A 57671-nucleotide genomic window follows, 5' to 3' on the forward strand; every position below is an offset into this window, starting at 1 on the left:
GATTACTCATTAAAAAATCACTTCCTATAATATTTTATATGAAATGTAATTAATAACAATCTTTAACTATAAAAAAAATTCAAAGTATAAACACTTTTATGCTAAAAATTGTTCTAATGAAAAACTTAATATTAATTATTAAATTAAATATCATTAAAAATTTTAATAATCTAAAAAAATTTTTTGGACCAATTTAATTTTGAAGTTAAAGTTTCAAAATAGTTATAACTTTTAGGATGTATAAGATTTAAATAATAATCACTGCGACGAATAAGTACATATTCGTTTTTATTAACCGGCAGTACTATTTGACTATCACAACTAATTTTTAAATCAGTTTCTATATCAGAAAATCTTAAACAAATTACGCTGTCACTATGAATTGCTAAAGGACGAGAAGATAAAGTTTGAGGAAACATAGGTACTAATAAAATAGCTTCTAAAGAAGTCTCTATAATAGGTCCTCCAGCTGAAAGTGAATAACCTGTTGAACCTGTTGGAGTCGAAATAATCAATCCATCTGAACGTTGAGAAAAAGCAAAATTTTCATTAATGTAAACATTAAATTCTATCATATGAGCTACATGTTTTGGATGCAAAACAATTTCATTAATTGCAATACTGGATTTAGAAATTTTTTCTTTTTTATAAATAGTCACATCTAATAAAAAACGATTCTCTATCGAATATTTTCCAGACAAAACTTCTGAAAGTTTTTTAAATCTATTATCTGGATTTAGATCTGTAAGAAAACCTAAATTGCCACGATTAATACCAATGATTTTAATATTAAAATATGATAAAATACGAGCTGTAAACAATAAATTTCCATCTCCACCTATTACAACAGCTAAATCACATAATTGACCAATTTCTGTTAATGTTGCAGTTTTAGGGTTTTTTAAATTTAGTTTTTTAGAAACATTATATTCAATAAAAACCTGATATCCTTTTTTAGTTAGCCATTTATAAAGTATTTCATGTGTTGTTAATGCACTTAAATGACGCGGACGTCCAACAATACCAATACAGTTAAAATATTGTTTCATTGCATTAAATTTCCCAATAAAAAAATATGTTTTTTAATAAAAACATTACTTTGAAAGACATATCAAAAACTCTATATTTAATTAATAACATTTAAAATGGTGATATTATGAATAATCAAGAGAAAAAAACAAACTATAACAATACTGAAAAAAAAAATGATTCAGAAAAAAATAAAGAAAAAAAAGACGATGAATTAATACTTCAAAATAAAAAAATTAATGAATTAAAAGAAAAAATATTAGAAAATCAAAAAGAAATACATAATATTAAATTAAGACATTTAGCAAATATAGAAAATATTAAAAAAAATATAGACAAAAAAATAACGAATATCAAAAATACAGAAATAGAAAATTTTTTTAAACAAATAATTCCTATTATAAATAATCTTGAAGATATATTAATAATGTCTAAAAAATTCAATTTAAACGATGAACCATCAATACAAGGAATAGAATTAACATTAAAATCTTTGCTAAGTATATTAGTTAAATTTGGAGTAAAAATAGAAGGTAAAAAAAATGAGATTTTTAATCCAAAAATTCATGATGCTATTTCAATAGAATCATCAAATAAAACAGAACCAAATCATATTATTTCTGTAAAGAAAAAGGGTTTTAGTTTTAAAAACACACTTCTTCGTAAAGCGACGGTTATAATATCTGAAAATTAAAAATATTCTTCATATTAATACAAAAAATATATTTTTTAAAATTTTTAGTTTTTAAATGTTTTAAATTATATAAAAATAGAAAAAATTTCAAAATTTTTTCTATTTTTAAATTCCAAACCAATCAATTGGATTTCTTTTATGTTTAAGCAAAATTTTATTGGTTTTCGAAAAATGTTTACACCCTAAAAAACCACGGTGTGCAGATAAAGGAGAAGGATGAGATGTCTTTAAAATATAGTGTTTTTTTGTATCAATTAAATTACATTTTTTTTTTGCATCATTACCCCAAATTAAAAAAACAATGAATTCTTTGTAATAACTAATAAGAGAGATTACTCTATCTGTAAAAACATTCCATCCTATATTATAGTGAGATTTTGGTTTTCCTGATTCAACAGTCAAAATAGTATTTAGTAAAAAAACACCTTGAGTAGCCCAATTTTCAAGACAACCATGATAAAATACAAAACTTTTTCTAAAATCACTGTTTAATTCTTTATATATATTTTTTAAAGAAGGTGGTATAGTATGATTTTTAGGAACTGAAAAAGCTAATCCATGAGCTTGATTATTAGAATAATATGGGTCTTGTCCGATAATAACAACTTTTATTGCACTAAAAGAAGTTAATAAAAAAGCATTAAACATATCTTTCGAAGATGGATATATTGTCTTTTTTAAACGTTCTTTTTTAAGAAAATTAATAATTGTAAAAAAATATTTTTTTTTTTCTTGAGATAAAATATCTTTCCACGTTAAACTATTGTTCATAACACCTCCAGTTTTAAAAAAAATTAATTTCAAATATAATTGTTTATTAAAAAAAAATTATTCTTGTATAAAGAATATATATTCTTATTATATTTTTTGTTAAATTAAAGGAAAAAAAATGACTTTAGTAACACAAAAAGCACCAAATTTCATAGCACCTGCAATTTTAAAAAATAGTGAAATTATAGATAATTTTGACTTGAAAAAATACTCTAAAGGTCAAGCAATCGTACTATTTTTTTGGCCTATGGATTTCACTTTTGTTTGTCCTTCTGAAATTATGGAATTCAATAAAACTTACGAAGATTTTAGAAAAAGAGATGTAAAAATTGTTGGTGTATCAATTGATAGCGTTTTTGTTCATCAAGCATGGCAAAATACCCTTCCTAAAAATGGAGGAATCGGAAAAATAAAATTTCCTATGGTTTCTGATATAAAACATGATATTCAAAAATCTTACGGTATTGAACATCCAGAATTAAATATAGCATTAAGAGCGTCATTTCTAATTGATAAAAACTGGATTGTACGTCATCAAGTTGTTAATGATCTTCCATTCGGACGTAATATTAATGAAATGATACGAATGATAGACGCTTTAGATTTTTACAATAAATATGGAGAAGTGTGTCCTGCAAATTGGAAGCATGGAAAAGAAGGAATGAAAGCTTCTCAAGAAGGAGTTTCTTCATATTTAAAAAAACATTTTTCATAAAAGTTAAAAAATGATCTTAAAGTCAGCAAGAAAATATGCTGGCTTTATTTTTAATTTAAAAATAAACTATTAATAACTTTAATTTAATTTTTAAATAAAATTATCATCATTAATTCCACTATCGTCAACATTTTCTGTTTCATTAAAATTAGAAAAATTATTATCATCAGAATTAGAAAAATTATTATTATCAGAATAATCCTCAGCTAATTCATTTTCATTTTCATAATTCACTAAATTGGCATTATTATTTTCGATAGTATCATATTCATCTATATTAGATATAGAAGATTGATTAATATTGCCAAAAATTTCTTCTTCTGGTGCAGTATGATTAAAAATATTCATCAACATATTACCTAAAATCATACCTCCTGCTACACCTGTCGCTGTTTGTAACGCGTTTTTAAGAAAACCACTATTGTTGCTGCTTGCTGTAGTAGTCGCCGTTGAAGACATTGGAACATTTGTATTACATGATTCTAAGGTGTTCTGATTTTTTTTCCATATATTGTTATTGTATGATTCAGATTGAGAAGATGGATCTTTTCTTAAAAAACTTGACAAAAAACTTGGTTTTTTCTTTACTTGATCTGAATTTAAAACTGATATTTTATTCTTTAATTCTTCAATTTTTAAACTCATTTTTTTTATAGCAGTTTCTTGAACTAATATTGTTTGTACCATATAGTAAGAAGAATACGGCTGTTTTTTCACTAAATTTTGAATTAAATCATCTGCTATATCATCGCGTTCAGAAGAATTTATCTCAGTTTTTTTCAAACGATGAAATAAATTTTCTATTAAACTTTTTTCTTCATCTTTCATAAAGTATCTCGTTTTTAATTAAATATTAGAAAAACTATCACTTCTAAGATTAATGTTTATTTATATTAACTACTCTAATAAATCATTATTTTAATACTTTCATTAAAAATAAACAATATAAAAAATATTTTTTAGTTATTGACAACATGTAATTGTAAACAATATTTACATAATTTAGAATCACTTCTTTCCATGCATCTAATACTTTAACTATGTTATAATTTTAAACTTAATTTAATTCTATTAATCAAAAAAAAAGAGAAAATAGTTGATATGAAAGATCTCGCTCGAGAAATTATGCAAGTCGATATTGAAAAAGAATTAAAAAGCTCTTACTTAGACTATGCCATGTCTGTAATAGTAGGGCGAGCTTTGCCAGATGTTCGAGACGGTTTAAAACCTGTCCACAGAAGAATACTTTTTGCAATGCATATATTAAATAACTACTGGAATAAATCATATAAAAAATCTGCTAGAGTAGTAGGAGATGTCATAGGTAAATATCATCCACACGGTGATTCTGCCGTATATGATTCAATCGTGCGCATGGCACAAAATTTTTCATTGCGCTACATGTTAATAGATGGTCAAGGGAATTTCGGTTCGATTGATGGAGATGCAGCAGCAGCTATGCGGTATACAGAAGTCCGCATGTCTAAAATATCTCATGAATTGTTAACTGATTTAGAAAAAAACACTGTCGAATTTATTCCAAATTATGATGGAACAGAATATATTCCAGAAATACTCCCATCTAAAATACCAAATCTTTTAATTAATGGATCATCAGGAATAGCTGTAGGTATGGCAACAAACATTCCACCGCACAACTTAAATGAAATAATTGATGGATGCTTAGCTTATATAAAAGACAATAATATTACATTACAAGAATTAATTAAGTATATTCCAGGACCAGACTTTCCAACTGCAGGAATTATTAATGGAAAGAAAGGAATTGAAGAAGCATATCGAACAGGAAAAGGAAAAATTTATATTCGTGCTAGAAATAAAATTGAAAAAAATAAAAAAAATAAAAAAGAATCAATTATTTTTTATGAACTTCCTTATCAAGTAAATAAATCACGTTTAATTGAAAAAATAGCAGAACTAGTAAAAGATAAAAGAATTGATGGAATAACTGCTTTACGTGATGAATCTGATAAAGATGGAATGAGAATTGTCGTAGAAATTAAAAAAGAATCTATATCAGAAATAATTCTAAATCAACTTTATTCTCTAACTCAACTACAAGTGTCTTTTGGAATAAACATGGTTGCATTGTGTCAGGGACAACCAAAAACCTTATCTCTAAAAGAGATATTAAAATATTTTTTATCACATAGAAAAGAAATAGTTACGCGTCGTAGTATTTTTGAATTAGATAAAACCTGTAAAAGAACTCACATACTTGAAGGGTTAAATGTAGCTTTAATTAACATTAATTATATTATTGATTTAATAAAAAAAGCTAAAAGTTCACTTGAAGCGAAAGAATTAATAATAAAGCAAAGATGGATTTATAAAAATCTTACATATACAGAACAAAGTTTAGAAAAAAAAATAGAAAACACAAAAAAAATTACTAATAATAATTATTATTTTACTGAAGAACAAGTGCAAGCTATTTTAGACTTACGATTACATAAATTAACAAGTTTAGAAAAAAATAAAATTATTTCAGAATACAATTATTTGACCGAAAAGAGTAAAGAGTTAAAAGAAATTTTAAAAAATCCTGATCGTATGCAAGAAGTTATTAAAGACGAGTTAATATCGATAAAAAATAATTTTGGAGATCAAAGAAGAACAGAAATTACAGAAAACAACGCTGATATCAACATTGAAGATTTAATTAATCAAGAAGACGTAGTAGTTACTTTATCTCATTCTGGATATGTTAAATATCAACCTCTTTCTGATTATAACGCTCAAAAAAGAGGTGGAAAAGGTAAATCAGCAGCTAAAATTAAAGAAGAAGATTTTATAGAAAGTTTAGTCGTAGCTAATACACACGATACCATACTATGTTTTTCTAGTCGAGGGATACTATATTGGATGAAAGTTTATCAATTACCTGAATCCAGCAGGCACGCAAGAGGCAGACCTATAGTAAATTTATTACCATTAAACAAAAAAGAAAGAATTACAGCAATACTCCCTGTTCACGAATTTAGAGATGATCTAAATATTTTCATGGCTACTGCGCAAGGTATAGTCAAAAAAAGTTCTTTAAAAGAATTTAAAAAACCTAGAATTGCAGGAATTATAGCAATTAATTTAAGAACAAATGATGAACTCATTGGCGTTGCATTAACAAACGGCAATAATAATATTATGCTATTTACACAAAATGGAAAAGTAGTTCAGTTTTTAGAAAATAGTGTTAGAACAATGGGAAGAACAGCTTCTGGAGTAAGAGGCATTAAAATTTCAAAAACTGATAAAGTCGTATCTCTAATCGTTCCACAAAAAAAAGAAAGTATTTTAATAGCAACTAATAATGGTTATGGAAAGCGTACAAAAATAGCTGATTTTCCAATTAAATCACGTGCAACACAAGGTGTAATTTCAATAAAAATTACTAAAAAAAACGGAAAAATTATTGGTGCTATACAAGTTGTAGAAAAAGATCAAATTATGATGATTACTAACGCAGGAACACTAGTCAGAATTAGAGCTTCAGAAATCGGTGTTTTAAAAAGAAACACACAAGGTGTAATATTAATAAGAACATCAAAAAATGAAAAAGTTGTTGCTTTACAAAGAATTGTAGAACCTATATAAAAAATATTTTAATAAAAAACCATTTATATAAAAAAATAATCATACTAATTTTCAAAAACAATATTTATAATATATTTTTTTAAAATAGGTTAATTTAATATGGAAAATAGTTTGTTTGTCACTAAACGTAATGGAAAAAAAGAAAAAATAAATTTAGATAAAATTCATAAAGTTTTGAATTGGGCATCAAAAGGATTAGACAATATATCTGTTTCTCAAGTTGAGTTACGTTCACGTATTCAGTTCTATAATAATATTAGTACTGTGAACATACACGAAACAATTATTAAAGCTGCAGCAGATTTAATTTCTGAAGATACACCTGATTATCAATATATGGCTGCAAGACTAGCTGTTTTTCATCTTAGAAAAAAAGCTTACGGTCAATTTGAACCACCAATTCTTTATCATCATGTGAAAAAAATGGTTAATTTAGGAAAATATGACGAAACATTATTGAAAAATTATTCTTTTGAAGAATATATGAAAATGAATTCCTTTATTGATCATTGGCGTGATATGAACTTTTCTTACGCAGCGGTAAAACAATTAGAAGCAAAATATTTACTACAAAATCGTGTTACTGGAAAAATATATGAAAGTGCACAGTTTTTATATATTTTAATATCTGCCTGCTTATTTTCTAAGTACAAAAAAAATGTTCGTATGAATTATATTCAACGCTTTTATAATGCAATTTCTACTTTTAAGATTTCTTTACCTACACCAATAATGTCAGGAGTAAGAACACCAACTCGTCAATTTAGTTCTTGTGTATTAATTGAATGCGCAGACAATTTAAATTCTATTAATGCTACAACTAGCGCAATTGTAAAATACGTTTCTCAAAGAGCGGGAATCGGTATTAATGCCGGTCAAATTCGGGCTTTAGGGAGCCCTATTAGAAATGGAGAAGCATTTCATACTGGATGCATTCCTTTTTATAAACATTTTCAAAGCGCTGTAAAATCTTGTTCTCAAGGTGGAGTTAGAGGAGGCGCTGCAACTGTTTTTTACCCCATATGGCATCTAGAAATTGAAAACCTATTAGTTTTAAAAAATAACCGAGGAATTGAAGAAAATAGAGTTCGTCATCTTGATTATGCTGTACAAATTAATAAATTCATGTATCAAAGAATGCTACTAGGAAAAAAAATTACGTTATTTAGTCCTTCTGACGTTCCTAATTTATATGAATTTTTTTTCTCTGATCAAAAGAAATTTAAAGAAAATTATATTAAATATGAAAAAAATAATAATATAAGAAAAAAAAGTATTAATGCAATTGATTTATTTTGTTTAATTATGCGAGAAAGAGCGTCAACTGGACGTATCTACATACAACATGTAGATCACTGTAACTCACACAGTTCATTTAATTCTAAGTTAGCAACAATAAGACAATCTAATTTATGTTTAGAAATTACACTACCTACAAAACCATTAAATAATATTGATGATAGAAATGGAGAAATTGCACTTTGTACTCTATCTGCTCTTAATCTGGGTTTAATTAGTGATTTACGTGATCTTAAAGAATTATCTATATTATCTGTACGAGCGTTAGACGAAATATTAGAATATCAAAACTATCCAGTAGTATGTGCAAAAAAATCAGCTATTTCAAGACGTTCTTTAGGCATTGGTGTAATTAATTTCGCATATTATTTAGCTAAAAACAAAGTACGCTATTCAGATGGTAGTGCTAAGAATTTAACACATAAAACTTTTGAAGCAATACAGTACTATTTGCTAAAAGCTTCTTGTGAATTAGCTAAAGAAAAGGGATCTTGTTCATTATTTAATCAAACTAATTATTATTTAGGTAAGCTTCCAATTGATACATATAAAAAAGATGTAGATTTAATATGCAATGAACCACTACATTTAAACTGGAATAAATTGCGTAAAAAAATTAAAAAATATGGATTAAGAAATTCTACTTTATCAGCTTTAATGCCTTCAGAAACTTCATCTCAAATATCTAATGCTACTAATGGTATCGAACCCCCAAGAGGTTTTATCAGCATTAAGGCTTCAAAAGATGGAATGCTAAAACAAGTAGTTCCAGAATATAAAAAATTAAAATCTGAATATGAGCTGCTTTGGGATATACCGAATAATATAGGATATTTAGAACTTGTAGCAATCATGCAGAAATTTATTGATCAATCTATTTCAGCTAACACTAATTATGATCCAAAACGGTTTTCAAACGAAAAAATACCTGTAAAACAGCTTATATATGATTTGCTTACAGCATATAAACTTGGAATAAAAACTCTTTATTATCAAAATACTCGTGATGGCGCTGAAGATAATCAAAATTTTAATAAATCCTCTGAAAACATAAAAGAAGACAATTGTACAAGTGGTTCTTGTACGATATAATAAAATAAATTTAATAAAAAAATATCAATTTTTCAGGTGTAACATAAGTGTCTTATACAACTTTTTCAAAAAAGAAAAATAATCAACTTAAAGAACCTATGTTTTTTGGACAATCTGTAAATATAGCGAGATATGACCAACAAAAATATAGTATTTTTGAAAAATTAATTGAAAAACAACTTTCATTTTTTTGGAGACCAGAGGAAATCGATTTATCTAAAGATAGAATAGATTTTCAAAAATTACCATCTAATGAAAAACATATTTTTATAAGTAATTTAAAATATCAAACTTTACTCGATTCTATTCAAGGAAGAAGTCCTAATATCGCTTTTTTACCTATAGTATCTATTCCTGAATTAGAAACATGGATTGAAACATGGTCTTTTTCAGAAACAATTCATTCACGTTCATACACACATATTATTAGAAATATTATAAATAATCCATCTATTGTATTTGATGATATTATTTCTAATCAAAATATTAATGATCGAGCTCAAGATATTTCTATTTATTATGACGAATTAATCAAAATAACAGCTTATTGGCATTTACTTGGAGAAGGAAATCATAAAATTAATGGAAAAAGAATTGAAATTAACTTAAACTTATTAAAAAAAAGACTGTATCTTTGTTTGATTAGTGTAAATGTGTTAGAAGCTATTAGATTTTATGTTAGTTTTGCTTGTTCATTCGCATTTGCTGAAAGAGAGATAATGGAAGGAAATGCCAAAATTATCAGATTAATAGCTCGAGATGAAGCATTACACTTAACTGGAACTCAGCATATTTTAAACATTTTAAATAACGAAAAAAATAATGAAAATATGAAAAAAACAGTTTTAGAATGCAAAGAAGAAGCAATCAAAATATTTATATCTGCTGCAGAACAAGAAAAAAAATGGGCTAAATATTTATTTCAAGATGGTTCAATGCTAGGACTAAATAAAGACATATTATGTCAATATATAGAATATATTACTAATTTCCGGATGCATGGAATAGGTTTTAAAATGCCTTTTGAAAAAACATCGAATCCAATTCCATGGATAAACTCTTGGCTAAATTCTGATTATATACAATCAGCTCCTCAAGAAACAGAAATTAGTTCATATCTAGTAGGCCAAATAGAATCAGAAATATCTAATCAAGAATTTAAAAAATTTAAACTATAAAATGAACAATTTTACTATCAAAATAATAAACAAAAAAACAATAATTTATAAAAAAAAAAACTTCTTTATTATCAATTTTAGAAAAAAATAATATAAAAGTTGAATATCAATGCAAATCTGGTTATTGTGGTGCCTGTCGTATTCAAATATTAAAAGGTAACGTATCCTATTCAATAAAACAGCCGATGGCTGCTTTATTCAAGAAGAGAGAAATCTTTCCGTGTTGTTGTGAACCTGACGGAAACATTACAATAAAATTATAAAAATAATTTCATAAAGATTGAATAGACGTCAATGCAATTGTATAAATTATATCCTCTACCGACGCACCTCTTGATAAATCATTTACTGGTTTTTTTAGACCTTGTAGCATTGGTCCAATACAAATAAGATCTGTTGAACGCTGAACGGCTTTATAAGTTATATTACCAGAATTTAAATCTGGAAAAATAAAAATGTTTGCTAATCCTAAAATAGACGAATACGGCATTTTTAATTTAGCAATTTCTTTTGAAATTGCCGCATCATATTGAATTGGACCATCTATGATTAAATCAGGTCTTTTTCTTTTTACAATAGAAGTAGCGTTTCTAACTTTTTCTACTTGCCATCCAGTGCCAGAATAACCAGTAGAATAAGATAACATTGCTATACGTGGTTCTATACCAAATATTTTTGCTGAATCAGCAGATTGAATTGCAATTTCAGCTAATTCTTCTGCATTTGGCTCTATATTAATTGCACAATCTCCATAAATTAAAACTTCATTTGGTAACAACATAAAAAATATAGATGAAACTAAAGAATAAATAGAATTAGTTTTAATAATCTGTAATGCCGGACGTATAGTGTTGGCAGTTGTATTAACTGCCCCAGAAACCAATCCGTCAACTTCACCAGATTCTAGTATTAATGTTGCCAACACAACATTATCTTTCAATTGTTTTTTTGCAAAAACTTCATCTATTTTTTTATTCCTACGAATGTCTAATAAACGAGAAAGATATTTATCTCTTATTAAGAGCGGATTTATTATTTCAATATTTTTATTTAAAAAAATTCCACTTTCATTTGCAATGTTATAAATTTTTTTTGGATCGCCTAATAATATACATTCTGCTATACCCAGATGACAACACATTGAAGCTGCTTTTAATATACGCACTTCGTATGATTCAGGAAGTATAATACGTTTAGATTTCCTTTTAGACAAAGTCTTTAATCGATAACAAAACTCTTTAGGAGAATATGTTTTTTTATAAAAATAACTCTTTTTTTTCTGTAAGCTGATTAAATCATTTTTGTTAAAAAAACCAGAAATATATTCTAATGACTTTCTAATAGAAACTTTGTTCTGAATATTAATATTAAAATTAAACTTTTGTAATTGAGATAACGTTTCTATTGTATTTTTTTTAAAAGTAAGTATAGGAGTACCTTGATCTATTAAAAATTTTAGTAATTTAATAAGATTCGGAGTTAACTTTAATATTCCAGTTAATAAAATTGCACCTATTTTCTTTGGTTTTAATAGTAAATATAATGTGTTAAAAAATATTTCCATTCGACTTAAAGAAACTAATACTAATGTGTTAGTATAATTTTTTTTTGAAATAACTGAAACATCTTCATCAAATATTGCTATGTTTTTTATAAAAGAATTTTTTATTTTTGTCGTATTTACAAGATTCGCATTTAAAAATTTAAAAATATTCATTACAGACAATTGAACTAAATCTTTATTCCAAGGAATAAAGGCTATAACAGGAAAAGAAGTTTTAAAAACAAGATCTTTTTTAATTTCATTAATACATATATTTTTTTTTATATTTTTTAAAATTGTTAATTTATCAATAAAATTATATTTCATTTCAATAAAAGGAGAATTAATTTTATTAAAAATTACGCCTAAAAAATTTTTATATTTTTTTTGCTGTAAAAAAAAATTAATTTTTTCTTCTTTTTTTTTAAAATATTTCAAAGAGTATTCTTTTAAATTTTCTACTAATATTACCTCTGCACCTATATTTTGTGCAATATCAAAATTGATTTGATCAGAATCGTAATGCTCTTTTTTATTAATACCCTTGATTAAAATCAATTCATTTTTCTTTTTTCTATTAGAACATTCTTTAATCATTAAGTCTATGAGAGAAGAATATTTATAAGAATTAAAATTTTTTTTAGAAAAGTTTACTTTATCTAGTATATTTATTTTTTTTGAAAAAATTTTTCTGATACAATTTGTGTTTTCTGATTTTATAAGAGAAAAATAAGAATAATATTCAAAATAATTATTTGATTTTTTTTTATTAAAAAAATAAAGTAAGCTTAAACTAATGGTTGTTAAAGAAACACTATTATTTAAAGGAACTAACATTATAATACGTGACATAATTTATTTTTTATTTTAATGTAATATATAATGTACTATAAAGTAACTATTTATTGTTTTAACGAATTATCTTTATAGTCTCTTGAGCTATCGCTAATTCTTCATTTGTTGGAATAACAAACGCTGGACGAGACTCATCCTGAGTAATTAATCCATATTTTCCATTCTTAATAATTAAATTACGTTGAATATCAACTTTAAACCCTATTAATAATAACTTTGATAAAGTAATTTCTCTAATTAAAGGGACATTTTCGCCAATCCCTCCAGTAAAGACTATAGCATCTAAACGATTTTCCATTAAACATATATAAGAAGCAATATATTTAGATAAACGATGACAGAATATATCTACAGATAATTTTGCATTTTTTTTTGAATAATAATTTTTTTCAAAATAACGAAAATCACTACTTATTTCACTTAAACCCAATAAACCAGACTCTTTTGTAAGTATTGTATAAATTTTATCGATACTTATACCAAGTATTCGGTGCATAAAAAAAATAATTGAAGGATCTATATCACCACTACGAGTACCCATTACTAATCCTTCCAAAGGCGTTAATCCCATAGAAGTATCTACGCATATTCCATTTCGAATGGCAGAAACAGAAGCTCCATTACCTAAATGACATGTAATAACATTAAGAGAATTAAAACTTTTATTTAAAATAACAGCAACTTCAGAAGCAACATAATAATGACTTGTACCGTGAGCTCCATATCTTCGGATATGGTGTTTTTTATAAAAAGAATAAGGTATAGCATATAAAAATGAAGTTTCTGGCATATTTTGATAAAAAGATGTATCAAAAACAGCTACATTTTTTTTTGAAAAAATAGGCAATTTCTCCATAGCTATTTTGATGCCGATTAAATTTGCTGGATTATGTAATGGAGCAAATGGAATTGCATTTTTAATTAATTGAATAGTATTATCATCTATCAAAATAGATGATTTTATTTTATTACCCCCATGAACTACTCTATGTCCTATACCTATTATATTAGTATATATATCTTTTTTTTCTAAAAAAAATTCATCGAAAATAAAATTTAACGCATCTTTATGAGATAAATGAGAACCTATATATTTTTTATGTTCTATTCCTAAATATTTCCATTTAATATATGTTTCTGACAAAAATAAACACTCTACTAAACCAGATAAATATTTTTTTTTATTATTAGGATTTAATACTGCAAATTTTACAGAAGAACTACCACAATTCAATACAAAAATTAAATTATTCAATATTTTTTACCATTTTTTATTGATTAAAATAGTGATATTTTAATACAAACTTTCGAACTTATTATTTTTAATATATAATATTAATCAATTTTATGAAAAAATTTAATATTTAAAATAAAAATATAATAACAGGACAAAAATGACATTACAAAAAAAAATTATTAAATTATTAAAAGTTAAACCACTAATTATACCGAAGAAAGAAATAAAAAATCGTATTCAAATGTTAAAAAGATATTTAATTAAAAACACTCATTTAAAATCGTTAATAGTAGGTATTAGCGGAGGACAAGATTCAACGTTAACCGGAAAGTTATGTCAATTATCAATTCAAGAATTACGAAGAGAAAAAAAAGAAAAATCTTATCAATTCATTGCATTACGATTACCATATGGTACGCAATTAGACGAAAAAGATTGCAGAGATGCAATTAATTTCATCAATCCAGATCAAATTTTTACAATTAATATTAAAAATTCAGTTTTAAATAGTGAAAGATCATTAAAAAATCAAGGAATAAAAATATCAGACTATATTAAAGGAAACGAAAAAGCAAGAGAAAGAATGAAAGTACAATATAGTATTGCAGCTATAAAAAATGGACTAGTTGTTGGAACGGGCAATGCAGCAGAAATTCTTACTGGGTTCTTCACAAAACATGGAGATAACGGAACAGATATTAACTTAATTTCTAAATTAAACAAAAGACAAGGTAAATTATTATTAAAAGAGTTAAATTGTCCTAAACATTTGTATTTAAAAAAACCAACTGCCGATCTTGAAGATGAGCAACCACAAAAAGAAGATGAAAAAGCTTTAGGGATTACATATAACATAATTGATGATTATTTAGAGGGAAAAAAAATAAATTCTTTGAATAAAAAAATAATTGAAAAATTATATTTATTAACAGAACACAAACGTAAAATAATTAACTTAGGATAAAATGTTTAAATAATTTTTTAATGTAATATCATTTTTTTTTGCTCAATAGCATGAATTTGCACTTTAATTATTTCACTAATAGGATCTTCGGGACAATTTTCAACAAAATAAATCAAATCTGTCAAAGCAACATGATTGCATTCTAAATTTGCATATATCAATCCTCTATCACGAATTTCATAGGGATCATTTGGATTGATTTGTAATAATAAATTACTTACTTTTAATGCTAATTCCATTTTTTTTTCTTCCATTAATGCTGATTTTAATGTATCTAACATTTTACGAACGACAGTAATAGATTCGGCTTTATATAAATCATTTTCATATAATTCCGCAGTTGGACTAATATTACCTTTTAACCATACTTCTAAAGTATGTTGATCTAAAATTTCTCCATTAAAAGGATTAATCAACCATTTTTTTTTATTTATCCAATCTGCTCTTAAAATCAATTGTGTAGGGAATACTACAGGATTTAATGGTAATTTTAATTCTTGTGCAATATATAAAAAAAGAACACCTAAAGAAACAGCAGTACCTTGACGAGTTTTTAAAACATTATCAATCCATAGAACATCTGAAAGTTTATATATACCGCTTGCAGCACCAAATCGCCAGTTTTGATAAAAAAGTTTTAGCAATTTTTTTAATTTTAAATTGGGTTCAATCTCAGATGAAATGTAATATTTCGCTTCTTTGACCTTATCATATAAATCAGAAATTACAGATTTTGTAGGAAAATCTTCTCTAATAACTTGAGAAGTTGCAATAATAGAATCGAGAAGCGACAATTTAGAAAAATTAATATTGGGAAAAGATTTCATATTATTATTTATAGCAATATTTTTATATAATAAAAAGTTTAAAATTATACGTAGATATATATTAATATATATTTTATGATAATGTAAAATTATATTTTTTATTTTTTTACATATTAAAACACTAAATCATTTTACTAAAAAATACTATTTTAGTAATTTTACTATTTTTTTTGACCAAGAGTAATTCGATCATTACCTCCATAATCTTTAAAAGATTCTATATAAAAAAAATTGTATTTTTTAAATAAAAATTGCACTTTCAACTTTTGTTTCCATCCGTGTTCAATTAACAACCAACCTTTATAAAATAAATGCTGCCTTGCTTGCTGTATAATTAACTCAATATCTAATAATCCGTCTTTTTTCGAAATTAATGCATTGAATGGTTCATAAAAAAGATCTTTTTTAAGTAAATTTATTTCTTTTATACTGACATATGGAGGATTACTAACAATAATGTGAAATTTTTTATTTATGTGAGAAAACCAATCGCTATAAAAAAATCGTACATTTTCTAAATTTAATTTTAACGCATTTATATTAGCTATTTTAAGCGCTTCATTTGAATTATCAACACCAGTAATGTCCCAATTAGAACAAATACTGGCTAAAGCTAAAGCAATCGCACCTGAACCTGTTCCTAAATCAAGGATAGATTCAAAATTTTTATTCATTCTAGACAATACTCTTTCTACTAGAATTTCCGTATCTGGTCTAGGAATAAGCGTTTTATACGAAACACATAGAGACAAAGACCAAAATTCTTTTTTTCCTATTATATAAGCTATAGGTTCACCTATAGATCTTCTGTAAATAAAATTATTTAATTTTTTACATTGTTTTTTACTTAGAATAATTTCGTCATTGATTATAATCGAAACACGCGTACATTTTAAAACATGGCTTAATAAAATCTCAGCTTCATATCGAGGATTATCACAATGAGACAACATTTTAGTTGCTTTTTTCAAAAAGTATCTTATATTCATAATTTACATTTAGATAAAGAAGAAAGCATATCTGCTTGATACTCTCTCATTATTGGATTAATAAGTAAATCTAATTTTCCCTGTAAAACTTCATCTAATTTATATATAGTAAGATTAATTCTATGATCTGTAATTCTATTCTGAGCAAAATTATATGTTCGATTTCTATCTGATCTTTCACCAGTTCCTAATAAAATTCGTCTCATAGATGAATTTTCTCTTTGACTTTTTTCTAGTTTATCAGCATATACACGAGCGGATAAAATAGACAAAGCTTTAGCTTTATTTTTATGCTGTGATCTTTCATCTTGGCATTCTACTACATTTCCAGTAGGAATATGAGTAATTCGAATTGCAGAATCAGTAGTATTTACATGTTGACCACCAGCGCCAGAAGAACGAAAAGTATCAATTTTTAAATCAGAAATTTTAATTTCTTCTTTTTCAGTTTTAGGTCTAACTGGCATAATAGCTACAGTACAAGTTGATGTATGAATTCTTCCTTGGGATTCTGTTTCAGGGACTCTTTGAACACGATGACCACCAGATTCAAATTTTAAACGACCACATGCACCTTTTCCTGTAATTTTAGCTATGATTTCTTTAAATCCTCCTCTTTCATTTTCACTTGAGCTCATTATTTCTGTTTTCCACATACGATTTTCGGCATAACGTGTATACATTCTAAATAATTCTCCAGCAAAAATTGACGACTCATCTCCTCCTGTTGCTGCTCTAATTTCAATAAAACAACTATGCTCATCATTAGGATCTATAGGTAATAACAATATTTTAATATTATCTTCTATTTTTTTTTTTTCTTTTTTAACTATAAAAAGTTCTTCTTCAGCTATCTCATGCATTTCTACATCATTAAATAATGAATTAATATTTTTAATATCACTTTCTAATTTTTCCCACTTAATAAAATTTTTAACAATTTCAGAAAGTTTTAAGTATTCTTTAGATAAATTCTTAAATTTCTCTTGATTTGATATAGTATCTTTTTGAGAAAGCATAATTTCAATTTCTTCATAACGATTTCTTAAAGATTTTAATTTATTAAAAATAGATGAATTCATAAAATATTATCCCGTTTATAATCTATCTTATAAATAATTTTGTTAATTTAAAATAATAGAAATTGTGCCATATTTACTACAAAAATCCTAAATATAGCAATTATGCACATTTAATACACTTTTTAATAAAAATTAAATTTAAAAAAAATAAAATATACAGAAATAAATTTTAATTAAATATCTTAGTAAAAAAGAGATGTTTTTAATGCAATTTTACAAAAATATCAAAATAAAAAATTTTTTCCATTAAAATGATTATATCATTTTTAACATTTTTCAGTATAATTTTAACCAATGTTAATATAAATACAATTATTTTAAGATATAAATATTAAAATGATACATACATGGCTATCTCCTGCAAAAATTAATTTATTTCTTTATGTAACTGGTATTCGTTCAGATGGATATCATTATATACAAAGTTTATTTCAATTTCTTAATTATGGTGACACATTAACAATTATTCCAAATAAAAAAGGTACTATTGAATTATTTACTGAAAATAATTCTCTTTTAAACGTGAAAAATAGCATCATTGTAGCGGCTGAATTATTAAAAGAAAAAGCATTTTATTCTTCGGGAAAAGAATCTTCTCATTTTGGAGCAGAAATTTTTTTAAATAAAAAAATACCTATCGGAAGTGGACTAGGAGGTGGTTCATCTAATGCTGCAACTACATTAGTAGTATTAAATAATTTATGGAAAACAAAATTCACTTTAAAAGAATTAGCTACATTAAGTTTAAAAATAGGCTCAGATATACCCGCTTTTATCATGGGAAATACGACAATTGTTGAAGGAATAGGAGAAATTTTACATCCTATTAATAGAGAAGAAAAATGGTATTTAATTGTTTATCCTAATATTCCAATGCTAACAAAAAATATATTTTCTAATTATTCTATTAAAAAAAACGCAAAAAAAAAACCGATTGATTTTTTATTAAAATCACAATTTCATAATGATTTTGAAAACATAGTTAAAAAAAAATTTAAGAAAATAAAAAAAATAATTTCTATGCTATCTCTTTATGCGCCTTCACGTATTACTGGAACAGGATCATGTATTTTTTCTGAATTTGATGACAAAAAATCTGCACAGAAAATATATTCTCTACTTCCTCATAACGTTCAAGGATTCATTGCAAAAAGTGTTAATATTTCACCATTGCATCGTGCTTTTTATAAAAGAAATATGCAGTTTTTTTAACTAAAAAATAGATTATCTTAATGTTGAAATAATTCAAAAAAAACACTTTTAAATAAAAAAAACAAGGTTTTTTATGCCAGATATGAAATTATTTGCTGGAAACTCCATTCCAAAATTAGCAAAATTTATTGCACATCGACTTTATATAAATTTAGGAAACGCAGCTGTAGGTAGATTTAGCGATGGTGAAATTAGTGTTCAAATAAATGAAAACGTTAGAGGTAGCGATGTTTTTATAATTCAATCTACTTGTTCACCTACTAATGATAATATTATGGAATTAGTTGTAATGGTAGATGCTTTAAGAAGAGCATCAGCAGGTAGAATTACAGCTGTTATTCCTTATTTTGGATATTCTCGGCAAGATCGCCGTGTAAGATCAGCGCGGGTTCCAATTACAGCTAAAGTGGTAGCTGATTTTCTATCCAGCATTGGAGTTGACCGTGTATTAACAGTAGATCTTCATGCAGAACAGATACAAGGTTTTTTTGATGTTCCTGTAGATAATGTTTTTGGTAGTTTAATTCTTTTAGAAGATATGTTGCAAAGAGAATTAAAAAATCCAATTGTTGTTTCACCAGATATTGGTGGAGTAGTAAGAGCTAGAGCTATTGCTAAACTTCTTTACGATACTGATATGGCAATTATAGACAAAAGAAGACCTCGTCCCAACATTTCTCAAATTATGCATATCATTGGCGATGTAGCAAATCGAGATTGTATTTTAGTTGATGATATGATTGATACAGGAGGAACGCTTTGTAAAGCAGCTGAAGCTCTTAAAGAGAGAGGAGCTAAAAGAGTTTTTGCATATGCTACCCATCCTATTTTTTCTGGAGAAGCATCAGAAAATTTAAAAAAATCTGTTATTGATGAAGTAGTTGTATGCGACACTATTCCATTACAAGAAAAAATTAGATTATTACCAAATGTAAGAACTTTGACGTTAGCAGGTATGCTAGCAGAAGCTATAAGACGAATTAGTAATGAAGAATCTATTTCTGCTATGTTTGAACATTAAAAAAATTTTTAAAATTAACTCTAATAATTCTAAGCACACTATATTTTTTATTAATGTGCTTAGCATTTAAAAAAAATCAAAAAAAAATTAATAATAGATAATCTTTAACATGAAATAAAAAATCAATTAATAAAGAATGCTTTAAATAATTCAAATAAACTAAATGATTAAAACAAAATATAAAAAAAAGAAGAAAAAAAACTAGTACAATTCCACGAACAAAACCAAATATACCTCCTAAAAAAACATTTAAATGTGACAATCCAATTGTTATAAAAATTTTTTTTATAAAAAAATTTAAAACAATATTTAAAATATAAAATATAAAAAAAATTATCATTACAAAAAAAAATTGTTTCTAATAAAAAATTTTGATTTTTTTAAATAAAAAGAACTAAAATAGTAATAATTACTGAAAAAATAAATGCTAAAAAATAAAAGAACAAAAGAAATTACTTCTTGAATAAAGCCACGGAATAATCCAAAAGAAACAGAAATAAAAATAATAAAAAGAATAACATAATCTATAAAAGTCATAATTTGTTTCCAAAATTATATTTTTTAATATAATGTTAATCTTCTATCTCTTTAATAGAGATAAATTCAGAAACAGTAATAAAAGAACCAAAGACTAAAATAATATCTTTTTTAGATATCACTTTTTTGATAGCTTTCCAACTATCATCAACACTATTAAAAAAAATGTATTCTGAACAGGTAATTTTTTTTTTAAACAGTTAATACTAGCACTACGATTTGTTTTTAAACATGAAGCATACCAATAGTGAATTTTTTTTTCTAATGTTCGAACAATTCCTGAAACGTCTTTATCTTTTAAAACACCAAAAATTGCATATATTTTGCCTTGTATATCTATTTCATCAATTTTTTCTGAAAGATATAAAGCAGCATTAACGTTATGAGCAACATCGAGAATAATGCGGGGGGAATTAAAAACTGTTTGAAATCTACCAGATAATTGAACTTTAGAAATAGTACTTCTTATTTTTTTTAAATTAACTTTTAATCCAGAATAAAATAAAGATGACAAAGCAATAGCTGTATTAGGTAATGGTATTTGAGAAATAGGAAGATTATACAATTGAACATTTGAATGAATAAAATCCCATGAATCAATTTTTTTTTTTGTCCAAAACCAATCTACATCAACTTTTTTTAAAATTGTTTTTTTTTCTCTAGCTATTTGATCAACAGAACATGGAATGTTTTTTTCTCCAATAACTGCAATTTTTCCTTTTCTAAAAATACCAGATTTTTCACGACCAATACTAAAACGATCTTTTCCTAAAAAGGAAGTATGATCAATTCCTATATTAGTGATAACAGATAAATCTGAATCTATAATATTAGTAGCATCTAAACGCCCTCCTAAACCAACTTCCAATATTATAATATCTAGAGAATATTGACTAAATAAAAATAATGCTGAAAGTGTAATGAATTCGAAATAAGTCAAAGAAACATTACCTTTTTCAGAATCTATAATAAAAAAAGAAAAAATATGGTCTTTTTCACTAAGCTGCAGTCCATTAACTCTAATTCTTTCACAATAATTTATGAGATGTGGAGAAGTATATAATCCTACTTTATAACCTGAATCTAAAAGTAATTTTTCTAACATTGCACAGGTTGTTCCTTTTCCATTAGTCCCCCCAATAGTAAAAAAAAAAGACTTTAAATTTAATAGACCTAATTTTTTTGCAATAAATTTTAATTCAAAAAGATTTTTTCTATCTTTTTTATCAAATTTTTCTAAATATTCAATCCACATAGAAAAAGTATATTTTTTTTTATACATATCTTTTACTTATTAAAAAATAAAAAAATTTTTATATATTTACTAAAAAATAGTAAGTAACATAAAAAAACTATATTTTTAACTACTATAAAAATAAATAAAATTTTATATTTTTTTAAAATTATTAATATTTTTTAAAGTTAAAAATCAGATTTATGAAAAACGCAGTAATAGCGACTACTAATATGGCAGAAAGGGTTAAAAAAACTGAAACAGAAAAACTTTGTTATTGATTTTTTCAATCGTATAAACATTAAAAAAAGTAATAACACTTATTAAATTATAGAAAAACTTTTTAAAAATTTTTTCTATAAATACATAGGTCTTAACCCTAAAGTAACAAAAAATTTTAAAGAAAAAAATAATAAAAACATCGTTACTAGCACAAAAAAGAAAAAATATTGTTTAGTAAAAATAAAATGTTATTCAATTTCATAAGAACAAGAAAAATATAGAGGATGAATATTTTTTTATATTATTAAAAATATACGTACTAATCATTAATACAACTAAAACTAAGGAAAAATAAGAATGAGATAAAAAATCATTAAAAATATTCTTATTATATTTTTTAATAGAACTGATTAGTTTAATATAAAAAAATTAAGTTTTTAAATTATTGCATGAATTTTATTAAATGTATCAATGGAGTAGGATATATTCCTAATATCAATAACATTATTCCAGAAATAAATACTAAAAATCCAGAGGGGCTCCATAACCAAAAATAAGATTTTTTTGTATTCTCAAGAAATAAGTATTTTGATGGATTTAAATACATATTGATAATTAATCTTAAATAACCGTACATACCTAGTATTGTACCAATTAAAAATGAAAAACCAATAGCCCATAAATGATGCTTTATAATAATAGAAAAAATAAAAAATTTTCCGAAAAATCCTAAAGTTATAGGGATCCCTCCTAAAGAAAGCAATACAATTGTAACTATGCTAGCTAAAAGAGGTTGTGACCAAAATAAACCTTTGTATAAATCAATTGAATCTATATCGTACTTATAAGAACTAGAAAATAAGTTAATAACACCAAAATACACTATATTTGTTAATAAATAGTTAAATAAAAAAATACCACTTATCTGTAAAGAAAAAAAGTACTCGTTTTTTGAAACAAGAAATATTATTAGCAAATAACCTAATTGTGATATGGATGAATAACCAAAAAACCTTTTAATATTTGTTTGAAATATAGCCATTAAATTACCAAATAATATTGAAAAAAAACTAATCAATGACAATATTAAAAATATTATTTTATGATCAAAAACTGAAAAATATGAAAAAAAATAAAGTAAAACACTAAAAATTGCAATTTTTCCAGAAACAGAAAAAAAAGATAAAACAGATGAAGGAGTTCCTTGATATATATCAGCTGTCCATAAATGAAAAGGAACCATGGATAATTTAAAGAAAAAAGACATTAATACCATAATTATACCAAATAAAATCATTATTTTTTCGCTATTTGATAAATCAGAAAATATTTGATATATAGATAAAAGACTAAGATTTCCAGAAATAGCATATACCCATGAAATACCAAGCAATAAAAAAGAAGAAGAAACACCAGATAAAATAAGATATTTAAAAGATGCTTCTAAAGAATACTTTTGAGAGCTAGAATAAGCAATTAAACCAAATATTGGTAAAGACATTAATTCAATACTAATAAATAAAGATGACATATGATTAGAAACAGTTAAAAAAACAGCACCTAAAGTTGAAAGAAGCGTTAACAAATAAAATTCTTCTTTATTAAAAGCATATTTTAATAACCAAGGATAGGAAAAAACACAAGTTGCAATACTAGAAATTATAATCATACCTGCATATAAGATAGAACGTTTAGTAATATGAAATAAACTAGTTATATCAATAGGTACTATAGAAATCAAAAAATATAATGAAGCAAGAGTAACTATTAAACTAATTATAGTAAAACAAGCAACAAAAAAATGATTTCGATTATAAGAAATAGATAAAATAACTATTACTACCGATAGTAGTAAAATTAAAAAAGGAAAAAGTGCTATTAATTCTTGTAGATTAATTATCATTATTAATCATAACCTTATCTTTAAAATAGAATTAGTACATTCTTTTTGAGAAGTTATATATAAAATGTATAGATTCAAACGAAGTATTTAATATTTTTTGAGGGGTTAAACCTAAAAAAATTAATACAAAAATCAATACTATTGATATCCAAAATTCTTTTATATTCAAAAAAATTTTTGGAATATCTTTTTGAGAAACACCATAGTAAATTTTTCGAATCATATTTAAAGAATAAATAGATGAAAAAACAATACTTATTGCTGCAACTATAGATATCAATGGACATTCTTTAAATATACCGAATAATATTAAAAATTCACCAATAAAATTCCCTGTTCCTGGAATACCTAAATTACATAATGCAAAAAATAAAGAAAAACCTGGAATCCAATAAACATTTGTCCATAAACCCCCCATTTTACTTATATCTTGTGTTTTTAGATATTTATAAATTTGACCTGATAAAATAAATAAGGCAGCAGTAGATATGCTATTAGATAAAATTTGAATAACTAAACCTTGCAAAGATATTTCGTTGCCACCATAAATAGCAATTAACATTAATCCCATATGAGAAATAGATGAATAGGCGATCAAACGCTTAATATTAACTTGAGAAAAAGCAACCCAAGCTCCATAAAAAACACTAAAAAAACCTAAAAAAATTGCTATAGGTGCAAAATGCTCTGTTGCATGAGGAAAAAGCATTTTATTATAGCGTAAAAGACCGTATGGAGCAGTTTTTAATAAAGCACCAATTATATCTACAGCACCACAATATGGAGATTTTTCATGAAAATCAGCCAACCATCCATGAAAAGGAACAATTGGCATTTTTATAATAAAAGCCAAAAAAAACCCTAACATAATAATGTATTCTATACTTTTATCAACTGGTTTCATAATCAATAAATCATAATTAAAAGTTAAAATATTATTATTTTTATAATAAGTTAAAACTAATAATAAAATTGATGCTAACATTATTAAACCTGATATTTGAGTATATATAAAAAACTTATTAGCAACATTTATACAATTTTGCTTATCTTCTTTTTTTTGACCCCATAATGAAATTAAAAAATACATTGGAATAAGTATAATTTCCCAAAAAAAGAAAAATAAAAATAAATCAAAAGCAATAAAAATACCAATCGTACCAGTTAAAACAAGCATAATATTTAAATAAAAAAAACCTTCATTTTTTTTTATTTCATTCCAAGAACATAAAATAGCTATTATTCCTAAAAATGAAGTTAAAAAAAGCATGATAATTGAAAAACCATCAACAGCAATATGAAATTTAATTCCAATGTTTGATATCCAAGGTAATATTAGTTCATAGCTTGCATGAGCATAACTTTTTACTTGGTAAGTATGATAATCTTCAAAAAACCATATTTTCATAACAATTAATAACGTTAATGCTATTCCTGTTATAGCAATCCAACGAGGAATATTTCTCTGAAATCTAAAAGAAAAAAATGAAAAAACACCACTAAGAAATGGAATTATAACTAATAAAGAAAGAAACATCAGATGTATATTCCTATTATTTAGTATATCTATATAATCAAAAAAAAAGATTTTTGAAATTTATAAAAAATTCGTTAAAAAAATATTTTTATAATAAAAAAGAACATAAAATTAAAATAAAAAATAAATTAATACCAATTAACATGGTTAATATGTAGTATTTTACATTACCATTAGCACTTTTTAATAAAACTAAATTAGTTTTTCTAATAAATTTAACAAAAAAATTAGAAAAAAAGTCAAATGGTTCGTAAGATAAGATTCTAGATATTAATAAATAAGAATTAATAAATAAAATTTTATAAAAAAAGTCAAAAAACCATCCATTTAGTAAAAAATAGTGAATTAATCGAATTATTTTCCATTCTAGAAATTGAAAAAACCAATTTGGTTTTTTAAGAAAAATATAATAAGAAATAAATATACCTAAAAAAGATATAAAACTAGATATTATTTCGTATAAAAGTTTACCATTTTCTAAATGTTGAGAAATTGGAAAAACATAAATAAGTGGTAATCTCATTATGAGATAACCAAATACAGTAGAAAGAAATAACAAAATTAATAATGGTACGTTATGTGCTAATCTCTTAGTAGAAAAAGAAAAAGAAATACTACTTCTATGAAAAATTACAAAAATCATTCTAAATGTATAAATAGATGTCAAAAAAGAACAGAACAAACCAATTAAAAATAGATTCACATAACCATTTTGTAAAACACTGAATAAAATGTTTCCCTTGCTGTAAAAACCAGCTGTAATTAAAGGAAAAGAAATCAAAGAGGCACCTCCGACTAAAAAAGAAGCATACAAAAGAGGACACTTTGAACTCACATTACTCATCTTAAATATATTTTTTTCATTATTACAGAATAAAATTAAAGAACCTGAAGATAAAAATAATAATGCTTTAAAAATAGCATGAACAATTAAATGAATAATTGCTGCAGTCCATGCTTTTACACCTAAAGCTAAAAACATATATCCTATTTGACTCATAGTAGAATATGCAAGAATACGTTTTATATCTTTTTGAACTAAAGCTGAAAAACTAGAAATAAATATTGTTATTATACCAATAAAACTTATAAGATATAATATTTTAGGAGTTAACAAAAACAAAAAATGTGTTCTTGCGATTAAATAGACACCAGCTGTTACCATAGTAGCAGCATGTATTAAGGCAGAAACAGGAGTAGGACCAACCATAGCGTCAGATAACCAAGTATGCAACGGCAACTGTGCTGATTTTCCAATTACCCCTATTAACAAACATAGTGTAAGAAAATTAAAATTAGAAAAATCTTCTATATTCAAAAATTTTGATAAAAACTTAATTTCTTGAAAATTAAAAGTACCATATTTAGTATATATTAAAAAAAATGCAATTATTAAAAATACATCTGAAATTCTAGTTAAAATAAATGCTTTAAGAGCACAAGAATTATTATTAGAGGTCTTGTAATAAAAACCAATCAACAAATAAGAACATACACTTACAATTTCCCATCCTACATACATGAAAATAAAATTATCTGCTAAAACTAATAATGACATCCCAGCTATAAATAAATTAGTATATGCAAAAAATCGAGAATAACCCTCTTTACCTTCCATATACCAAGTAGAAAAAATATGTATTAATAATCCTATTCCTAGGATCATAGTTAACATACTTAAAGATAATCCGTCTAAAATTAAACTAAAATCTATATTTAGTTCATTAATAGAAATCCAACTGCATAATTTTTGAGTAAAAATTTGATATGAACGATTTGCAAAATTCGTAATATAAAAACAAGTTGTCATAAATGAAAAAAATATTGAAGATATACCTATAATAGCTGTATTCTTTTCGGAAATAGATCCCTGTATAAGGGATAAAAACAAAAAACTTATTAATGGAAATAAAATTATCAAGAAAATAATATTCATCCACTCATCTCGCTTAAAACGTTAATGTTTAGTGTTTTTTGACGTCTATAAAGCTTTAGTAATAACGCTAATGCTATACTGGCTTCAGATGCAGCTAACGTAATAGCAAGTATATACATTATTTGACCATCAGACTGTTTCCAATAACTTCCTACTACTACCAATGCTAATGCAACAGCATTCATCATTATTTCTAAACTAATTAACATAAACAGTACATTGCGACGAACTATAAGAGATGTCAAACCTAAAGTAAATAATATTAACGATAAAAATAAACCATGAAATAAAGAAATCATAAAACATTATCCTTATAAGAATTAAAAATGACTATTTTTAATTCATTTTTTTTCTTTTCCAACATGAAAAACAACAACTAAAGAAGATAATAAAAGTAAAGAAGAAAGTTCTACTAATAACAAATATGGACCAAATAAATTAATACCTACTTCTTTTGCATCAATTACAGTAAAATATATTTGTTTGTCTTTAACAAAAAAAACAACGTATGCCATCAATAAAAATAACATTAATGATAAACAGCCCGGAACTATCCAAAAGATAGGGCTTAAGTATTTTTTCTCTTGAAAATCATGCTTTTCACCAAGATTAAGCATCATAATTACAAAAACAAATAAAACAATAATTGCTCCAGCGTAAACAATAACCTCTAAAGCACCAGCAAAAAAAGCACCGAATATAAAAAAAATACTAGATATTGATAAAAGTGAAATTATTAAATATACTAAAGAATAAACCGCATTTTTTTGAATGATGACTAATAAAGTAGAAATAACTGCTATCAAAGAACACATATAAAAAACAAATTCCATTAAACTACTCCCACTTATGGCAATAAATCTTTCACATTAACTGGTTTTAATTCACTTTCTAATTCACCCGTTTTTTTATCTTTGATAACTACACCAGAAACACGATAAAAATTATAGTCTGGGTATTTTCCAGGACCTGAAATTAATAAATCTTCTTTTTCATAAACTAAATTTTTTCTTTTAAAATCTGATAATTCAAAATCAGGCATTAGTTGAATAGCAGCTGTAGGGCATGCTTCTTCGCATAAACCACAAAAAATACAACGAGAGAAATTAATTCTAAAAAATTCTGGATACCAACGACCACCTTCTTTTTCAGATTTTTGAAGAGAAATACAATCAACTGGACAAACTACAGCACATAAATTACAAGCCACGCAACGTTCTTCTCCATTTATATTACGTGTTAAAATAACTCGACCTCGATATCGAGGAGATAAATATAATTTTTCTTCTGGATACATTTTAGTTTCAGATTTAGAAAATATGTTTTTAAAAACTATCCACATACTTCTTATTTGCACTAAAAATCCAATAACAATTTCTTTTAAAGTCATACGATGATCTCTTAATACAACTTATATTAATATGAAAAAAGCTGTTATAACTAAATTTAATAGTGTTAACGGTAAACAAATTTTCCATCCAAAGGACATTATCTGATCGTACCTAGGTCTTGGTAAAGAAGCTCTGATTAAAATAAAAATTAAAATAAAAAAAACTGTTTTTAAAAGCAACCAAAAGAAACTAGGTCCCCAAAAACCAAAATATCCCCCAAAAAATAATGTCGATGTTAATGCTGAAACTGTAATAATTGAAATATATTCACCAATAAAAAATAAACCAAACTTCATACCAGAATACTCGATATGATAACCATCAGCCAACTCCTGTTCAGATTCAGGTTGATCAAAAGGATGTCTATGACACACAGCTATACCAGCTATAAAAAAAGACAAGAAACCAAAAAATTGAGGTATAAAATTCCAAATTTCTTTTTGACTGTTAATAATATCTATTATTTTAAAAGATCCAGATCTAGCGACTACACCCATCAATGATAAACCTAAAAACACTTCATAACTCAAAGTTTGAGCAGAAGCACGAACAGCACCTAATAAAGCATATTTATTATTGCTTGACCAACCAGCAAATAATACTGCGTAAACTGATAAAGCAGCCATCATTAGAAAAAATAAAATTCCTATATTTAAATTAATTATCAAAAAATTCGGCGCAAGTGGAATTATTGGAATAACAAATAATAAAGAAATAAAAGCTATAATTGGAGATAAAATAAAAATCACTTTTTTACTAAACAATGGAACCCAATCTTCTTTAAATAAAATTTTAATCATATCTGCACATAATTGTAAACTTCCAAACCAACCGACTCGATTAGGACCATGTCTATTTTGAAAAAATGCTAAAAATTTACGTTCAACAACACTTAAAATTGCTGAAAAAAATATAATAAAAATTACAATTAGTGTTATCTGTAAAATTTTAAATAGTATTTCATAAAAATTTATTCCTAAATTGCTCATCTAATAAATTCCCGTAAACATTTAATTTTTTCACCAATAAGAGAAATAGGAAAGCCTTTTCTTCCTATAGGTAAACCTATTTGTTTTGGATTTAAATATTTAGATAATCGTATTGTTAAACGAAAATCTTGATTTAAACAATTAAACTCTACTATAGAATTTTTTTTAAAACCTAATTCCAATCCATCTAGTTCACTAATCAATACATATTCTAAAGGTATATTTTCTTTTATAATAGATGAATATTGAGTTAATTCTTCATTTCCGAAAATATGATAATATGGAATGATATACCAATATTTTTCTTTAAGAAAACTATTGGAAGAAAAATTAAAATAAATATCTGAAACTTTTTTGTTATCTTTAAATACATGAATACCAGAATCACCTGATATTAATTTCTTTCCTACTTCTTTTTGAAATTTATTCCATGCTTGTGGTGAATTCCATCCAGGAAACCAAGCAAATGGAATATGTGATATAGATTCATTCGGTTGATTGTAACCTTCCATGGAAAATGAAAACATTGTATCAATATCTTTTTTTTGAGAAGGTTCATGTACATCAATATTTGCTCGTAAAGCTGTTCTACCACTTGAACGATGTGGAGAACGAGCTATCTTTTGACCATTTATACGAAAGAAAGAATTAGGGCCTTCTTTTTTTATTTTTCTAAAAATTGGATATTTATTGGAATATGCAGAAATGACATCATCTAAATTTAACCAAGATATTTCTTTTTTTTCAATTTTACTTTTAATAAAATGCAACCATTTCCAGCTTACATGAAGACAATTTTTTTTATTATAAAAAGTCGGGTCATATACTTGAAAAAAACTCTGTGCTCTACCTTCAAAATTTAATATCGTACCGGAACTTTCTGCAAAACTCAAAGCAGGCAAACTAAATCCAGCATTGTTGTATGTTTTGGTATATAGATGATCTATAGCTATAATATTCTTATTTTTTTTGAAAAAAGTATCACAATCGTGTTTAGATATATAACGATATAAATCGTATTCCATAAAAATTATGGCATCTGCTTCTTTTTGTTTTAGTTTTTCTAATGCAGTTTCTATAGAAAAACCACCAATTAATCCTAATCCTAAAGTATTTGAAGAAGAAGTTAAAAAAGTCACACCAACGTGATTAATATTTTTTTGATGAATTGATATAGCTATGTTTATAGAAGCCTTAATAATAGACGTGCTAAAAGAATGAGAACCAGAAATAATTAATACTTTCTTTGAAAGCATTATTTTTTTTGCAATTAAAGATGCTTTTTTAATTAAATGAGAATTTAAAGATGAAATATCAGGTAAAGTGTTATCTAATTTATTGGCAATAGCACGTATAAATTTTACTTGTTGACTAACTGACGCAAAATAACACCAATCAGCAACATTATCTAATTTGCTTTCATGTGTGTTGGTAATATACAAAGAATTCTTACAACGTTCTGAAATTTGAGATAACGCAGAAGCATTCCATTCTGGAATTCCATTCAATTTAGCTAAATTTTTAGCTTTATTTTTCATAGCTTGACGTACTGCTAATGCAACACGAGGAGATGTTTGTGTTAAATCTTCGCCTAAAATTAAAATGGTATCATAACTTTCAATCTCTTTTAAAGATGGGATATACAATTGATTATTATTTAAAGTATTTAGAATTAATTTAACACAAGAATACTCTTTATTAGACATTCCATTAGAAAAATTTTCCCTACCAACTAATTCTTGTAAAGCAAAATTATTTTCTATGCTAGAACGAATAGAGCCAACGCCTATTATATTTTTATAACGTTGGAAAAAATTCGCAGCAAATTCTATTGACTTGTTAAAACTTAATATTTTTGGATCATTTTCTATCGTAGATAAAATAGGATTTTTAGGTCTATTTTTTAAATAAGTATGAGAATATCCAAAACGTCCAAGATCACAAATTAAATAATGATTTATATTTTCATGATATCTATTTTCTATACGACGTACTTCACCATATCGTTCTCCGATACTAATATTACAACCAACACTACAATTTTGGCAAATTCCTGGAGCATACTGCATATCCCATTTACGACTATATTTTTTAGAATGAGTTTTATCTGTAAACACCCCAGTAGGACATATTTCTATCAAATTACCTGAATGTTCATTTTCTAATACACCATCTTCGATACGACCGAAATAAATATTATTATTGGTACCATAAACATCTAAATCAGTACCATCTGCATAATCTTTATAATATCTAACACAACGATAACATCCAATGCATCGATTCATTTCATGCTTGATAAATGACCCTAAATATTGATTTTTATGCGTTCTTTTAGAAAATCTATAACTTCGAAAGTTATGACCGGTCATGACAGTCATATCCTGTAAATGACAATTTCCACCTTCTTCACATACTGGACAATCATGAGGATGATTTGTTAATAAAAGTTCTATGATGCTACTTCTAAATTTTTTAGATATATCATCATTAATAGAAATAATAGTCCCATCAACTACAGGTGTCATACAAGACATAATCAACTTTCCTTGATTATCTGAAGAACTATTATATTGTGTAACGGCACATTGTCGACATGCTCCTAAACTTCCTAATACAGGATGCCAACAAAAATAAGGGATATTCAAACCAGATGATAAACATCCTTGTAATAAGTTATCTGATTCACTCATACAATATATTTTTCCATCTATATAAATTCTAGCCATAATAGAAGAGTTCCAAAAAAACTTTTATTTTCATAAAAATATCTTTATTAATAGAAATTATTTATATAAAAAAAATTAAATTTTTGGAATAAATTTATTTGATTGAATTCCAAGAACGTTTAAATTTAATTTTAATTTTTTCGTACTAACACCAGCTTCAAATTCTGAACGAAAATACTTTATAGCACTTTGTAAAGGTTCTACTGCACCAGGAGCATGAGCACAAAAAGTTTTTCCTGGGCTTAAATGTACGCACAACCTCTCTAAATTTTCTATATCATTTTCTTGACCTTCTTTTTTCTCTAAACTTTCTAATATTTTCACAATCCAAGGTAATCCTTCTCTACATGGTGTGCATAAGCCGCATGATTCACGAGAAAAAAATTTTTCTATGTTACAAACTAGAGAAACCATATTGGTTTTATTATCTACAGCCATAGCAAGAGCTGTTCCTAAACGACTTCCTGCTCTGGCGATGCTGGTAAAATCCATCGGTAAATCTAAATGTTTTTCAATAAGAAAATCTGTTCCTGCTCCACCAGGTTGCCAGGATTTTAAAGACAAACCCGATTTCATTCCGCATGCATAATCTTCTAAAATTTCACGCGCAGTAATTCCAAAAGGTAATTCCCAAACGCCAGGATTGTTTACTTGTCCTGAGAATCCCATTAATTTAGTGCCACTAGTATCAACACTTCTAGATAATTTTTTATACCAATTGACACCATTTAATACAATAGATGGAACATTGGATAGTGTTTCAACATTGTTAACACAAGTAGGTTTTCCCCATAACCCAAACACTGCAGGAAAAGGTGGTTTAGCTCTTGGATTAGCTCTTCGGCCTTCTAATGAATTGATTAAAGCAGTTTCTTCACCACAAATGTAACGACCAGCACCAGTATGTAAAAAAAGTTCAAAGCTAAAACCACTATTTAAAATATTAGAACCAATAAAACCAAAATTAATTGCTTCTTGTATAGATTTTTTTAAAATATGTTCAGCTGTAATATATTCACCTCGTAAAAAAATATAACCACGAGAAACATTTAAAGCAAATGATGACAACAATATTCCTTCAATTAATTGATGAGGTATATTTTCCATTAAAAATCTATCTTTGTACGTTCCAGGTTCCATTTCATCAGCATTGCACAATAAATAACGTACTTTAAAGCTTTTATCTGTAGACATTAAACTCCATTTTAAACCTGTAGAAAAACCTGCTCCACCCCTTCCTTTTAAACCAGATTCTTTTATCAAATGTACAACATCTTTCGGACTCATAGTTTTTAATGCTTTTTTTAAACCAAGATAACCGTTTTTTTTACAATATTCTTCAATCCAAACAGTTTGTTGATTATTTTTTAATCTCCACGTTAATGGGTGTGTCTCCTCAGTACGTATAATATTATTCATTTATATAATTCCAGCAAATTTGGTATTAAATCTGGATTTAAACGAGAATGTAAATCTTCGTTAATCATTATAGTAGGTCCTTTATCACAATTGCCTAAACAACAAACTGGTAATAAAGTAAATCTACCATCTTTAGTAGTATTACCTGTTTCAACACACAAATAATCTTCTAAAAATTTTTTTATTTTTTCATAACCTGTTAAATAACAAACTACACTATCACAATATCGAATAATGTTGCGTCCTACAGGTTGACGATAAATTTGACTATAAAAAGTAGCTACACTTTCCACTTCACTTGGATTAAGGTTAAGTATTTTTGCAATTTCTACAATTGCTTGATCAGAAATCCAACCTCGTTTTTTTTGAACAATTTTTAATGCTTCTATTGAAACTGATCTAGAATTTTCATAATATTTTTTTTGTTTTTCTATTTCATTAATTTCAAAGGAAGTTAAAGTAAATGTCGTAGAAATTTCTTTTAATTTTCTTTTTTTTTATGCATAATTATCTATCCACGTCTGACATAACAAAATCTATGCTGCCTAAATATACAATTAAATCTGATATTAAACTTCCTCGAATAACTGAAGGTATTTGTTGTAAATGCGGAAAACTAGGTGTTCGTATTCTTGTTCGATAACTCATCGTACCACCATCACTTATTAAATAATAACTATTAATACCTTTAGTTGCTTCAATCATCTGAAAGCTTTCATTAGCGGGAATGACAGGACCCCAAGATACCTGTAAAAAATGAGTAATCATTGTATCTATATCTTTTAAAACGCGTTCTTTGGGAGGAGGAGTAGTTAACGGATGATCAGATTTAAAAGGACCTTCTGGCATATTTTTTAAGCATTGTTTTAAAATAACTAAACTTTGATATATTTCTTCTACTTTAATCATAACTCTCGAATAACAATCGCTTATACCTGTCCCTACAGGAATTTCAAAAGTATAATTATGATATCCAGAATAAGGACGCCATTTTCTTACATCTAAATCTAATCCTGTAGAACGCAAACCTGCTCCTGTCACACCCCATTGTAATGCTTCTTTCTGATTGTACTCAGCAATTCCTTTAGAACGATTTATTAAAATAGGATTTTTTAAAGCTAATTTTACGTAATATTTTAATCTTTTTGGCATCCATTCAATAAATTCTTTTAATAAAATGTTCCATCCTTTAGGTAAATCATGAGCTACTCCACCAATTCGAAACCAAGCAGGATGCATACGAGCACCAGTAATCGCTTCAATTAAATCATATATTTTTTGACGATCAGTAAAAGCAAAAAAAACAGGTGTCATACATCCTACATCCTGAATAAAAGTAGAAATATACAGAAGATGACTGTTTATTCGAAACAATTCAGATAACATTACTCGAATTACTTCTACTTTTTCTGGAACAGAAATATTAGCTAATTTTTCTACTGCTAAGACATAAGGCATCTCATTAACACAACCACCAAGATATTCAATGCGATCAGTATATGGAATATAGCTATGCCATGATTGTCTTTCTGCCATTTTTTCTGCTCCACGATGATGATAACCAATATCAGGAACACAATCTACAATATTTTCACCATCTAATTGTAAAATAATTCTAAATGCACCATGAGCAGAAGGATGATTAGGTCCTAGATTTAAAAACATAAAATCTACATTATTATTTTTTCGTTTCATCCCCCATAACTCAGGTTTAAACTTTAACTGTTCCATTTCTAAATCTTCTTTCTGTTCATCTAAAAAAAAAGACTGATGTTCAGTTGCTCTAGCTGGATAATCTTTTCTTAAAGGAAATCCCTTCCACGAATTAGGCATGATAATGTGAGTTAAATTAGGATGTTGATCAAAAATAATACCAAACATTTCCCATGTTTCACGTTCATACCAATTCGCATTGGGAAATAAACTAGTAAAAGTCGATATGTTTAAATCATCTTTTAACAAAGGAACTTTAATTAAAATATCACTATTTCGTTCAACAGATATCAGATGATAAAAAACTGAAAAATCTGCTTCAGGTAAATTTTCTCGATTTAATCGAAAACGTTCATCTATACCATGCAAATCGAAAAGCATGTTGTAAGGCTTAGGTAAATTAAACAAAAATTTACCAACCTTTAACAATAAAGATTTATTTATCCATATTATTGGAAAATCTATACTAGTTTTTTGTAAAACACAAAAATCTTTACCAAAAAAATCAAATAAATCTTTAAGAATGGATTTTTCTTTACAATTATTTTTAATTAAAATAGTATTTTTTTTTTTATTTTCATCTATCATAGATTTCTCATTTTTTTATTAACCTAAAAAAATTTTAATATTAATAATCTATTCAAAAAAATATTGATCTAGTAGTATATAGTATGAAAAATTTATTTTTTAAGAAAAAATTAGATTTTTTCTGAAGTTGGAAGATTAACCACGGAAATTCTTCTTTTTCTATTTTGAATTTTTTCTGATATCATTTTCTTACGGTATACACCTTGCTCTCCAATTACCCAAGACAAAGGTCTTCTTTCTTCATTAATTGATTTTTGAAGTACTGTTAAAGCATGTATATACGCTTCAGGTCTCGGTGGACAACCAGGAATGTAAATATCTACTGGTAAAAATTTATCTACTCCTTGTACAACAGAATAAATATCGTACATACCACCGGAATTAGCACATGATCCCATAGAAATAACCCATTTTGGTTCCAGCATCTGATCATATAACCTTTGAATAATAGGAGCCATTTTAATAAATGGAGTACCTGCAATTACCATAACATCCGCTTGTCTTGGAGATGCTCTTAGTACTTCAGAACCAAAACGTGCAACATCATGTACAGAAGTAAATGCTGTAACCATTTCAACATAACAACAAGACAAACCAAAATTGTAAGGCCAAAGAGAATTTTTTCGACCCCAATTCACCACTTTATGAAGTAGTTTGCTAATTTTACCTATAAAAACGTTTTTCTTTAAATATCCTTCTACAGGATCTGTAGTAGATTGATTTGTTTGATTTGGATAATGTTTCTTATTTTTTCCATCTGCTCTGGTTAAAATATAATTCATTTTTTCTTTCATCTAATTAAATCCTAAATATAATCAATGTCAATATTTTTATTATTATCAAGATGTGACCCAATTTAAAGCTTTTATTCGAATTAAATAAAATAATGATAAAATAAGAAACAGTATAAATACAGTTGCTTCACAAAATCCTGTCCATCCCGATTCAACTATACTAACAGACCATGCGTATAGATAAAGCGCTTCAACATCAAAAATTACAAAAAACATTGCAATTAAATGAAATTTCACAGAAAAACGAAGATGTGTATTGCCTATTGGAACAATACCAGATTCAAAAGGAGTGTTTTTATATCTTGACGATGATCTTCCACCTAAAAACCAACTTATAAAAAGCATAAAAAAACAAAAAAATAAAGTAAAAGAAATGAAATAAAAAAAAGATAAATACTCAGTGAGCTCTATTGTATTTTTTAGCATTTTATATTCCTATAAAATATCAAAATATTTTTGCAAATACTGTAGTTAAAGAGTCTATTGTATATTAATAAAAAATGTAATGTATTTCATGATCAGAATAATTAATAAAAAAATAAAATATACATTAAAAACATAAAATAATAAATTATGTTCATTAAAAATAAAAAGATTGTATTCAAAAAATTCATTTTTTTTATACTTAGACCTTGATGACTAGAAAAAAGACCCCATCTAATAATCATTAAACAATATATAAAAATATAAAAATACAATCCTATGTAGCTAATTAAAAAGCCAAAAAAATGGCCGCATAAAGGTTGCACACCCAATTTATCAAAAAATCATAAATAGGAGAATTTCAATGGGTAAAATTATTGGTATTGACTTGGGAACAACCAACTCTTGTGTTGCCATTATGGATGGCAACAAACCGCGTGTTTTAGAAAACTCCGAAGGAGATCGTACAACACCTTCAATTATTGCGTATACTCAAAAAGGAGAAGTTTTAGTAGGACAACCTGCTAAACGTCAAGCTATAACTAATCCCAAAAATACATTATTTGCTATAAAAAGATTAATTGGCAGAAAATTTAAAGATGATGAAGTGCAACGTGATATAAAAATTATGCCATATTCTATTATTAATTCAGAAAATGGTGACGCATGGATTGACGTGAAAAAACAAAAAATGGCACCTCCTCAAATTTCTGCAGAAGTTTTAAAAAAAATGAAAAAAACTGCAGAAGACTATTTAGGAGAATCAGTAAAAGAAGCTGTCATTACAGTTCCTGCTTATTTTAATGATGCTCAGAGGCAAGCAACTAAAGATGCAGGTAGAATTGCAGGATTAGAAGTTAAAAGAATTATTAACGAACCTACAGCTGCAGCGCTTGCTTATGGTCTAGATAAAGGTGAAGGAAATAGAACAATAGCAGTATACGATTTAGGTGGAGGAACTTTTGATATATCTATTATTGAAATTGATGATGTTGATAAAGAAAAAACATTTGAAGTTCTTGCTACTAATGGAGATACCCATCTTGGTGGAGAAGACTTCGATAGCAGGCTAATTAATTATTTAGTACAAGAATTTAAAAAAGAACAAGGTATTGATTTAAGAAATGATTCATTAGCTATGCAACGTTTAAAAGAATCTGCAGAAAAAGCAAAAATAGAATTATCATCAGCACAAGAAACTGACGTAAATCTACCATATATTACAGCTGATTCTAATGGACCTAAACATTTAAATATTAAGGTTACTCGTTCAAAATTAGAATCTTTAGTAGAAGATCTAGTTCTACGTTCTATTGAGCCACTAAAAGTAGCATTAAAAGATGCGGGACTATCTATTTCAGATATTAATGATGTAATATTAGTAGGCGGTCAAACAAGAATGCCTATGGTACAGTGTAAAGTAGCAGACTTCTTTGGTAAAGAACCTAGAAAAGATGTCAATCCAGATGAAGCAGTTGCAGTTGGTGCTGCAGTTCAAGGAGGTGTACTTTCAGGAGATGTTAAAGATGTTTTATTGCTTGATGTAACTCCATTGTCATTAGGAATTGAGACTATGGGTGGTATAATGACTTCGTTAATAAATAAGAATACTACTATTCCCACTAAACATAGTCAAGTTTTTTCAACAGCAGAAGACAACCAGTCAGCTGTAACAATACATATACTTCAAGGCGAAAGAAAAAGAGCATTAGATAATAAATCTTTAGGACAATTTAATCTAGATGGAATTGAACCTGCACCAAGAGGAACAGCACAAATTGAAGTTACATTTGATATTGATTCTGACGGTATATTACATGTATCTGCAAAAGATAAAAAAACTGGAAAAGAACAAAAAATCACCATTAAAGCCTCTTCTGGTCTTAATGAAGAAGAGATAAAAAAAATGATTAATGACGCTGAAGCTAATTCTGAAGCAGATCGAAAATTTGAAGAACTAATTCAAATAAGAAATCAAGGTGATCAATTAATACATAGTATTAAAAAACAATTAGATGAAAACAAGAATAAAATAGAAAGTATAGAACTAGAAAAAATTAAATCAGCTTTAGATGAATTAGAAAAATCATTAAAGGGAGAAAATAAATCTGAAATTGAAAAAAATATTCAAAATCTCTTAAAAATTTCATCTAAACTAACAGAAATAAATCAAAATAAATCAAAAGAAGAAAATTTAAAAAAAGAAAATCAATCATCTGAATCAGAAAAAAATGAAAACGTTGTAGATGCGGAATTTGAAGAAATAAAAGATCCTAAAAAATAATAAACTTTAATCTGAAAAAAGAAAAAGTTATAACAGTATTTAAAACCAGCACGGGCGTAGAAAAAATCTACGCCCGTGCACTTATTTTCAAAGCAGGAAGAACAGTAATATGACAAAAAAAGATTACTATCAAATTTTAGGAATTCCAAAATCAGCTGAAGAAAGAGAAATTAAAAAAGCCTATAAACGATTAGCAATGAAATACCATCCTGATCGTAATCAAGGAGATAAAAATGCTGAAAATAAGTTTAAAGAAATAAAAGAAGCATATGAAATTTTAATTGATGAAGAAAAAAGAACTGCATATGATCAATATGGACATGCTGCTTTTGAAAACGGTTATAATCAAAATAATACTTATAATACTTTTACTAATTCTACAGATTTTGGAGATATTTTTGGAGATGTTTTTGGTGATATTTTTGGAGGAAGTAGAAATCAAAGAGTGAAAAAAGGAGCTGATTTATGCTATAATATGGAAATTTCCTTAGAAGAAGCAGTAAAGGGAACAACAAAAGAAATTCGTATTCCAACATTTCAAAAATGCAAAACTTGTTATGGTACAGGAGCTAGCACTGGAACTAAACCAAACAACTGTTCAACATGTCATGGAAAAGGACAAATTCACATTAGAAAAGGATTTTTTACTGTTCAACAATCATGTCCGACATGTCATGGAAGAGGTACAGTAATTAAAAACCCATGCCATATATGTCGAGGACAAGGCAGAATAAAGATAAATAAAACATTATCGATAAAAATTCCACCAGGTATTGATACTAATGATAGAATTCGATTGAATAACGAAGGTGAAGCAGGAACAAATGGCGCGCAATCAGGTGATCTTTATGTACAAATGACAGTTAGCAAACATCCTATCTTTGAAAGAGAAGAAAATAACCTTTACTGTGAAGTACCAATCAATTTTACTATGGCTGCGCTAGGTGGAGAAATAGAGGTACCTACATTGGATGGTAGAGTAAAATTAAAGATACCACCTGAAACTCAATCAGGAAGACTTTTTCGCGTTAGAGGTAAAGGCGTAAAATCAGTACAAGGTAAAATTCGAGGAGATTTATTATGTCGTGTCGTAGTAGAAACACCAGTTAATCTAAATGAAAAACAAAGATATCTTTTAAATGAACTAGGAAATAGTTTTGATGGATTTCGAGGAGATAAAAATAGTCCACGTTCAAAAAGATTTTTTGACGGTGTAAAAAGATTTTTTGATGATTTAACAAAATAAAAAATTATAAAGTATTGCTTCTTAAAAAAATTAGAGGCAATACCATTTAAAAAAAAATTAATTTTTGTGCAGTTTTGCAATTTTTAACGATAAAATAGATTTATATCTTGCAGCTTTATTTTTATGTATTAAACCCTTAGTTGCATATTTATCAATAATAGGTTGCATATTCTTAAAAGCATCGTATGATTTTTCTTTATTTCCAGACACTATAGCTAAACGAACTTTTTTTATAAAAGTACGAATTTTTGAACGTTGACTAGCATTTTTCTTACGACGTTCTTCTGAAGTTATAGAATCTTTTTTAGCAGATTTAATATTTGCCAATTTTAACTCCTAAATATAAAAAATAAATTTTAAATAGTTTTTTAATGAATTAAAAATTTTTATATCAATAAAAACAACATTATATATTAGTCAGAATAATACATCAAAATTATTTCTAAAATAAATAAAAAATTATTTCATTTCATTAGGTTAATTTAACAATGAAGCTCATACGAGGCATTCATAATCTAACAAAAATAAATTCTAATTCAGCTGTAAGTATTGGCAATTTTGATGGCATACATCTAGGGCATCAAAAATTGCTTTCTAATTTATACGAAGTAGGAAAAAAATATAATATACCAACTATAGTTATTTTATTTGAACCACAACCATTAGAATTTTTACATAATCATAATCCCCCTAAAAGACTTACCACATTACAAAATAAAATCAAGTACATTCAATTATGGAATATCGATATTATTTTATGTATTAAATTTAATGAAAGTTTTTCATCTTTAAGTCCAGAAAAATTTATAAAAAATATTTTAATAAAAAAATTAAATATAAAATTCATAATAATTGGAGACGATTTTAGATTCGGATCAAAAAGAAATGGAAATATATCTCTTTTAAAGAAAATTGGACATCAATATAAATTTAAAGTTATAGAAGTTAGTGCATTATTATATAAAAATAAAATTAAAATAAGCAGTACTAATATAAGAAAATATTTATTAGAAAATAAAATTGAATTAGCGAAAAAGCTACTTGGTCGTCCATTTAGTATTTTAAGTCGTGTAATTCATGGCAATAAAATAGGACGAAAATTAGGATATCCAACAGCAAATATATTTTTAAATAAAAATATACCGTTAAATAACGGAGTATATGCTGTAAAAGTTTCATGTTTATTCAATAAAAATTTTATAGGAATATGTAATGTTGGAATCAAACCAAGTTTTTTGCATTCAAAAAAAAACAGATTTCTTGAAGTTTATTTATTTAATTTTAATCTAAATTTATATGGAAAAAAAATAGAAGTGTTTTTGCACAAAAAAATAAGAAATGAATCTTTTTTTTCTTCTATAGAAGAATTAAAAAAACAGATATCTAAAGATATTAAAATTGTTAAAAAATATTTTAACATTAATGATTATTAAAATAAAAATGAAAGAGAAAATTATGAGCGATTATAAAAGTACTTTAAATTTACCTAAAACACAGTTTTCTATGCGAGCAAACCTTTCCCAAAAAGAACCAGAGATATTAAAAAATTGGTATGAAAATAATCTTTATCAATTAATAAGACAAAAAAAAGAAGGTAAAAAAATTTTTTTTCTTCATGATGGACCTCCATATGCCAATGGAAATATTCATATTGGACATGCAGTTAATAAAATTTTAAAAGATATAATCATAAAATCAAAAAATATGTCAGGATTTGATGCTCCCTATATACCGTCTTGGGATTGTCACGGATTACCTATTGAACAAAAAGTTGAAGAACAGATGGGCTTAAAAAGCAAAAATGTAATCACTTCAATATTTCAAAAAAAATGCAGAAAATATGCAGAAAAACAAATAAAGAAACAAAAAAAAGATTTTATTAGATTAGGTGTAATTGGAGATTGGGAAAATCCACATCTCACAATGGATTTTAAAAATGAAGCAAATATAATTAAAACACTATCTAAAATTATTGAAAAAAAATATTTATATAAAGAATCTAAACCTATACATTGGTGTTTAAAATGTCACTCTTCTTTATCTGATGCAGAAATTGAGCATTTTCATAAAGAATCAGATTCAATTTTTGTTGCAATGAAAAATAAAAACAGTAAAATTTTTAAAAAAACGCTAAATCCTAATATATCAAACGAAAAAGACATATATTTACCTATTTGGACAACTACACCATGGACTCTTCCATCAAGTCAAGCTATTACAGTACATCCACTTTTTGAATACCAATTAGTAGAAACTGACAAATATAATCTAATTATAGCAAAAGAATTAGTTAAAAATGTAATGAAGATTTTAAAAATAAATAATTGGAATATTTTAATTTCTTTCAAGGGTAAAGATTTAGAAGGAGAAAAATTTTTACATCCATTTTTAGAAAATACTTCTCTACCAATAATATTAGGAGAGCATGTTACTCTCGATTCAGGTACAGGAGCTGTTCATACAGCACCAGATCATGGACCAGATGATTACATAGTAAGTCAAAAATATAAAATAAAAACAATTAACTTAGTCGATTTTAAAGGTAATTATGAAAATAACGTACATCCGAAATTAAATGGTATAAATATTTTTAAAGCCAATAAAATAATTATAGATTTATTAATTAAAGAAAATTGTTTATTACATCATGAAATTTTAAAACATAGTTATCCGCACTGCTGGAGACATAAGACTCCCGTGATATTTAGAGCGACTGAACAATGGTTTATAAAAATAGATAGAAAAAAACTCCGTTATAAAACTCTTGAAGAAATCAAAAAAGTGTCATGGATACCTAAATGGGGAGGGTCTAGAATAAAAGAAATGATAAAAAAAAGACCTGATTGGTGTATTTCAAGACAAAGAAAATGGGGTGTACCAATGTGTCTTTTCATAAATAAAAAAACAGGAGATATTCATCCTGAAAATAATTTATTAATGAAAAAAATAATAAAAAAAGTAGAATTAGAAGGAATAGAAGCATGGTGGAAAATTGATTTAAAAGAAATATTAGGTGAAGCACATAGCATGTATTATCAAATGTTTGACATATTAGATGTATGGTTCGAATCAGGAAACACCCATAGTCTAATAAAATATAAAAATAAAAAATATAGTAAGAATTGCGCAGATATGTTTTTAGAAGGTTCTGATCAACACAGAGGATGGTTCATGTCATCGTTAATCATTTCTATGTTAACAAAAAATCAATCACCGTATTCTGAAGTTTTAACTCATGGTTTCGTGGTTGATAAAAATGGTCAAAAAATGTCTAAATCTATAGGAAATACCATTAGTCCTAACGAAATAATCAAGACACTAGGAGGAGATATTTTAAGACTATGGGTAGCTTCTTCTAATTATTCTCATGATATTTCTATTTCCAACGAAATTTTGAAACGTTCTTCAGATATTTATCGAAGAATAAGAAATACAGCTCGTTTTATGTTAGCAAGCATACATGATTTTAATCCTAAAACAAATACTATTCTCAAAAAGAATATGGTTCTTTTAGATCGATGGGCTATCAGCCAAACAAAAAAAATACAAGAAGAAATTATCGAATTTTATAAACAGTACAATTTTCATGCAATTATCAAACGTTTAATGTATTTTTGCTCTATCGAGATGGGTTCTTTCTATCTTGATATTATAAAAGACAGACAATATACTTTAAAAAAAAATAGTCAAGAACGAAGAAGTTGTCAAACAGCTATATACTATATAATTAATGCTCTTGTTCGTTGGATAGCACCAATATTATCATTTACTGCTGATGAAATTTGGAATCACTTACCTGAAAAAAATGCTGAATACGTTTTTACAGAAGAATGGTTTAATAAATTATTTGATTTAGATGAAAATGATTTATTTAGCTATGAATTTTGGAATAATTTAATAGAAATGAAAAATGAAATAAATAAATTTCTAGAAGAAGAAATAAAAAATAAAAATATAAAAAATTCATTAGAAGCATCTTTAATACTATACGTCACTCCAGAAATAAAAGAAAAATTAAATATTTTAGGAGAAGAATTAAAATTTATATTTTTAACTTCTAAAGTTCAAATAAAGTTATACGATATAGCACCAAAAAATTCAAAAAAAAGCGAAAAAATTTCTAATTTCAAAGTTTTCTTAAAAAAAATAAAAGGAAAAAAATGTCCAAGATGTTGGCATTATAATATTTATATCAAAAAAAATGATGATGAAATTTGTACACGTTGTGTTTTAAATACGAAAGGAAAAGGTGAAAAGCGTATTTTCATATGAAGAAAAAATACTACTTTGAGAAAAACTATGGGATTTATATCGCTATAATATTATTTATAATAACAATAGATTTTTATAGCAAAAAATGGATTTTAAATAATTTAAATATATATGAAAAACAAAAAATTTTTTTCATATTAAATTTATTTCATGTGCATAATTTTGGAGCAGCGTTTAGTATTCTATCAAATCAAAACGGATGGCAAAAATATTTTCTATTAATATTTAGTAGTATTACTATAATAATAATATTAAAAATAATTTTAAAATTTAAAAAAGATAAAAATAAAATTCTTTCTTATTCTTTTATTCTTTCAGGAGCAATAGCAAATCTAATAGATCGTATTAATTATGGATTTGTAGTAGATTTTATTGATTTGCACATTAAAGATTGGCATTTTGCAACATTTAATATAGCTGATTTCAGTATATTTATTGGTATGATTATGATTATGAAGAATAATTATTATAATTCTTGATTAATCTATAATTCATTTTTAATTATAAAAAATAAATTTTTTGTAACTAAATATAATTTGAGAAAAATAGTGAACATTATATTAGCTAATCCAAGAGGTTTTTGTGCAGGCGTTAAAAGAGCTATTTTAATGGTTGAAAATGCTCTAAAAATTTATAAAAAAACTATTTATGTTCAGCATGAACTAGTACATAATCAATATGTTATAGAAAAACTACGTCAAAAAGGAGTAGTTTTCGTCGAAAATATTGCGGATATTCCAAATAATTCAATAGTAGTTTTTTCAGCACACGGAGTATCAAAAAAAATAAAAAAAAAAGCTATAAAAAAAAAATTAACAATACTAAATGCAACTTGTCCATTAGTGACAAAAGTACATTTAGAAGTTTCAAAATCAAGTAAAAAAAACATAGAAACAATCCTAATTGGTCATAAAGGACATCCTGAAGTTATTGGCACAATTGGTCAATATGATAATAAAAAAGAGAAAATACATCTTATTGAATCAATAGAAGATGTAAATAAATTATCGATTAAAATCGATAAAAAATTAAAATTTTTTACACAAACAACCTTATCTATAAAAAAAACTCAATCTATTATTTTAGCTTTAAAAAAGAAGTTTTTAAATATATCTGGTCCTAAAAAAGAAGATATATGTTATGCAACAACAAATCGACAAAATGCAATTATTAAACTATCAAAAATAACTGATATAATACTCGTAATCGGTTCTAAAAATTCTTCTAATTCTAATCGTCTCGCTGAATTAGGAAAAGAAACAGGTGTATTTACGAAACAAATTGAATCATTTTCTGATATTAGAAACGAATGGTTTAAAAATAAAAAAAATATTGGTATTACAGCTGGTGCTTCAGCACCCGATATATTAGTAAAGCAAGTAATTAAATATTTAAAAACACTAGGTTTTAATAATCCACCAAAAGAAATTTTGGGAGATAAAGAAAAAACAATTTTTAAAATACCTAAAAATTTAATATATGTAAAAAAATTAGAAAAATAATATTATGAAAAAAAAAATAACTCGTATTGCAATTACTGGTGCTACAGGTCGCATGGGTCAGGTTTTAGTTAAAGAAATACAAAAAAACAAAAATACTATTTTAACTGCTGCATTAGTAAAAAAAAATCATCTGTTAATTGGTCAAGATATAGGAGATAGCATTGGAATTGGTACAATAGGAGTATCTATTAACAATACTATAAATATAGAAAAAAATAAATTTGATGTTTTAATTGATTTTACACAACCCAACAGTACTCTACATTTTTTAGAAAAATGTTGTAAATTCAAAAAAAATATTATTATAGGAACAACTGGTTTTTCAAATGAAGAAATCAAAACTATACATTCATATTCTAAAAAAATAGCTCTAATGATTTCATCAAATTTTAGTCTTGGAATAAATTTACTTTGTCAATTAATTCAAAAAACCACTAAAGTTTTAGGAAATAGTTCAGATATTGATATTATAGAATTTCATCACCGAAATAAAATAGACATACCTTCAGGAACTGCATTAACTATTGGAGAAACTATATCAAAAGTTATGAACTGGGAATTAAATAAACATTCTTTATATTATAAGAAAGGGATTACAAAAAAAATTAGAGAAACAAAAAAAATTGGTTTTTCTAGCATCAGATCAGGAAATATTATCGGAAAACATACTGTTTTATTTTCAAATTCTAGTGAAGAAATCAAAATTACTCATAGTGCTTTTAATAGAAAATCTTTTGCTAAAGGTGCTATTGAAGCAGCTATATGGATTCATGAAAAAAATCAAGGATTATTTAATATGAAAGATATGATAAAAGATAAATTTTAAATTAATCATCTTAATAAAATCTTATAAATATAAATATCTATTACGATAATAGACAAAAATATTAATTTTAGTTAAAATAAAATACAATTTTTTTTCATTATTTTTTAAAAATCCTGTGCTTATATGCAAAATTTAATTAATCTTTAAAACTTTTTTAATGGAGGATGCTTTGGGACAATTAGCAGTACTAGTTTTAGAAGATGGAACTAGATTTCATGGACGTTCTATTGGAGCCAAGGGGACAACTGTAGGCGAAGTTGTTTTTAATACATCAATAACTGGGTATCAAGAAATTATTACCGATCCTTCTTATTCACATCAAATTGTAACATTAACTCATCCTCACATTGGAAACATAGGTACTAATCACAACGATGAAGAGTCTTCTAGAATTCACATAAGAGGACTAATTATCCGTGATATGTCACCAATATCAAGTAACTATCGCAGCGAAAAAAATTTTTCTGATTACTTAAAAGAAAATAATATTGTTGCAATATCTGATATTGATACAAGAAAATTAACACGAATTTTACGTATAAAAGGTTCACAAAATGGATGTATTATAGAAGATAAAAAAGAAAACTATAGTATAGCATATCAAAAAGCAAAAAATTTTTTAAGCTTACAAGGATTAGATTTAGCTAAAAAAGTTAGTACTAAATCTATCTATAATTGGGATAAAGGAAGCTTTTTTATTAATGAAAAAAACAATTCCCTTGAAGGGAAAAAAAATTTTTTATTCCATATAATTGTATATGACTTTGGAGTTAAAAGAAATATATTACGTATGCTTGTAGATAGAGGATGCTATTTAACTGTAGTACCAGCCAAAACAGATCCTAAAACAGTCTTAAATTTACGTCCTGATGGAATTTTTTTATCTAATGGTCCAGGTGATCCTAGACCATGTAATTATGCTATTTATGCTATTCAATACTTCTTAAAAATCAATATCCCTATTTTTGGAATTTGTTTAGGACATCAGCTTCTTGCATTAGCTAGTGGAGCAAATATTATCAAAATGAAATTTGGTCATCACGGTGCAAATCACCCTGTAAAAGAAATTAAAACAAATCGAGTAATAATTACCTCTCAAAATCATAGTTTTACTGTAGATACAAATAACATGCCAAATAATATTGCTATAACACATAGTTCACTTTTTGACGGAACATTACAAGGCCTTCGTTTAACTAATAAACCAGCTTTTAGTTTTCAAGGACACCCAGAAGCCAGTCCGGGTCCACATGATGCTTCATCTTTATTTGATCATTTTATTAAATTACTCAATCAAGTAAAATTCAGTAATTAATTAGGGAAAAAAAATGCCTAAATCTACTGATATAAAATCAATTTTAATTCTTGGTGCAGGTCCAATAGTTATCGGACAAGCATGTGAATTTGATTATTCAGGTGCACAAGCATGCAAAGCACTAAAAGAAGAAGGTTACAAAATCATTCTTGTAAATTCAAATCCAGCAACTATTATGACTGATCCTTGCATGGCAGATGCTACATATATTGAACCTATTCATTGGAAAATAGTTAAAAAAATTATAGAAAAAGAACAACCTGATGCATTACTACCTACTATGGGTGGGCAAACTGCATTGAATTGTACTCTAGAATTAGATCGAAGAGGTATCCTAAAAGAATTTCATGTAAAAATAATAGGTGCAACTATTAATGCAATCAATAAAGCAGAAGATAGAAAATTATTTGAAGATTCTATGAAAAAACTAAATCTCAAAACTGCAAAATGCGGAATTGCACATAATATTCAAGAAGCATTATCTGTTTTAAAAAACGTAGGTTTTCCATGTATTATTCGTCCTTCCTTTACTATGGGTGGACATGGTGGAGGAATTGCCTATAATCAAGAAGAATTTGATGATATTTGCGAAAGAGGATTGAAATTATCTCCTACTACTGAACTCTTAATTGATGAATCATTAATTGGTTGGAAAGAATATGAGATGGAAGTCGTAAGAGATAAAAATAACAATTGTATCATTGTATGTTCAATTGAAAATTTAGATCCAATGGGTATTCATACTGGAGATTCAATTACGATAGCACCAGCACAAACTTTAAGTGATAAAGAATATCAAATGATGAGAAACGCTTCTATGTCAATTTTACGAGAAATAGGAGTAGAAACAGGAGGTTCGAATGTACAATTTGCAATTAATCCAAAAGATGGTCGTATGATTGTAATTGAAATGAATCCTCGAGTTTCTCGTTCTTCTGCTTTAGCTTCTAAAGCAACTGGTTTCCCAATTGCAAAAATAGCGGCTAAATTAGCTGTAGGATATACATTAGATGAACTAGCTAATGACATAACAGGAATGAATACCACAGCATCTTTTGAACCATCAATAGATTATATAGTAACTAAGATTCCTAGATTTAATTTTGAAAAATTTTTAGGATGTAACGACAGACTGACTACGCAAATGAAATCTGTTGGAGAAGTAATGGCAATAGGACGAACGTTTCAAGAATCTATACAAAAAGCTATTTGTGGATTAGAAATTGGAGCAAGTGGTTTTGATTCTAAGGTATCATTTTTAGATAACAAGCAACATCTAATCAAAATCAGACATGAACTAAAAGATGCGGGAGCTGAACGAATTTGGTATATAGGTGACGCATTTCGCGCCGGAATGTCCGTAAATGAAGTTTTTGAATTAACATCTATTGATCCTTGGTTTCTTGTTCAAATTCAAGAAATTATTTTATTAGAGAAAAAAATCACACACAATGGATTTGTTGGATTAAATTATAGTTTCTTTTATTTTATTAAAAGAAAAGGTTTTTCAGACTTACGTATAGCAATTTTAACTAAGAAAAAAGAAGAAGAAATACGTCAACTTCGATATGAATTAAATTTACATCCTGTCTACAAACGCATTGATACTTGTTCAGCTGAATTTTCGACTGAAACGGCATATATGTATTCAACATGGGAAGATGAATGTGAATCTTATCCAACAAAAAATACCCAGAAAATTATTGTTATAGGTGGAGGACCTAATAGAATAGGACAAGGAATAGAATTTGATTATTGTTGTGTTCATGCAGCTCAAGCTTTAAGAGAAGATGGTTTCGAAGCAATTATGATAAATTGTAATCCAGAAACTGTATCTACAGACTACGATATTTCTGATCGACTTTATTTTGAACCCATCACATTAGAAAACGTTTTAGAAATAGTTAGAATTGAAAATCCAAAAGGAGTAATTATTCAATATGGAGGTCAAACACCATTAAAATTAGCACGTCAATTTGAAAAAGAAGGTATACCAATTATTGGAACTAATCCCGATGCAATTGATAAAGCAGAAGATCGCAATCGTTTTCAAAAAATTGTAACTAAATTAAAATTAAAACAACCTTTAAATGCAACTGTACTAAATTTAGAAGAAGCTCATAGAAAAGCCATAGAAATTGGTTACCCTATTATGGTTCGTCCATCTTATGTATTAGGTGGTAGGGCAATGGAAATTGTCTATGAACCATGTGATTTAGATAACTATTTTAAAAAAATTTTAAAAAATAATAACGTCACTCCAATTTTATTAGATCAATATTTAAACTACGCTATAGAAGTAGATGTAGATGCAATATGTGATGGAGAAAATGTATTAATTGGAGGTATAATGGAACACATTGAGCAAGCTGGAGTACATTCTGGAGACTCCGCATGTTCCTTACCAGCATATACGTTAACAAACAAAATTCAAGATGAAATTAGAAAACAAGTTAAAAAATTAGCTTTTGAATTATCAGTAAAGGGTTTAATGAATGTACAATTTGCTATAAAAAACAATGAAATATATATTATCGAAGTTAATCCGAGAGCTGCTCGTACAGTACCATTTATATCAAAAGCAACAGGATTAGCACTTGCTAAAATTTCTGTTCGTGTAATGTATGGAAAAACTCTATCAGAACAAGGATTTTATAAAGAAGTCATACCATCTTATTTTTCAGTAAAAGAAGCAGTTCTTCCTTTCGATAAATTCCAAGGCGTAGATCCTATATTAGGTCCTGAAATGCGTTCTACAGGTGAAGTTATGGGAATAGGAAAAAATTTTTCAGAAGCATTTTCTAAAGCAATGTTAGGTGCTCATACAAATATGAAAAGATCAGGTCGTGTTCTTCTTTCAGTAAGAGATGATGACAAAAATAGCATTGTAAATTTAGCAGTTAAACTACAGAAATTTGGTTTTAAAATAGATGCTACCAAAGGTACCTCTATGTCATTAAAAAAATCTGGAATTATATCTCGATTAGTGAACAAAGTTCATGAAGGTAGACCTCATATACAAGACCGTTTAAAAAACGGAGAATATTCCTATATAGTAAACACGACGTCTTGTCATCAGGGAATGAAAGATTCTAAATTAATATGTCGTAGCGCTTTACAATATAAAGTACATTATGATACTACTATTAACGGAGCTTTCGCAACTGTTATGGCATTAAACGAAGATCCAACAGAAAATATTATATCTTTACAAGAAATTCACAAAAAAATAAATTTAATTCATTAAAAAAAAATTAAATTTACAATTTTTTATAAATATGTTGTAAAACATATTTATAATTTTAAATTTATAAAAAACGTAAATTAAGATGAAAATTAGTTTAATTGCAGCCATTTCAAACAATTTAGTTATTGGAAATAATAATAAAATACCTTGGTATCTTCCAGAAGATCTAAAATGGTTTAGAAAAAATACACTACATAAAAATGTTATTATGGGACGTTTTACATGGGAATCTATTTTAAACAATCCCTTGCCAATGCGAACAAATATTGTTATTAGTCGAAAAAAAATTATAAAAAAAGGCATTATATGGGCCAATTCAATATCTAAAGCTTTAATCTACTCTAAATATGATAAAGAAATTATGGTCATTGGAGGATCAGAAATATATAAACAAATGTTATTCTATGCGAATAAACTATATTTAACGCATGTAGATTTTAATGGAATTGGTGATACTTATTTTCCTCAGTATAAGACATGTAAATCTTGGAAAACGACATTTAAAAAACAATATTTTAAAGATAAAAATAATCCTTATAATTTTTGTTTTGAAATTTTATCGAGATAAAAAATACATTAACTAAATAAAAAACATTTTTTATTTAATTTTAACTGTTTCTTTCTTGAAAAGATTGAGAAAAATATTTCTTATCTTCCCATCGAAACATAGTTAATTCTCCTCCCCAACAACAACCATTATCTAATGGAAAAAATGGTTGAGATACTTGAGTCCCTTTTAAAGAAGACCAGTGTCCAAAAAAAACTGAATATTCTTTTGAAAAAGAATGCGACATTTTAAACCATGGTATCAAAGGATATTTGACTAGATTAGGTGATTTTTTACAAGAAAAATTTAATTTACCATCAGGATAACAATATCTCATACGTGTAAAAACATTTATGCTATATCGTAATCGATCTAATGTATTTAAATTCACATTCCAATGATTAATATTATTGTTAAAAACAGATTTTAAGAATGAAGAATAATTTTCACCCGATAAATGTTCTTCGATTTCTAATGCATATTTTTTTGCTGTATCAATATCCCATTTAGGACTAATACCAGCATGTGAAACAATAATTTTTCGTTTTTCATCAATTTTTAAAATAGATTGACATCGTAACCAATTAATTAATTCTACATTATCTTTAGCAGACAAAAATTCATCAAAACAATTTTCTTTTTTGTTTTCTTTAACACCAGCATGTACTGCAATCAAATTTAAATCATGATTTCCAAGTATTATTTTTACTCGTTTTTTTAAAGAATAAAGATATCTAATTACTTTAAGAGAATTTGGTCCTCTAGATACTAAATCACCTGCAATCCATAAATAATCTTTTTGATCGTTAAAAAAAGTTTTTTTTAAAAGTAACTTTAATTCTTTATAACAACCATGAATGTCACTAATAATATATATACTCATATTTTTTTCACTTTTTAAAAAGAAAATAATTAAATAAAATTTTTATTTTTTTAAAATATTATTCTCAATTACATAATTAGATAATTGACAATACTGTAATATAGAAAGGTTTTCTGCTCTTAATTTTGGATTAATATCTAATTTAAAAAAAATCTTTTCAGAGAATATTTGTCCTAAACTATGACGTAATATTTTTCTTCTTTTTTGAAAAGCTACATTTGTTATATAACTAAGAATTTTAATATCATGAGTAAAATAAGGAGATTTTTTGTGAGGAATTAGATTTACAAATGTAGAATCAACTTTAGGAATAGGTCGAAAATTTTCGGATGAAACGTTAAATATTATTTTAATATTAAAATAATACTGAGCTATAATACTCAAACGACCGTATAATTTGCTACCTGGAGAAGCAACTAAACGTTCAGCAAACTCTTTTTGTAACATAAAATTCATATCTTGAATTATTTTATTTTTTTTAAACAAACAAAAAAGTAAAGACGTAGAAATATTATACGGTAAATTTCCGAAAATACGCAGTAATCGATTTTTTTTATAAAATAAATTAAAATAATCAAAAACTAAGGCATCTTGACAAAAAACTATTAACTTTGAATAAAAAGAACGTTTTTTTAAAACATTCAATAAATTTGAATCAATTTCAACAACAATCAACTCATCTATCATGTTAGATATAGGTTTAGTTAAAGCACCTAAACCTGGACCAATTTCAACTAATATTTGCTTTAATTGAGGATCTATAAATTTAACTATTTTTTTAATTAAATTTTTATTTATAAGAAAATTCTGACTAAATCTTTTAAGAGGAAAATGTTCTTTTATTTTTTTTTTCATTAGAATATATTAATTATTTGATATAAAATTAAAAATTTTTATTAAAAAATTAATTTTCGAATTTAATTAATTTTTGAAAATTTTAATATAAGATAATTTTTTCAGTTCTTTTATCCAGTTGTATCTTTCTTTTTTTATTTTTTTCTCTAATAAAATACGATAAACTGTATTTTTATCTATCTTATCATTGATATCTATTTGACGAATATCTAATAATTTAATTATATGCCATCCATAATTAGATTTAATTGGCTTGCTAATTTCATTTTTTTTTAAATTAATTAAGAATTTTTTAAAATCATTATTAAAAAAATCACTTGAAATCCATCCTAAATCACCTTCTTTATTAGATGAATAAACATCATGAGATAACTTTTTAACAGCATAATTAAAACTATATTTTTTGTTTTTAATATTATTATATATATAAAAAATATCTTTTCTTGCTTGTTTATCATCTAAAATAACAGAAGGACGTATTAAACAATGTTGTATATGATATTCATTAATAAATTTTTCTTTACTATTTTTTTCAATTTTGTTGACTTTTAAAATATAAAAACCTTTTAATCCTAATATAGGACCTAAAATTTGATTTTTTTCTGTAATTTTTAGTTTTTTTAAGAATATTTTTTTTAAGTATTTTAACGATTGAAATCGTATTTTTTGTGATGAAAATATACTATTATTTTTTTTAAAATATTCATAATAATAATCAAAAGAAGAATTTTTTTTGATTTTTTTCATAAAACGATCTACTAAAATTTTTGTATTTTTAATTAAAATTTTATTTTTTTCTTTTATAAAAGGTAAAAAAATACAATTAAGATCTATTTTTTTTACTTCATTTTTATCATTTTCTAATTTATTTAAAAATAAATCTACTTCTTTTTCTGAAATATTAATACGGTTATTTAACACATAATTTTGCATTGTTTTAATTTTTAATGATTTTTTAATATTTTCAATATAGTCGTCATAACTAAAAGAAGTATTAATATTATTCATTGCAATACTTTTTTTTAATTCTTCAAGAGTAATGTTTTGCTTTAAAGCAAATTTTTTAAGTACATTGTTTACTTGATTATCAGTTACTATAATACTAAATTTTTTTGCTTCTTCTAAAATTAAAGTTTCTATAATTAATTTCTCAATTATTTTATCTCTTAAAAAATTGATTTTTAAAGGTATTTTAACTTCTTGATCCTCTTCTTTAAAAGAAAAAAGAACCTGATTTACATCACTATTCAATATAATTTGATCATTTACAACAGCAGCAATTTTATCAATTTCTAATTCTTTAGAAACAACAATAGAAAAAAAACTCGAAAAAACATATAAAATTAAAAAAAAATATACTTTCATTGTTATTCTTCTTTCTTTTAAATTTTCTTGATTTTTTTAAAAAAAACATTTAAATTTTTTAAAAATATTAATTTTTAATTATTTTTTATTATAATTTTAATGTTATTTTTTCTTTAAATTGTTTTGAAGGTTATATTAAATATATATATAATAAATAGTATTTAATATTTATCAAAAAAAATTACATCAACTAAAAATAATTCAATAATCTTTAAAAGACTTTTATAAATTATTTTATTTTACAATAAAAAAAACTTAAAAAATTAATGAGTATTTATGGAATCTTGGTTAACATCTTTAATAACACAGTCTTTAACATGTTCAATGTTTATAGTAGGCATTGTATCTTTTTTAGAATCACTTGCTTTAGTAGGTTTACTATTACCTGGAATAGTATTTATGGCAACATTAGGTACATTCATAGGAAATGGAAAACTACTTTTTTATCCCTCTTGGATAGCAGGTATAATAGGATGTTTACTAGGAGATTGGTGTTCATACTATATTGGTTTATACTTTAAAAATTGGTTACATAATCTAAAATTCTTAAAAAGAAATTGTCATTTACTTGATAAAACTAAATCTTTATTGCATAAACACAGTATAGTTACAATACTTATAGGTCGTTTTATAGGACCCACTAGACCTCTTATACCAATGGTTGCTGGAATGCTAAAATTGCCTTTAAAAAAGTTTATTTTTCCTAGTTTATTAGGATGTATTTTATGGCCACCAGTATATTTTTTTCCAGGAATTGTTACAGGAATAACTATAAATATACCTCCTAATCCACAAAATGACTATTTTAAGTGGTTCTTATTAATTATTGCAATTTTAATATGGCTCGGAATATGGTTAACATCAAAATGGTGGAAAATTAAAAAAATAAAAAATAAAAACAATATGCCTTTTATTAAAAGAAAAATTGGATGGATAGCATTAATTGTATTATTATTGGGTATGATAGGATTAATATTGATTCAATTTCATCCTACAATGGTAATTTTTAGAAAAATTTTTTCAACTATATTATAAAAGTATTGGTATCAATATTTGCAATAATAATTGATATCAATATAATTACTAATTAAACTCTAAATTTTTTGCATAAATAAAATCAATGTGTAATATTTTCATTTTAAATGAATGACGTTGTATAGCATGAACTTTAACTATAAATTTTTCTTCTTTAATTAATAAACATAAATTTTCTTTATAAAATTCTTCTTTTTTCTGTAAATTAAAAATTGGATTATGATCCATAATAAGGGATATTGGAGTATTATTAGAACCATATAAAACTCCTGGAAATTTATTTACTATACGTAATTGTCTACTAAAACTTTTTCCTTTTTTATCTCTTATTTCTGCTTTAACTATAAGCATAATTTTTTTCTCTCTCGTTTTAATGAAAATACAACTTTATTAAAAAAAAATTAATTTGATTTTCGTTTCAACGATCTCAACCAATCAATTTCTTTTTCCCATATTTTTGGATTAATTGTTTCCAATATCATTGGAATATTATGAAAATTTTTATTTTCTACAATCCATTCAAAAACTGATTTTCCAATTTTACCTAAACCTAAACTTTCATGTCGATCTACACGACTATTAAATTCTCTTTTAGAATCATTTAAATGTAAACCTTTTAAATATTTTAATTCTATTAAATCAAAAAATTTATTAAATGTACTTTCATAATCTATTTTTGTTCTTAAATCATATCCTGATGCAAATAAATGACAAGTATCAATACATACTCCAATTCTAGATTTATCATTAATTTTT

At 25.7% G+C, this 57671-nt stretch carries 50 protein-coding genes and 1 pseudogene (2 of these 51 running past the window's edge); 20 read left to right on the forward strand and 31 right to left on the reverse strand.

From position 1 onward, the window contains the following. Both bamE and nadK read right to left on the reverse strand, forming a co-directional pair. Positions 1–10, reverse strand: the start of a protein-coding gene (bamE, locus tag D8S97_RS02825; RefSeq protein WP_158361506.1) for an outer membrane protein assembly factor BamE. 305 nt of this gene lie to the left of the window's left edge; 10 of the gene's 315 nt are visible here — the first part of the coding sequence; the start codon lies at positions 8–10; the stop codon falls past the left edge of the window. Positions 11–170: 160 nt separating this feature from the next. Beyond that, on the reverse strand, positions 171–1049 hold the full coding sequence (nadK, locus tag D8S97_RS02830) for an NAD(+) kinase (RefSeq protein ID WP_158361508.1): 879 nt from the start codon (positions 1047–1049) through the stop codon (positions 171–173). A gap of 107 nt (positions 1050–1156) precedes the next feature. On the opposite strand from nadK, the gene grpE reads away from it, so the two are divergent. After that, positions 1157–1723, forward strand: coding sequence for a nucleotide exchange factor GrpE (gene grpE, locus D8S97_RS02835; protein ID WP_158361510.1), 567 nt, complete (start codon positions 1157–1159; stop codon positions 1721–1723). Between the two features lie 105 nt (positions 1724–1828). Here the strand turns inward: grpE and ung are convergent, their stop codons facing one another. After that, a complete protein-coding gene (ung, locus tag D8S97_RS02840; RefSeq protein WP_158361513.1) occupies positions 1829–2494 on the reverse strand; it encodes a uracil-DNA glycosylase in 666 nt (221 codons plus the stop codon). Between the two features lie 118 nt (positions 2495–2612). On the opposite strand from ung, the gene D8S97_RS02845 reads away from it, so the two are divergent. After that, positions 2613–3209: a peroxiredoxin gene (locus tag D8S97_RS02845; RefSeq protein WP_158361515.1), complete on the forward strand. Its 597-nt coding sequence runs from the start codon at positions 2613–2615 to the stop codon at positions 3207–3209. Between the two features lie 90 nt (positions 3210–3299). Here the strand turns inward: D8S97_RS02845 and D8S97_RS02850 are convergent, their stop codons facing one another. Continuing rightward, complete coding sequence (locus D8S97_RS02850; protein ID WP_158361517.1) at positions 3300–4037, reverse strand: DUF2076 domain-containing protein; 738 nt, start codon at positions 4035–4037, stop codon at positions 3300–3302. Between the two features lie 273 nt (positions 4038–4310). Here D8S97_RS02850 and gyrA point away from each other — a divergent pair, with 273 nt between their 5' ends. From gyrA to yfaE, 4 genes and pseudogenes are all read left to right on the forward strand, one after another. Further along, positions 4311–6824: a DNA topoisomerase (ATP-hydrolyzing) subunit A gene (gyrA, locus tag D8S97_RS02855; protein WP_158361519.1), complete on the forward strand. Its 2514-nt coding sequence runs from the start codon at positions 4311–4313 to the stop codon at positions 6822–6824. A 99-nt stretch (positions 6825–6923) separates the two neighbouring features. Next, the gene (nrdA, locus tag D8S97_RS02860) at positions 6924–9215 is read left to right on the forward strand and encodes a class 1a ribonucleoside-diphosphate reductase subunit alpha (protein ID WP_158361521.1); all 2292 of its coding nucleotides are present in this window, start codon (positions 6924–6926) and stop codon (positions 9213–9215) included. 47 nt (positions 9216–9262) lie between these two features. Then, a complete protein-coding gene (gene nrdB, locus D8S97_RS02865; RefSeq protein WP_158361523.1) occupies positions 9263–10393 on the forward strand; it encodes a class Ia ribonucleoside-diphosphate reductase subunit beta in 1131 nt (376 codons plus the stop codon). A 1-nt stretch (position 10394) separates the two neighbouring features. Beyond that, positions 10395–10656, forward strand: a pseudogene (gene yfaE, locus D8S97_RS02870) (class I ribonucleotide reductase maintenance protein YfaE). Positions 10657–10664: 8 nt separating this feature from the next. On the opposite strand, the gene pta reads toward yfaE, so the two are convergent. Both pta and D8S97_RS02880 read right to left on the reverse strand, forming a co-directional pair. Further along, positions 10665–12788 carry a phosphate acetyltransferase gene (pta, locus tag D8S97_RS02875; protein ID WP_158361526.1) on the reverse strand — a complete coding sequence of 708 codons (2124 nt, stop codon included), beginning with the start codon at positions 12786–12788 and terminating at the stop codon, positions 10665–10667. A 58-nt stretch (positions 12789–12846) separates the two neighbouring features. After that, positions 12847–14049, reverse strand: a complete 1203-nt coding sequence (locus D8S97_RS02880) for an acetate kinase (RefSeq protein WP_158361528.1) — start codon at positions 14047–14049, stop codon at positions 12847–12849. A gap of 136 nt (positions 14050–14185) precedes the next feature. Between D8S97_RS02880 and nadE the strand changes: the two genes are divergently transcribed. Beyond that, positions 14186–14992, forward strand: coding sequence for an ammonia-dependent NAD(+) synthetase (gene nadE, locus D8S97_RS02885; protein ID WP_158361530.1), 807 nt, complete (start codon positions 14186–14188; stop codon positions 14990–14992). 17 nt (positions 14993–15009) lie between these two features. Here nadE and sirB1 read toward each other — a convergent pair whose 3' ends face one another. From sirB1 to prfA, 3 genes are all read right to left on the reverse strand, one after another. Next, positions 15010–15819, reverse strand: coding sequence for an invasion regulator SirB1 (gene sirB1, locus D8S97_RS02890; protein WP_158361532.1), 810 nt, complete (start codon positions 15817–15819; stop codon positions 15010–15012). Between the two features lie 161 nt (positions 15820–15980). After that, entirely contained in the window at positions 15981–16808 is an 828-nt protein-coding gene (gene prmC / locus D8S97_RS02895) for a peptide chain release factor N(5)-glutamine methyltransferase (protein WP_158361534.1), read from the reverse strand. Continuing rightward, on the reverse strand, positions 16805–17890 hold the full coding sequence (gene prfA, locus D8S97_RS02900; RefSeq protein WP_158361536.1) for a peptide chain release factor 1: 1086 nt from the start codon (positions 17888–17890) through the stop codon (positions 16805–16807). The genes prmC and prfA overlap by 4 nt, the downstream gene beginning before the upstream one ends. 336 nt (positions 17891–18226) lie before the next feature. Between prfA and ispE the strand changes: the two genes are divergently transcribed. Beyond that, the gene (gene ispE, locus D8S97_RS02905) at positions 18227–19102 is read left to right on the forward strand and encodes a 4-(cytidine 5'-diphospho)-2-C-methyl-D-erythritol kinase (protein ID WP_158361538.1); all 876 of its coding nucleotides are present in this window, start codon (positions 18227–18229) and stop codon (positions 19100–19102) included. 73 nt (positions 19103–19175) lie between these two features. Then, a complete protein-coding gene (locus tag D8S97_RS02910; RefSeq protein WP_158361540.1) occupies positions 19176–20123 on the forward strand; it encodes a ribose-phosphate pyrophosphokinase in 948 nt (315 codons plus the stop codon). 76 nt (positions 20124–20199) lie between these two features. Here D8S97_RS02910 and D8S97_RS03240 read toward each other — a convergent pair whose 3' ends face one another. The 16 genes from D8S97_RS03240 to ndhC form a co-directional block, all read right to left on the reverse strand. Beyond that, positions 20200–20463 carry a CvpA family protein gene (locus D8S97_RS03240; RefSeq protein WP_158361542.1) on the reverse strand — a complete coding sequence of 88 codons (264 nt, stop codon included), beginning with the start codon at positions 20461–20463 and terminating at the stop codon, positions 20200–20202. Next, the gene (locus D8S97_RS03245) at positions 20463–20660 is read right to left on the reverse strand and encodes a CvpA family protein (protein WP_158361544.1); all 198 of its coding nucleotides are present in this window, start codon (positions 20658–20660) and stop codon (positions 20463–20465) included. The genes D8S97_RS03240 and D8S97_RS03245 overlap by 1 nt, the downstream gene beginning before the upstream one ends. A gap of 118 nt (positions 20661–20778) precedes the next feature. Continuing rightward, positions 20779–21942 carry a bifunctional tetrahydrofolate synthase/dihydrofolate synthase gene (gene folC, locus D8S97_RS02925; protein ID WP_261789577.1) on the reverse strand — a complete coding sequence of 388 codons (1164 nt, stop codon included), beginning with the start codon at positions 21940–21942 and terminating at the stop codon, positions 20779–20781. Positions 21943–22558: 616 nt separating this feature from the next. Beyond that, a complete protein-coding gene (locus D8S97_RS02930; RefSeq protein ID WP_158361547.1) occupies positions 22559–24019 on the reverse strand; it encodes an NADH-quinone oxidoreductase subunit N in 1461 nt (486 codons plus the stop codon). A 31-nt stretch (positions 24020–24050) separates the two neighbouring features. Beyond that, positions 24051–25556: an NADH-quinone oxidoreductase subunit M gene (gene nuoM, locus D8S97_RS02935; RefSeq protein ID WP_158361550.1), complete on the reverse strand. Its 1506-nt coding sequence runs from the start codon at positions 25554–25556 to the stop codon at positions 24051–24053. 88 nt (positions 25557–25644) lie between these two features. Continuing rightward, positions 25645–27492 carry an NADH-quinone oxidoreductase subunit L gene (gene nuoL / locus D8S97_RS02940; RefSeq protein WP_158361552.1) on the reverse strand — a complete coding sequence of 616 codons (1848 nt, stop codon included), beginning with the start codon at positions 27490–27492 and terminating at the stop codon, positions 25645–25647. Next, entirely contained in the window at positions 27489–27791 is a 303-nt protein-coding gene (gene nuoK / locus D8S97_RS02945) for an NADH-quinone oxidoreductase subunit NuoK (protein WP_158361554.1), read from the reverse strand. The genes nuoL and nuoK overlap by 4 nt, the downstream gene beginning before the upstream one ends. A 42-nt stretch (positions 27792–27833) precedes the next feature. Next, on the reverse strand, positions 27834–28325 hold the full coding sequence (gene nuoJ, locus D8S97_RS02950) for an NADH-quinone oxidoreductase subunit J (protein WP_158361557.1): 492 nt from the start codon (positions 28323–28325) through the stop codon (positions 27834–27836). Positions 28326–28339: 14 nt separating this feature from the next. Beyond that, positions 28340–28882 (reverse strand): NADH-quinone oxidoreductase subunit NuoI, encoded by a 543-nt coding sequence (nuoI, locus tag D8S97_RS02955; RefSeq protein WP_158361560.1) that lies wholly within the window; start codon positions 28880–28882, stop codon positions 28340–28342. Between the two features lie 21 nt (positions 28883–28903). After that, positions 28904–29872: an NADH-quinone oxidoreductase subunit NuoH gene (gene nuoH, locus D8S97_RS02960; protein WP_158361563.1), complete on the reverse strand. Its 969-nt coding sequence runs from the start codon at positions 29870–29872 to the stop codon at positions 28904–28906. Further along, positions 29869–32601 carry an NADH-quinone oxidoreductase subunit NuoG gene (gene nuoG, locus D8S97_RS02965; RefSeq protein WP_158361565.1) on the reverse strand — a complete coding sequence of 911 codons (2733 nt, stop codon included), beginning with the start codon at positions 32599–32601 and terminating at the stop codon, positions 29869–29871. The genes nuoH and nuoG overlap by 4 nt, the downstream gene beginning before the upstream one ends. A 75-nt stretch (positions 32602–32676) precedes the next feature. Next, entirely contained in the window at positions 32677–34020 is a 1344-nt protein-coding gene (gene nuoF / locus D8S97_RS02970; protein WP_158361567.1) for an NADH-quinone oxidoreductase subunit NuoF, read from the reverse strand. After that, positions 34017–34496, reverse strand: coding sequence for an NADH-quinone oxidoreductase subunit NuoE (gene nuoE / locus D8S97_RS02975; protein WP_158361570.1), 480 nt, complete (start codon positions 34494–34496; stop codon positions 34017–34019). The genes nuoF and nuoE overlap by 4 nt, the downstream gene beginning before the upstream one ends. 31 nt (positions 34497–34527) lie before the next feature. Beyond that, positions 34528–36321 (reverse strand): NADH-quinone oxidoreductase subunit C/D, encoded by a 1794-nt coding sequence (gene nuoC / locus D8S97_RS02980; RefSeq protein ID WP_158361573.1) that lies wholly within the window; start codon positions 36319–36321, stop codon positions 34528–34530. Between the two features lie 110 nt (positions 36322–36431). Beyond that, on the reverse strand, positions 36432–37103 hold the full coding sequence (locus D8S97_RS02985) for a NuoB/complex I 20 kDa subunit family protein (RefSeq protein ID WP_158361699.1): 672 nt from the start codon (positions 37101–37103) through the stop codon (positions 36432–36434). A 57-nt stretch (positions 37104–37160) separates the two neighbouring features. Then, entirely contained in the window at positions 37161–37541 is a 381-nt protein-coding gene (gene ndhC, locus D8S97_RS02990) for an NADH-quinone oxidoreductase subunit A (protein ID WP_158361574.1), read from the reverse strand. 361 nt (positions 37542–37902) lie between these two features. Here ndhC and dnaK point away from each other — a divergent pair, with 361 nt between their 5' ends. Then, a complete protein-coding gene (gene dnaK / locus D8S97_RS02995) occupies positions 37903–39822 on the forward strand; it encodes a molecular chaperone DnaK (protein WP_158361577.1) in 1920 nt (639 codons plus the stop codon). A 109-nt stretch (positions 39823–39931) separates the two neighbouring features. After that, on the forward strand, positions 39932–41068 hold the full coding sequence (gene dnaJ / locus D8S97_RS03000; protein ID WP_158361580.1) for a molecular chaperone DnaJ: 1137 nt from the start codon (positions 39932–39934) through the stop codon (positions 41066–41068). Between the two features lie 57 nt (positions 41069–41125). On the opposite strand, the gene rpsT is transcribed toward dnaJ, so the two are convergent. Further along, positions 41126–41395, reverse strand: a complete 270-nt coding sequence (rpsT, locus tag D8S97_RS03005) for a 30S ribosomal protein S20 (RefSeq protein ID WP_158361583.1) — start codon at positions 41393–41395, stop codon at positions 41126–41128. 161 nt (positions 41396–41556) lie between these two features. Here rpsT and ribF point away from each other — a divergent pair, with 161 nt between their 5' ends. The 8 genes from ribF to folA all read left to right on the forward strand — a co-directional run bounded on the left by ribF (position 41557) and on the right by folA (position 52798). Further along, positions 41557–42501 carry a bifunctional riboflavin kinase/FAD synthetase gene (gene ribF / locus D8S97_RS03010; protein WP_158361586.1) on the forward strand — a complete coding sequence of 315 codons (945 nt, stop codon included), beginning with the start codon at positions 41557–41559 and terminating at the stop codon, positions 42499–42501. Positions 42502–42523: 22 nt separating this feature from the next. Then, a complete protein-coding gene (gene ileS, locus D8S97_RS03015; protein ID WP_158361587.1) occupies positions 42524–45340 on the forward strand; it encodes an isoleucine--tRNA ligase in 2817 nt (938 codons plus the stop codon). Further along, positions 45337–45819, forward strand: a complete 483-nt coding sequence (gene lspA, locus D8S97_RS03020) for a signal peptidase II (protein WP_158361590.1) — start codon at positions 45337–45339, stop codon at positions 45817–45819. Before ileS ends, lspA begins: the two co-directional genes overlap by 4 nt. Before the next feature lie 69 nt (positions 45820–45888). After that, on the forward strand, positions 45889–46842 hold the full coding sequence (ispH, locus tag D8S97_RS03025; protein ID WP_158361593.1) for a 4-hydroxy-3-methylbut-2-enyl diphosphate reductase: 954 nt from the start codon (positions 45889–45891) through the stop codon (positions 46840–46842). 4 nt (positions 46843–46846) lie between these two features. Then, positions 46847–47668, forward strand: a complete 822-nt coding sequence (gene dapB, locus D8S97_RS03030; RefSeq protein ID WP_158361596.1) for a 4-hydroxy-tetrahydrodipicolinate reductase — start codon at positions 46847–46849, stop codon at positions 47666–47668. 157 nt (positions 47669–47825) lie between these two features. Continuing rightward, complete coding sequence (gene carA, locus D8S97_RS03035; protein WP_158361598.1) at positions 47826–48983, forward strand: glutamine-hydrolyzing carbamoyl-phosphate synthase small subunit; 1158 nt, start codon at positions 47826–47828, stop codon at positions 48981–48983. A 13-nt stretch (positions 48984–48996) separates the two neighbouring features. After that, the gene (carB, locus tag D8S97_RS03040; protein WP_158361602.1) at positions 48997–52230 is read left to right on the forward strand and encodes a carbamoyl-phosphate synthase large subunit; all 3234 of its coding nucleotides are present in this window, start codon (positions 48997–48999) and stop codon (positions 52228–52230) included. 82 nt (positions 52231–52312) lie between these two features. Further along, positions 52313–52798 (forward strand): type 3 dihydrofolate reductase, encoded by a 486-nt coding sequence (folA, locus tag D8S97_RS03045; protein WP_158361604.1) that lies wholly within the window; start codon positions 52313–52315, stop codon positions 52796–52798. 40 nt (positions 52799–52838) lie between these two features. On the opposite strand, the gene D8S97_RS03050 is transcribed toward folA, so the two are convergent. The 3 genes from D8S97_RS03050 to D8S97_RS03060 form a co-directional block, all read right to left on the reverse strand. Further along, positions 52839–53660 (reverse strand): symmetrical bis(5'-nucleosyl)-tetraphosphatase, encoded by an 822-nt coding sequence (locus D8S97_RS03050; protein WP_158361607.1) that lies wholly within the window; start codon positions 53658–53660, stop codon positions 52839–52841. 42 nt (positions 53661–53702) lie between these two features. Then, positions 53703–54515 carry a 16S rRNA (adenine(1518)-N(6)/adenine(1519)-N(6))-dimethyltransferase RsmA gene (rsmA, locus tag D8S97_RS03055; RefSeq protein WP_158361609.1) on the reverse strand — a complete coding sequence of 271 codons (813 nt, stop codon included), beginning with the start codon at positions 54513–54515 and terminating at the stop codon, positions 53703–53705. Positions 54516–54581: 66 nt separating this feature from the next. Beyond that, positions 54582–55880 carry a peptidylprolyl isomerase gene (locus tag D8S97_RS03060; RefSeq protein WP_158361611.1) on the reverse strand — a complete coding sequence of 433 codons (1299 nt, stop codon included), beginning with the start codon at positions 55878–55880 and terminating at the stop codon, positions 54582–54584. 276 nt (positions 55881–56156) lie between these two features. Here D8S97_RS03060 and D8S97_RS03065 point away from each other — a divergent pair, with 276 nt between their 5' ends. After that, on the forward strand, positions 56157–56915 hold the full coding sequence (locus D8S97_RS03065) for a DedA family protein (RefSeq protein WP_158361613.1): 759 nt from the start codon (positions 56157–56159) through the stop codon (positions 56913–56915). Between the two features lie 48 nt (positions 56916–56963). On the opposite strand, the gene rplY is transcribed toward D8S97_RS03065, so the two are convergent. Next, a complete protein-coding gene (gene rplY, locus D8S97_RS03070) occupies positions 56964–57266 on the reverse strand; it encodes a 50S ribosomal protein L25 (RefSeq protein WP_158361615.1) in 303 nt (100 codons plus the stop codon). 50 nt (positions 57267–57316) lie between these two features. Then, positions 57317–57671, reverse strand: the 3' portion of a protein-coding gene (nfo, locus tag D8S97_RS03075; RefSeq protein WP_158361619.1) for a deoxyribonuclease IV. It continues 497 nt past the right edge of the window; 355 of the gene's 852 nt are visible here — the last part of the coding sequence; its start codon lies beyond the right edge, outside the window — the gene reads right to left on this strand; its stop codon occupies positions 57317–57319.

Origin of the sequence: Buchnera aphidicola (Rhopalosiphum maidis), from assembly GCF_003671935.1 — a bacterium.
Lineage (GTDB): Bacteria > Pseudomonadota > Gammaproteobacteria > Enterobacterales > Enterobacteriaceae > Buchnera > Buchnera aphidicola_AL.

Excerpts from the sequence above, each read along its gene's own strand:
- nadK (WP_158361508.1), bottom strand. The coding sequence starts at position 1,049 with ATGAAACAATATTTTAACTGTATTGGTATTGTTGGACGTCCGCGTCAT.
- grpE (WP_158361510.1), top strand. The coding sequence starts at position 1,157 with ATGAATAATCAAGAGAAAAAAACAAACTATAACAATACTGAAAAAAAA.
- ung (WP_158361513.1), bottom strand. The coding sequence starts at position 2,494 with ATGAACAATAGTTTAACGTGGAAAGATATTTTATCTCAAGAAAAAAAA.
- D8S97_RS02845 (WP_158361515.1), top strand. The coding sequence starts at position 2,613 with ATGACTTTAGTAACACAAAAAGCACCAAATTTCATAGCACCTGCAATT.
- D8S97_RS02850 (WP_158361517.1), bottom strand. The coding sequence starts at position 4,037 with ATGAAAGATGAAGAAAAAAGTTTAATAGAAAATTTATTTCATCGTTTG.
- gyrA (WP_158361519.1), top strand. The coding sequence starts at position 4,311 with ATGAAAGATCTCGCTCGAGAAATTATGCAAGTCGATATTGAAAAAGAA.
- nrdA (WP_158361521.1), top strand. The coding sequence starts at position 6,924 with ATGGAAAATAGTTTGTTTGTCACTAAACGTAATGGAAAAAAAGAAAAA.
- pta (WP_158361526.1), bottom strand. The coding sequence starts at position 12,788 with ATGTCACGTATTATAATGTTAGTTCCTTTAAATAATAGTGTTTCTTTA.
- nadE (WP_158361530.1), top strand. The coding sequence starts at position 14,186 with ATGACATTACAAAAAAAAATTATTAAATTATTAAAAGTTAAACCACTA.
- sirB1 (WP_158361532.1), bottom strand. The coding sequence starts at position 15,819 with ATGAAATCTTTTCCCAATATTAATTTTTCTAAATTGTCGCTTCTCGAT.
- prmC (WP_158361534.1), bottom strand. The coding sequence starts at position 16,808 with ATGAATATAAGATACTTTTTGAAAAAAGCAACTAAAATGTTGTCTCAT.
- prfA (WP_158361536.1), bottom strand. The coding sequence starts at position 17,890 with ATGAATTCATCTATTTTTAATAAATTAAAATCTTTAAGAAATCGTTAT.
- ispE (WP_158361538.1), top strand. The coding sequence starts at position 18,227 with ATGATACATACATGGCTATCTCCTGCAAAAATTAATTTATTTCTTTAT.
- D8S97_RS02910 (WP_158361540.1), top strand. The coding sequence starts at position 19,176 with ATGCCAGATATGAAATTATTTGCTGGAAACTCCATTCCAAAATTAGCA.
- D8S97_RS03240 (WP_158361542.1), bottom strand. The coding sequence starts at position 20,463 with ATGATAATTTTTTTTATATTTTATATTTTAAATATTGTTTTAAATTTT.
- D8S97_RS03245 (WP_158361544.1), bottom strand. The coding sequence starts at position 20,660 with ATGACTTTTATAGATTATGTTATTCTTTTTATTATTTTTATTTCTGTT.
- folC (WP_261789577.1), bottom strand. The coding sequence starts at position 21,942 with ATGTATAAAAAAAAATATACTTTTTCTATGTGGATTGAATATTTAGAA.
- D8S97_RS02930 (WP_158361547.1), bottom strand. The coding sequence starts at position 24,019 with ATGATAATTAATCTACAAGAATTAATAGCACTTTTTCCTTTTTTAATT.
- nuoM (WP_158361550.1), bottom strand. The coding sequence starts at position 25,556 with ATGTTTCTTTCTTTATTAGTTATAATTCCATTTCTTAGTGGTGTTTTT.
- nuoL (WP_158361552.1), bottom strand. The coding sequence starts at position 27,492 with ATGAATATTATTTTCTTGATAATTTTATTTCCATTAATAAGTTTTTTG.
- nuoK (WP_158361554.1), bottom strand. The coding sequence starts at position 27,791 with ATGATTTCTTTATTTCATGGTTTATTTTTATCGTTAATATTATTTACT.
- nuoJ (WP_158361557.1), bottom strand. The coding sequence starts at position 28,325 with ATGGAATTTGTTTTTTATATGTGTTCTTTGATAGCAGTTATTTCTACT.
- nuoI (WP_158361560.1), bottom strand. The coding sequence starts at position 28,882 with ATGACTTTAAAAGAAATTGTTATTGGATTTTTAGTGCAAATAAGAAGT.
- nuoH (WP_158361563.1), bottom strand. The coding sequence starts at position 29,872 with ATGAGCAATTTAGGAATAAATTTTTATGAAATACTATTTAAAATTTTA.
- nuoG (WP_158361565.1), bottom strand. The coding sequence starts at position 32,601 with ATGGCTAGAATTTATATAGATGGAAAAATATATTGTATGAGTGAATCA.
- nuoF (WP_158361567.1), bottom strand. The coding sequence starts at position 34,020 with ATGAATAATATTATACGTACTGAGGAGACACACCCATTAACGTGGAGA.
- nuoC (WP_158361573.1), bottom strand. The coding sequence starts at position 36,321 with ATGATAGATGAAAATAAAAAAAAAAATACTATTTTAATTAAAAATAAT.
- D8S97_RS02985 (WP_158361699.1), bottom strand. The coding sequence starts at position 37,103 with ATGAATTATATTTTAACCAGAGCAGATGGAAAAAATAAGAAACATTAT.
- ndhC (WP_158361574.1), bottom strand. The coding sequence starts at position 37,541 with ATGCTAAAAAATACAATAGAGCTCACTGAGTATTTATCTTTTTTTTAT.
- dnaK (WP_158361577.1), top strand. The coding sequence starts at position 37,903 with ATGGGTAAAATTATTGGTATTGACTTGGGAACAACCAACTCTTGTGTT.
- dnaJ (WP_158361580.1), top strand. The coding sequence starts at position 39,932 with ATGACAAAAAAAGATTACTATCAAATTTTAGGAATTCCAAAATCAGCT.
- ribF (WP_158361586.1), top strand. The coding sequence starts at position 41,557 with ATGAAGCTCATACGAGGCATTCATAATCTAACAAAAATAAATTCTAAT.
- ileS (WP_158361587.1), top strand. The coding sequence starts at position 42,524 with ATGAGCGATTATAAAAGTACTTTAAATTTACCTAAAACACAGTTTTCT.
- lspA (WP_158361590.1), top strand. The coding sequence starts at position 45,337 with ATGAAGAAAAAATACTACTTTGAGAAAAACTATGGGATTTATATCGCT.
- dapB (WP_158361596.1), top strand. The coding sequence starts at position 46,847 with ATGAAAAAAAAAATAACTCGTATTGCAATTACTGGTGCTACAGGTCGC.
- carA (WP_158361598.1), top strand. The coding sequence starts at position 47,826 with ATGGAGGATGCTTTGGGACAATTAGCAGTACTAGTTTTAGAAGATGGA.
- carB (WP_158361602.1), top strand. The coding sequence starts at position 48,997 with ATGCCTAAATCTACTGATATAAAATCAATTTTAATTCTTGGTGCAGGT.
- folA (WP_158361604.1), top strand. The coding sequence starts at position 52,313 with ATGAAAATTAGTTTAATTGCAGCCATTTCAAACAATTTAGTTATTGGA.
- D8S97_RS03050 (WP_158361607.1), bottom strand. The coding sequence starts at position 53,660 with ATGAGTATATATATTATTAGTGACATTCATGGTTGTTATAAAGAATTA.
- rsmA (WP_158361609.1), bottom strand. The coding sequence starts at position 54,515 with ATGAAAAAAAAAATAAAAGAACATTTTCCTCTTAAAAGATTTAGTCAG.
- D8S97_RS03060 (WP_158361611.1), bottom strand. The coding sequence starts at position 55,880 with ATGAAAGTATATTTTTTTTTAATTTTATATGTTTTTTCGAGTTTTTTT.
- D8S97_RS03065 (WP_158361613.1), top strand. The coding sequence starts at position 56,157 with ATGGAATCTTGGTTAACATCTTTAATAACACAGTCTTTAACATGTTCA.
- rplY (WP_158361615.1), bottom strand. The coding sequence starts at position 57,266 with ATGCTTATAGTTAAAGCAGAAATAAGAGATAAAAAAGGAAAAAGTTTT.